At 60.0% G+C, this 55,903-nt stretch carries 57 protein-coding genes and 1 tRNA gene (2 of these 58 running past the window's edge); 28 read left to right on the top strand and 30 right to left on the bottom strand.

Annotation, left to right across the window (positions count from 1 at the left end; all coding sequences use genetic code 11):
• Both HGP17_RS17595 and xseA read right to left on the bottom strand, forming a co-directional pair.
• On the bottom strand, nt 1–44 hold the start of the coding sequence (locus tag HGP17_RS17595) for an NAD(P)H-dependent oxidoreductase (protein ID WP_168811257.1). Its footprint begins 547 nt before the window's first position; 44 of the gene's 591 nt are visible here — the first part of the coding sequence; the start codon lies at nt 42–44; the stop codon falls past the left edge of the window.
• On the bottom strand, nt 44–1,660 hold the full coding sequence (gene xseA, locus HGP17_RS17590) for an exodeoxyribonuclease VII large subunit (protein ID WP_168811255.1): 1,617 nt from the start codon (nt 1,658–1,660) through the stop codon (nt 44–46). The genes HGP17_RS17595 and xseA overlap by 1 nt, the downstream gene beginning before the upstream one ends.
• A gap of 237 nt (nt 1,661–1,897) precedes the next feature.
• Here xseA and HGP17_RS17585 point away from each other — a divergent pair, with 237 nt between their 5' ends.
• Entirely contained in the window at nt 1,898–2,125 is a 228-nt protein-coding gene (locus tag HGP17_RS17585; protein WP_168811253.1) for a homogentisate export protein, read from the top strand.
• Nucleotides 2,126–2,230: 105 nt separating this feature from the next.
• Here the strand turns inward: HGP17_RS17585 and HGP17_RS17580 are convergent, their stop codons facing one another.
• The gene (locus tag HGP17_RS17580; protein WP_168811251.1) at nt 2,231–4,069 is read right to left on the bottom strand and encodes a hypothetical protein; all 1,839 of its coding nucleotides are present in this window, start codon (nt 4,067–4,069) and stop codon (nt 2,231–2,233) included.
• 237 nt (nt 4,070–4,306) lie between these two features.
• Between HGP17_RS17580 and HGP17_RS17575 the strand changes: the two genes are divergently transcribed.
• Entirely contained in the window at nt 4,307–5,320 is a 1,014-nt protein-coding gene (locus HGP17_RS17575) for a glycosyltransferase (RefSeq protein ID WP_168811249.1), read from the top strand.
• Nucleotides 5,317–5,703, top strand: a complete 387-nt coding sequence (locus tag HGP17_RS17570; protein ID WP_168811247.1) for a GtrA family protein — start codon at nt 5,317–5,319, stop codon at nt 5,701–5,703. Before HGP17_RS17575 ends, HGP17_RS17570 begins: the two co-directional genes overlap by 4 nt.
• Nucleotides 5,704–5,768: 65 nt before the next feature.
• On the opposite strand, the gene HGP17_RS17565 is transcribed toward HGP17_RS17570, so the two are convergent.
• Complete coding sequence (locus tag HGP17_RS17565; protein ID WP_168811245.1) at nt 5,769–6,755, bottom strand: Gfo/Idh/MocA family oxidoreductase; 987 nt, start codon at nt 6,753–6,755, stop codon at nt 5,769–5,771.
• Nucleotides 6,756–7,068: 313 nt separating this feature from the next.
• On the opposite strand from HGP17_RS17565, the gene HGP17_RS17560 reads away from it, so the two are divergent.
• The 4 genes from HGP17_RS17560 to HGP17_RS17545 all read left to right on the top strand — a co-directional run bounded on the left by HGP17_RS17560 (nt 7,069) and on the right by HGP17_RS17545 (nt 10,160).
• Nucleotides 7,069–7,638, top strand: coding sequence for an isochorismatase family protein (locus HGP17_RS17560; protein WP_168811243.1), 570 nt, complete (start codon nt 7,069–7,071; stop codon nt 7,636–7,638).
• On the top strand, nt 7,635–8,633 hold the full coding sequence (locus tag HGP17_RS17555; RefSeq protein WP_168811241.1) for a helix-turn-helix domain-containing protein: 999 nt from the start codon (nt 7,635–7,637) through the stop codon (nt 8,631–8,633). The genes HGP17_RS17560 and HGP17_RS17555 overlap by 4 nt, the downstream gene beginning before the upstream one ends.
• 104 nt (nt 8,634–8,737) lie before the next feature.
• Nucleotides 8,738–9,688: an aldo/keto reductase gene (locus HGP17_RS17550; protein WP_168811239.1), complete on the top strand. Its 951-nt coding sequence runs from the start codon at nt 8,738–8,740 to the stop codon at nt 9,686–9,688.
• A gap of 28 nt (nt 9,689–9,716) precedes the next feature.
• Nucleotides 9,717–10,160 (top strand): GNAT family N-acetyltransferase, encoded by a 444-nt coding sequence (locus HGP17_RS17545; protein ID WP_168811237.1) that lies wholly within the window; start codon nt 9,717–9,719, stop codon nt 10,158–10,160.
• A 2-nt stretch (nt 10,161–10,162) separates the two neighbouring features.
• On the opposite strand, the gene HGP17_RS17540 is transcribed toward HGP17_RS17545, so the two are convergent.
• From HGP17_RS17540 to HGP17_RS17530, 3 genes are all read right to left on the bottom strand, one after another.
• Nucleotides 10,163–10,606: a DUF4279 domain-containing protein gene (locus HGP17_RS17540; protein WP_168811235.1), complete on the bottom strand. Its 444-nt coding sequence runs from the start codon at nt 10,604–10,606 to the stop codon at nt 10,163–10,165.
• Nucleotides 10,607–10,687: 81 nt separating this feature from the next.
• Entirely contained in the window at nt 10,688–11,302 is a 615-nt protein-coding gene (locus HGP17_RS17535) for a hypothetical protein (protein WP_168811233.1), read from the bottom strand.
• Nucleotides 11,303–11,414: 112 nt separating this feature from the next.
• Nucleotides 11,415–12,308, bottom strand: coding sequence for a LysR family transcriptional regulator (locus HGP17_RS17530; protein ID WP_168811231.1), 894 nt, complete (start codon nt 12,306–12,308; stop codon nt 11,415–11,417).
• 130 nt (nt 12,309–12,438) lie between these two features.
• Between HGP17_RS17530 and HGP17_RS17525 the strand changes: the two genes are divergently transcribed.
• The 4 genes from HGP17_RS17525 to HGP17_RS17510 all read left to right on the top strand — a co-directional run bounded on the left by HGP17_RS17525 (nt 12,439) and on the right by HGP17_RS17510 (nt 21,754).
• Nucleotides 12,439–13,434 carry an aldo/keto reductase gene (locus tag HGP17_RS17525; protein ID WP_168811229.1) on the top strand — a complete coding sequence of 332 codons (996 nt, stop codon included), beginning with the start codon at nt 12,439–12,441 and terminating at the stop codon, nt 13,432–13,434.
• 254 nt (nt 13,435–13,688) lie between these two features.
• Nucleotides 13,689–19,208 (top strand): alpha-2-macroglobulin family protein, encoded by a 5,520-nt coding sequence (locus HGP17_RS17520; RefSeq protein WP_168811227.1) that lies wholly within the window; start codon nt 13,689–13,691, stop codon nt 19,206–19,208.
• 8 nt (nt 19,209–19,216) lie between these two features.
• Nucleotides 19,217–21,304 (top strand): penicillin-binding protein 1C, encoded by a 2,088-nt coding sequence (gene pbpC, locus HGP17_RS17515; RefSeq protein ID WP_168811225.1) that lies wholly within the window; start codon nt 19,217–19,219, stop codon nt 21,302–21,304.
• 90 nt (nt 21,305–21,394) lie between these two features.
• Nucleotides 21,395–21,754: a nuclear transport factor 2 family protein gene (locus HGP17_RS17510; protein ID WP_168811223.1), complete on the top strand. Its 360-nt coding sequence runs from the start codon at nt 21,395–21,397 to the stop codon at nt 21,752–21,754.
• A gap of 251 nt (nt 21,755–22,005) precedes the next feature.
• Here the strand turns inward: HGP17_RS17510 and pheT are convergent, their stop codons facing one another.
• From pheT to infC, 6 genes are all read right to left on the bottom strand, one after another.
• Nucleotides 22,006–24,429: a phenylalanine--tRNA ligase subunit beta gene (pheT, locus tag HGP17_RS17505; RefSeq protein WP_168811221.1), complete on the bottom strand. Its 2,424-nt coding sequence runs from the start codon at nt 24,427–24,429 to the stop codon at nt 22,006–22,008.
• Nucleotides 24,430–24,445: 16 nt separating this feature from the next.
• Nucleotides 24,446–25,528, bottom strand: a complete 1,083-nt coding sequence (gene pheS, locus HGP17_RS17500; RefSeq protein ID WP_168811219.1) for a phenylalanine--tRNA ligase subunit alpha — start codon at nt 25,526–25,528, stop codon at nt 24,446–24,448.
• 36 nt (nt 25,529–25,564) lie between these two features.
• Nucleotides 25,565–26,410 carry a serine/threonine protein phosphatase gene (locus HGP17_RS17495; RefSeq protein ID WP_168811218.1) on the bottom strand — a complete coding sequence of 282 codons (846 nt, stop codon included), beginning with the start codon at nt 26,408–26,410 and terminating at the stop codon, nt 25,565–25,567.
• A 131-nt stretch (nt 26,411–26,541) separates the two neighbouring features.
• The gene (gene rplT / locus HGP17_RS17490; protein ID WP_168811216.1) at nt 26,542–26,946 is read right to left on the bottom strand and encodes a 50S ribosomal protein L20; all 405 of its coding nucleotides are present in this window, start codon (nt 26,944–26,946) and stop codon (nt 26,542–26,544) included.
• Nucleotides 26,947–26,983: 37 nt separating this feature from the next.
• Nucleotides 26,984–27,187 carry a 50S ribosomal protein L35 gene (rpmI, locus tag HGP17_RS17485; RefSeq protein WP_003544621.1) on the bottom strand — a complete coding sequence of 68 codons (204 nt, stop codon included), beginning with the start codon at nt 27,185–27,187 and terminating at the stop codon, nt 26,984–26,986.
• Nucleotides 27,188–27,526: 339 nt separating this feature from the next.
• A complete protein-coding gene (infC, locus tag HGP17_RS17480) occupies nt 27,527–28,063 on the bottom strand; it encodes a translation initiation factor IF-3 (RefSeq protein WP_348648969.1) in 537 nt (178 codons plus the stop codon).
• A 280-nt stretch (nt 28,064–28,343) separates the two neighbouring features.
• On the opposite strand from infC, the gene HGP17_RS17475 reads away from it, so the two are divergent.
• Nucleotides 28,344–29,156 carry an alpha/beta hydrolase gene (locus HGP17_RS17475; RefSeq protein WP_168811212.1) on the top strand — a complete coding sequence of 271 codons (813 nt, stop codon included), beginning with the start codon at nt 28,344–28,346 and terminating at the stop codon, nt 29,154–29,156.
• 235 nt (nt 29,157–29,391) lie between these two features.
• Nucleotides 29,392–29,991 (top strand): transglutaminase-like cysteine peptidase, encoded by a 600-nt coding sequence (locus tag HGP17_RS17470; RefSeq protein ID WP_168811210.1) that lies wholly within the window; start codon nt 29,392–29,394, stop codon nt 29,989–29,991.
• 309 nt (nt 29,992–30,300) lie between these two features.
• Here HGP17_RS17470 and mbfA read toward each other — a convergent pair whose 3' ends face one another.
• On the bottom strand, nt 30,301–31,284 hold the full coding sequence (gene mbfA, locus HGP17_RS17465) for an iron exporter MbfA (protein ID WP_168811208.1): 984 nt from the start codon (nt 31,282–31,284) through the stop codon (nt 30,301–30,303).
• Between the two features lie 258 nt (nt 31,285–31,542).
• Here mbfA and HGP17_RS17460 point away from each other — a divergent pair, with 258 nt between their 5' ends.
• Both HGP17_RS17460 and HGP17_RS17455 read left to right on the top strand, forming a co-directional pair.
• On the top strand, nt 31,543–32,010 hold the full coding sequence (locus HGP17_RS17460) for a truncated hemoglobin (RefSeq protein WP_168811206.1): 468 nt from the start codon (nt 31,543–31,545) through the stop codon (nt 32,008–32,010).
• A 129-nt stretch (nt 32,011–32,139) separates the two neighbouring features.
• Nucleotides 32,140–32,379, top strand: coding sequence for a hypothetical protein (locus tag HGP17_RS17455; protein ID WP_246704137.1), 240 nt, complete (start codon nt 32,140–32,142; stop codon nt 32,377–32,379).
• Nucleotides 32,380–32,414: 35 nt separating this feature from the next.
• Here the strand turns inward: HGP17_RS17455 and HGP17_RS17450 are convergent, their stop codons facing one another.
• Nucleotides 32,415–33,335 (bottom strand): EamA family transporter, encoded by a 921-nt coding sequence (locus tag HGP17_RS17450; protein ID WP_168811202.1) that lies wholly within the window; start codon nt 33,333–33,335, stop codon nt 32,415–32,417.
• Between the two features lie 222 nt (nt 33,336–33,557).
• On the opposite strand from HGP17_RS17450, the gene HGP17_RS17445 reads away from it, so the two are divergent.
• On the top strand, nt 33,558–34,163 hold the full coding sequence (locus tag HGP17_RS17445) for an HAD-IA family hydrolase (protein WP_168811200.1): 606 nt from the start codon (nt 33,558–33,560) through the stop codon (nt 34,161–34,163).
• Between the two features lie 10 nt (nt 34,164–34,173).
• On the opposite strand, the gene HGP17_RS17440 is transcribed toward HGP17_RS17445, so the two are convergent.
• Nucleotides 34,174–34,695: a GNAT family N-acetyltransferase gene (locus tag HGP17_RS17440; RefSeq protein ID WP_168811198.1), complete on the bottom strand. Its 522-nt coding sequence runs from the start codon at nt 34,693–34,695 to the stop codon at nt 34,174–34,176.
• A gap of 17 nt (nt 34,696–34,712) precedes the next feature.
• Nucleotides 34,713–35,285, bottom strand: a complete 573-nt coding sequence (locus HGP17_RS17435; RefSeq protein ID WP_168811196.1) for an XRE family transcriptional regulator — start codon at nt 35,283–35,285, stop codon at nt 34,713–34,715.
• A 170-nt stretch (nt 35,286–35,455) separates the two neighbouring features.
• Here HGP17_RS17435 and lepA point away from each other — a divergent pair, with 170 nt between their 5' ends.
• The 3 genes from lepA to HGP17_RS17420 are packed head-to-tail and all read left to right on the top strand — an operon-like array spanning nt 35,456 to nt 37,876.
• The gene (gene lepA, locus HGP17_RS17430; protein WP_168811193.1) at nt 35,456–37,288 is read left to right on the top strand and encodes a translation elongation factor 4; all 1,833 of its coding nucleotides are present in this window, start codon (nt 35,456–35,458) and stop codon (nt 37,286–37,288) included.
• 58 nt (nt 37,289–37,346) lie between these two features.
• Nucleotides 37,347–37,577, top strand: coding sequence for a type II toxin-antitoxin system CcdA family antitoxin (locus HGP17_RS17425; RefSeq protein WP_168811191.1), 231 nt, complete (start codon nt 37,347–37,349; stop codon nt 37,575–37,577).
• Nucleotides 37,577–37,876 (top strand): CcdB family protein, encoded by a 300-nt coding sequence (locus HGP17_RS17420; protein WP_168811189.1) that lies wholly within the window; start codon nt 37,577–37,579, stop codon nt 37,874–37,876. The genes HGP17_RS17425 and HGP17_RS17420 overlap by 1 nt, the downstream gene beginning before the upstream one ends.
• Nucleotides 37,877–37,878: 2 nt before the next feature.
• On the opposite strand, the gene HGP17_RS17415 is transcribed toward HGP17_RS17420, so the two are convergent.
• Together HGP17_RS17415 and HGP17_RS17410 are read right to left on the bottom strand one after the other, a co-directional pair.
• On the bottom strand, nt 37,879–38,334 hold the full coding sequence (locus tag HGP17_RS17415) for a GFA family protein (RefSeq protein WP_168811187.1): 456 nt from the start codon (nt 38,332–38,334) through the stop codon (nt 37,879–37,881).
• 93 nt (nt 38,335–38,427) lie between these two features.
• On the bottom strand, nt 38,428–39,162 hold the full coding sequence (locus HGP17_RS17410; RefSeq protein ID WP_168811185.1) for a type 1 glutamine amidotransferase: 735 nt from the start codon (nt 39,160–39,162) through the stop codon (nt 38,428–38,430).
• Nucleotides 39,163–39,348: 186 nt separating this feature from the next.
• Between HGP17_RS17410 and HGP17_RS17405 the strand changes: the two genes are divergently transcribed.
• Nucleotides 39,349–39,642 (top strand): SelT/SelW/SelH family protein, encoded by a 294-nt coding sequence (locus HGP17_RS17405; RefSeq protein WP_168811183.1) that lies wholly within the window; start codon nt 39,349–39,351, stop codon nt 39,640–39,642.
• 16 nt (nt 39,643–39,658) lie between these two features.
• Here HGP17_RS17405 and HGP17_RS17400 read toward each other — a convergent pair whose 3' ends face one another.
• Nucleotides 39,659–40,054, bottom strand: a complete 396-nt coding sequence (locus HGP17_RS17400) for a hypothetical protein (RefSeq protein ID WP_348648961.1) — start codon at nt 40,052–40,054, stop codon at nt 39,659–39,661.
• Nucleotides 40,055–40,360: 306 nt separating this feature from the next.
• Between HGP17_RS17400 and HGP17_RS17395 the strand changes: the two genes are divergently transcribed.
• The 3 genes from HGP17_RS17395 (at nt 40,361) to HGP17_RS17385 (ending at nt 42,407) form a co-directional block, all read left to right on the top strand.
• Nucleotides 40,361–41,782 carry a phosphomannomutase gene (locus HGP17_RS17395; protein WP_205926034.1) on the top strand — a complete coding sequence of 474 codons (1,422 nt, stop codon included), beginning with the start codon at nt 40,361–40,363 and terminating at the stop codon, nt 41,780–41,782.
• Nucleotides 41,783–41,874: 92 nt separating this feature from the next.
• Nucleotides 41,875–41,961 (top strand) — tRNA-Leu (locus HGP17_RS17390).
• 308 nt (nt 41,962–42,269) lie between these two features.
• Nucleotides 42,270–42,407, top strand: a complete 138-nt coding sequence (locus tag HGP17_RS17385; RefSeq protein WP_168811179.1) for a hypothetical protein — start codon at nt 42,270–42,272, stop codon at nt 42,405–42,407.
• Nucleotides 42,408–42,437: 30 nt separating this feature from the next.
• On the opposite strand, the gene HGP17_RS17380 is transcribed toward HGP17_RS17385, so the two are convergent.
• Nucleotides 42,438–42,704: a DUF982 domain-containing protein gene (locus HGP17_RS17380; protein ID WP_168811178.1), complete on the bottom strand. Its 267-nt coding sequence runs from the start codon at nt 42,702–42,704 to the stop codon at nt 42,438–42,440.
• Nucleotides 42,705–43,054: 350 nt separating this feature from the next.
• On the opposite strand from HGP17_RS17380, the gene HGP17_RS17375 reads away from it, so the two are divergent.
• Nucleotides 43,055–43,237: a hypothetical protein gene (locus HGP17_RS17375; protein WP_168811176.1), complete on the top strand. Its 183-nt coding sequence runs from the start codon at nt 43,055–43,057 to the stop codon at nt 43,235–43,237.
• Between the two features lie 171 nt (nt 43,238–43,408).
• Here the strand turns inward: HGP17_RS17375 and HGP17_RS17370 are convergent, their stop codons facing one another.
• On the bottom strand, nt 43,409–44,185 hold the full coding sequence (locus tag HGP17_RS17370; RefSeq protein ID WP_168811174.1) for an SDR family oxidoreductase: 777 nt from the start codon (nt 44,183–44,185) through the stop codon (nt 43,409–43,411).
• Nucleotides 44,186–44,216: 31 nt separating this feature from the next.
• Complete coding sequence (locus tag HGP17_RS17365; RefSeq protein ID WP_168811172.1) at nt 44,217–45,080, bottom strand: MurR/RpiR family transcriptional regulator; 864 nt, start codon at nt 45,078–45,080, stop codon at nt 44,217–44,219.
• 278 nt (nt 45,081–45,358) lie between these two features.
• Here HGP17_RS17365 and HGP17_RS17360 point away from each other — a divergent pair, with 278 nt between their 5' ends.
• The 3 genes from HGP17_RS17360 to HGP17_RS17350 are packed head-to-tail and all read left to right on the top strand — an operon-like array spanning nt 45,359 to nt 48,436.
• The gene (locus HGP17_RS17360; RefSeq protein ID WP_168811170.1) at nt 45,359–45,844 is read left to right on the top strand and encodes a hypothetical protein; all 486 of its coding nucleotides are present in this window, start codon (nt 45,359–45,361) and stop codon (nt 45,842–45,844) included.
• A gap of 11 nt (nt 45,845–45,855) precedes the next feature.
• Nucleotides 45,856–47,331: a M81 family metallopeptidase gene (locus tag HGP17_RS17355; RefSeq protein WP_168811168.1), complete on the top strand. Its 1,476-nt coding sequence runs from the start codon at nt 45,856–45,858 to the stop codon at nt 47,329–47,331.
• Nucleotide 47,332: 1 nt separating this feature from the next.
• Entirely contained in the window at nt 47,333–48,436 is a 1,104-nt protein-coding gene (locus HGP17_RS17350) for a D-TA family PLP-dependent enzyme (protein ID WP_168811166.1), read from the top strand.
• Between the two features lie 182 nt (nt 48,437–48,618).
• On the opposite strand, the gene ugpC is transcribed toward HGP17_RS17350, so the two are convergent.
• From ugpC to HGP17_RS17320, 6 genes are all read right to left on the bottom strand, one after another.
• Complete coding sequence (gene ugpC / locus HGP17_RS17345) at nt 48,619–49,752, bottom strand: sn-glycerol-3-phosphate ABC transporter ATP-binding protein UgpC (RefSeq protein ID WP_168811164.1); 1,134 nt, start codon at nt 49,750–49,752, stop codon at nt 48,619–48,621.
• An 85-nt stretch (nt 49,753–49,837) separates the two neighbouring features.
• Nucleotides 49,838–51,067: an extracellular solute-binding protein gene (locus tag HGP17_RS17340; protein ID WP_168811162.1), complete on the bottom strand. Its 1,230-nt coding sequence runs from the start codon at nt 51,065–51,067 to the stop codon at nt 49,838–49,840.
• Between the two features lie 36 nt (nt 51,068–51,103).
• Nucleotides 51,104–51,961: a carbohydrate ABC transporter permease gene (locus tag HGP17_RS17335; RefSeq protein ID WP_168811160.1), complete on the bottom strand. Its 858-nt coding sequence runs from the start codon at nt 51,959–51,961 to the stop codon at nt 51,104–51,106.
• Complete coding sequence (locus HGP17_RS17330) at nt 51,958–52,845, bottom strand: sugar ABC transporter permease (RefSeq protein ID WP_168811158.1); 888 nt, start codon at nt 52,843–52,845, stop codon at nt 51,958–51,960. Before HGP17_RS17330 ends, HGP17_RS17335 begins: the two co-directional genes overlap by 4 nt.
• Before the next feature lie 13 nt (nt 52,846–52,858).
• Nucleotides 52,859–54,016 carry a Gfo/Idh/MocA family oxidoreductase gene (locus HGP17_RS17325; RefSeq protein WP_168811156.1) on the bottom strand — a complete coding sequence of 386 codons (1,158 nt, stop codon included), beginning with the start codon at nt 54,014–54,016 and terminating at the stop codon, nt 52,859–52,861.
• Between the two features lie 193 nt (nt 54,017–54,209).
• Complete coding sequence (locus HGP17_RS17320) at nt 54,210–54,542, bottom strand: hypothetical protein (protein ID WP_168811154.1); 333 nt, start codon at nt 54,540–54,542, stop codon at nt 54,210–54,212.
• A gap of 335 nt (nt 54,543–54,877) precedes the next feature.
• Here HGP17_RS17320 and HGP17_RS17315 point away from each other — a divergent pair, with 335 nt between their 5' ends.
• Nucleotides 54,878–55,663, top strand: a complete 786-nt coding sequence (locus tag HGP17_RS17315) for a glycosyltransferase family 25 protein (protein WP_246704136.1) — start codon at nt 54,878–54,880, stop codon at nt 55,661–55,663.
• Between the two features lie 80 nt (nt 55,664–55,743).
• On the opposite strand, the gene HGP17_RS17310 is transcribed toward HGP17_RS17315, so the two are convergent.
• Nucleotides 55,744–55,903, bottom strand: the 3' end of a protein-coding gene (locus HGP17_RS17310; protein ID WP_168811150.1) for a nucleoside-diphosphate sugar epimerase/dehydratase. The gene runs 1,823 nt beyond the window's last position; the window shows 160 of its 1,983 coding nt (coding positions 1,824–1,983); the start codon falls outside the window, past its right edge — the gene reads right to left on this strand; its stop codon occupies nt 55,744–55,746.

Here is a 55,903-nt window from a genome sequence, read left to right as displayed (position 1 = left end):
AAGCTATCCTCCAGCGGATGGGCCAGCACCAGCAGGATGCGCATTAGAAGAGGCTTCCCTGCTTCGGCGGCGTGGCGGGTTCGGCCGGTTTGGTGGTGCGTTTCTTCGCGGGCGTAGCGTCCGACGGCGTGGATGAGGACGATGGTGGCGCAGCATCACCGCCGGTGACCGCACCGATGCGGCCGTCCGCGAACTCGATCGAGATGGCGGCACCCGTCGAAAGTGCGGCCGCCAGCGAGACCGGGCGATCATCCTCGTCCCGCACAACGGCATAGCCGCGCTTCAGGACATTCTTGTAGGAGAGCGACTGCAGAATGCGTTCCTGCGCCACCAACTCGCTGCGAGCGCGGGTCAGCTGATGGCGGATGGCCGTATCGGCATGACGCACGAGATTGCCGAGGCGATCACGAGCCCTCCCCGTCTGCGCTTCGAGGCGCGAGGGCAGCGTGGCGAAGACGGCATCGGCGCGTTCGATGCGGGCACGGGACCGGTCGAGCATACGCTCGATCGTCCGCTCCGCGCGGGTCATCCGCTCGCTCAGCTGCTGGCGGCGCTCGGCGATCCGGTTCGACAAGATATCCGGTCGCAGCTGCGAGGCCGTGCGCTCGAAGGAACGGCGCTTGTTCAGCGTGTTCAGTTCCAATCCACGGCCGAGGCCGGCGGCCGCCTCATCGAAGCGACGACGCGGCAAAGCGAGGATCTGGTCGAGTGACGGCAGGGCCCGCAGCAGCGCGCGAACCGCCTGCCGCCGTTGATCCATCTGCCTGCCGACTCCGCCCTGCAAGCGGGCAGCAAGGCTTGCGAGCTGTGCTTCCAGCTCGGCTTTGACCGGCACGGCCATTTCGGCCGCACCCGTCGGCGTCGGAGCGCGCACGTCGGCCGCATAATCGATCAACGTCCAATCGGTCTCGTGGCCAACGGCCGATATCAGCGGGATCTCGCTGCCGGCGGCAGCACGCACCACAGCCTCATCATTGAAGCTCCAAAGATCCTCCAGGCTGCCACCACCGCGCGCGACGATCAACACATCGGGACGCGGGATCGGGCCGCCGGGCGCAAACTCGTTGAAGCCGCGAATGGCGTTCGCCACTTCGTCGCCCGAGCCATCGCCCTGCACCTTCACCGGCCAGACCAGCACATGCACGGGAAAGCGATCGGAAATGCGGTGCAGGATATCGCGGATGACGGCGCCTGTCGGCGACGTCACCACGCCGATCACCTTCGGCATGAAAGGGAGCCGGCGCTTGCGCTCAGGATCGAAAAGACCTTCGGCACCGAGCTTGCGCTTGCGTTCCTCCAGCAACGCCATCAGGGCGCCGGCGCCGGCGGGCTCAAGGCTCTCGATGACGATCTGATACTTCGACGAGCCGGGGAAGGTCGTGACCTTGCCGGTCGCAATGACCTCCATCCCCTCCTCGGGGCGGAATTTCAGCTTTGAGAAGGTGCCTTTCCAGATGACCGCGTCGATGCGGGAGCGGTCGTCCTTCAGCGAGAAATAGGCATGACCTGACGAATGCGGGCCGCGATAGCCAGAGATTTCCCCGCGCACGCGCACCTGATCGAACGCGTTCTCGACCGTGCGTTTGATCGATCCGGACAGTTCCGAGACGGAGTATTCCGTCAGGTTCGAAGGCGAATCATTCTCAAAAAAGCTGCTCATGTCCTCTTTCTAGCCGATGTCGCGGAAAATGCGGAGCCTTGTGAATACCCCTTAAGTCTGAATCGATCGGCGAAGGGATTCTGCGCATAGTTCAGAGGCTGCCGCCGCATTTGCATGTCCCGTAACGAGCGTGGAGCTTATTGCTTCATCAAGCGTTAACCCTACTGACAAAGCCTTTCTTAGCCATCCACGCGTAAATCTGTGCAAACTGGTTTTTGGTAAAGAGGAAATGGAGCGATGATATTCGCGACCGCCACGATCATCGGAATTGCCGCCGGCCTGCAGCGCACGACCCTCGGCGCGCTACTGGGCGTAGCACTGGTGAGCGTCGCCTTCATGGTGGCGGTTGCCATGTCCGTCGTTCCGCCGCCGCTGACCACCCTCTTCATCGCGCTCGGCGGATATAATCTCGGCTTCATCGGCTATCTCATCACCGCTGACATGGTGGAGCATCGCCGCGCCTAACACGCGCCGCGATCTTCCAGATCCACCACCTACACTTCAAGTCTTTGATTTTACTTATGTGATGATCGCAAAGCCGCCAACACTTTCGCGCGCCGTGCTTTGGTTTCAATCCTGCGGCTTGAAACGGAAGAACTCGACTTCCGACTGGGCCGGGACCGGGATCGGCTCGAGGTAAATCGGCACCCGGCCGGCACTGAGTTGAGCATAAAGCCCCTGCGGGCTCTTCTCCAACACCAGCTGCGTCTGAGGGTCGCCTTTGCAGAAGGCGATCATCGTGACATGGGCTTCCCGAAGAAGCGCTTCGGCCTGCTGCGGCTTGGCAAGACCGATGTTGAGCTCCGTCAACATTCCATCCGGATCGCGGTGGTAGGGGCCGGAGAGCGTGCGATGCGGCGTGAAGCGGAGAAGCGGCGCCCCCATATTGGATGGCGCGGAGATGACGCCGGGTTCGAGACCGGCAATTGGCGCCAGCGCTTCTTTCGAGGCACAATTGACCTCTTCCTCGGCAGTGTTGGTCGCAGTACTGTTGAAGCTGTTCGCGATACCCTTGTTGCCTATCGCGCCGCCGACTGCCCATACGGCCGGCACCGAAATCAGGGTCATCACGATATAGAAGAAGGCGGCAGCGACGTTTTCGCTGTCTGCCGCCGAAATCCGCCTGAGTTCAGCAAGCAGCAACGCCAGCGGCGCGATGGCCAGCAGGTTGGAAAATTCCGAGCCACGAACCTGTATCAACGCGATCGCCCAATTGATCGCGATCAGCGCCCAGAGCACGGCATGCAAGCGAACACGATCGCCTCGCAATATGCGGAACAGGCAGACCAGCATCGCAAGGACGCCCGTCACGTAATAAGCGCCAAAGGCATCGGGCTGCGAGCGGAAAACGGAGAGGATCGGCTGGGCTTCGGTCACCCTGCTCAGCCAGAATTCCACAAGCATGGGATCGAGATCGGCAAGCGGATTGCGCAGGCATTGCGGTGCGATCGCCAGGATCGTTGCGGCGACGGCAATGCCGTTGCCGGCGAGCACTGCAATGCGCCATGATCTCGACAAGCGGCTGGCGAAGAGCGTCGAGAGCAGCAGGCTAACGCAACCGGCGCTGATGATGCTGTAAAAGCCGAGCGAAAGATTGTCGCAAGTGACCATCGCGTAGAAGCGTGGCGGCACGAGCGAAAAGAACGCGGCACTGACAGCGATCGTCAACGTCAGGGAAAAGGCCCTGGCAGCAGGAGCGAAGACTTCGCCATCCCAGGCCCAGAGGCAGGCAACCGCCATGCAGACCACCGCCACGAACGGCGTCGTCTCCGCCCCGATACCGAGCTGAACGGCAAGAGCGATGGCGGCAATGACGAAGCTGCGCGGTCTATGGCTTTCATCGACGAGCATGGCGACGGTGAGCGCGACAAGACCGAGCTGGACGTTGTCGTGATCGATGGAACCTGGCACGAAGCGGGCCGAGATCAACACGAACAATGCCGTCAGGATCAGCGAGAAGTGCATCCCTTCGACGCCGCCCATTCGCCGCCCGGCCGTGCTCATGAAGAACATCAACGGCATGATGAGCATCAGCGGCCATACCGTCAGCGCCGCCGCTTCAGCCCCTTCAGCCGAGAAGAACATCCGGAAGAAGAGAATAAGGCCTGCGATCGGCAGATCGATGAAGCGCGACCAATGCATCAGCGTCCCGCCATCAAGGCCGAGACGATATTGCATCATGTCGAACCAGCCCTGACCGGCGAGAAAATCGCGCACCTCGACGAGGCGCATGGCATCGTCATTGTCGGGGCCGACATAGTCGGTGACATGGCGATGGATGATCAGCTGGCCGATAATCAGCAGGATGCTATAGATCAACGGCACAATGACGGGATGAGACCAGCGCGACGAGGCTTGCCTTCCTGCTGCCGGAGCTGCTTCAAGCGACATCGCCAGCGTCTGCACCATCTCGATAAACCCCGTATTGGAAGAACGTCCGGGAGGTCACGCTAACGCCTGCGCATCAAAAAAACGTAAAGCACGGGCGGCCAGCTGATCGATCACGACAATGTTTTTGCGATGGCGAGATCGCGCCATTTTTCCCAAGCAACCATAGGGTCTTATTAACAGCCAGCACGGTAAACTCCTGTTTGGATCGTCGATCGAGCCACCGCTCGATATCACGCCTGGGAACCGGCCAAGACCATGTGGAATGAGAAGCTGAGCGTTGCCGTCCTGCTGCCCTGCTACAACGAAGCCGCCACGATCGGCGATGTCGTCCGCGGGTTTCGTAGGGCATTGCCGCAAGCGTCCATCTACGTCTACGACAACAATTCCACCGACAGCACGGCGCTGCACGCCAAGCTCGCGGGCGCGACCGTGGTGCGTGAACGCCGGCAGGGCAAGGGCCACGTCGTGCGCCGCATGTTTGCCGACATCGAGGCGGACATCTACCTCATGGCCGATGGCGACGGCACCTACGCGCCCGATGATGCCGAAGAACTGATCCGCACGTTGCTCACCGAAGGCTCCGACATGGTGGTCGGCACCCGCCGCAACGTCCACAACGATGCCGGCCGGCAGGGACATGCCTTCGGCAACCGCATTTTCAACTGGCTCTATCGCACTATTTTCGGAACCGATTTCACCGATATCTTCTCGGGCTACCGCGCCTTTTCGCGCCGGTTCGTCAAAAGCTTTCCGGTCGTTTCGGGCGGTTTCGAGATCGAAACCGAAATGTCGGTGCATGCGTCGCAACTGAAGATGCCCGTCAGCGAACTCGAACTCGATTATGGCCGCAGGCCGGAGGGTTCGCACTCGAAACTTTCCACCTTCCGCGATGGCTGGAAAATCCTCTGGATGTTCGCCATGCTGATGAAGGAAACGAAACCGTTCGCCTTCTTCGGGATTTTGAGCGTCGTTGCCATCGATCTGGGTATCGGCTTCGGCATTCCGGTGCTTGCCGAGTATTTCGAAACGGGCTTCGTGACCCGGATTCCGACCTGGATATTCTCGATGGCATTGACGATGATCGCCTTCATGCTGTTTACAGCCGGCATGATCCTCGATTCCGTCGCACGAGCCCGTGCGGAACAATTGCGCATCCATTATATGAGCTTGGCCAAGCCGCAATCCCGACGAGCGCGGGACGAGCGGACAGCCGATGTGGCGGAGCCGGAGACATCCGCTAGCCGAAAGAAAAGGGTAAAGGCTGCATGAAGAAGCTGCTTCGCTTCCTGATCGCTGGTGGGGTCGGCTTCGTGGTCGATGCCGGCGTCCTGCATCTGCTGCTTTGGTTTACGCCGTTCAATCCGTTTGTCGGCCGGGCGATCTCAATCCCGAGCGCGCTGCTGGCTACATGGGTGCTCAATCGCAATTTCACCTTCGGCCGGTCCGACCGTTCGCTGGCAGCGGAAGGATTTCGCTATGGTTCGGTCGGCCTGACGTCGGCGCTGCTCAACTATGCGCTCTTCAGTTCACTGCTGATGGCGGAGCCCTCGCTGCAGCCGATCATCGCCCTGACGGCGGCTTCGGTGGCGGCGACCGCGTTCAGCTTCTTCGGCTACTCGCGTTTCGTCTTCCGCCACCGGCAAAATCCCTGAGGCAATCCGGGGAAAGCGTGCGGCAGCCTCCCCCGGGAACTGGATAATTTGAATGGAGAGCCGGCTCAGATCGGCTCCCAGCCATCCTTTTCGCTCGCACGGTAGATGGCATCGATGACCTTCTGGTTCAGCTTCGAGCTTTCCAGCGGCACGATTTCCGCACCCTCGCCCAATGCCGCGGAGGCAAAAGCTTCAACTTCGCGCTTGTATTGGCGGCTGTCGGGGAAGCGGAAAATCTGCGATTCCGAATGGCCGCGATTGGTGAGCTCAAGCTCTTCCGCGCCGTAACGATCGGCATTGAAGGGCGACTTGACCTCGATGAAACCTTCCGTGCCGTGGAAAACCATGACCTGACGGTTGGCCATCTGCGTGGAGATGTAGAAGGTCATTTCGAAGTCGCCGAAATCGGCCTTCACGCTCGAATAGATGTCGGTGCCGAATTCCGCATCGCGCTCCGTGACGGCCTGAATGCGCTGCGGTTCACGTCCGGTGACGAAACGGGCGCTGATCGTCGGATAAACACCGATATCGGGTAGCCCGCCACCACCGAGCGATGGAATGTTGCGCATGTTGCCGGCATCACGGTTGAAATAGGTGAAAGCGCCCTGAACGTGACGCAGGCGACCGATGGCGCCATCGGCAAGCAGCGAGCGAACCTTCCGCCAGACCGGCGCATAGGTCACCATATAGGCTTCCGTCACGAGAACCTTGTTGCGATCGCGCGCGGCGATCAGACTGTCGATCTCATCCGCCTTGAGGGCGATGGGCTTTTCGCACAAGACATGCTTGCCGGCATCGGCCGCCTTGATCGTCCACTCGACATGCTGCGACGTCGGCAGGGGAATGTACACGGCATCGATCTTGTCGGAGGCGAGCATCTCCTCGTAGGAGCCGAAGGCGTGCGGCACGGAGAAACGATCAGCCATCTCGCGTGCGCGCGCCAGATCACGGCTGGCAACGGCGGTCACGACGCAATTTTCCGCGTCCTGAATGGCAGGAACCACCAGTTCCCGGCCGATCTTGGCCGTCGATAGAATTCCGAAGCGTAGCATGCTCTCTCTCCTCAAGCATCATCCCGAACGAGTCAGCCGCATGGCGATGATCGCGACATGGCCTCCGGCGGGGTCCTTTTGAACACGGTGGGTCAAGCGAAACGGGATATTCCGCTCTGGACGAAACCGGCGCCAACCTTATTAGCCGCATGCCGGAGGTGCAACGCCCCAAGCAGCTTGCGTGGACAAATGCGGCGGCGCTGCGATCATCGATCCATGTCCGTATTTGTCCGCTTTCCGTCCGACAGATGGCTTTCGAAGCTTTCAAGCGCGCCTTAATTTCGGTTATCCTTCAAGCACAGGAGATACGAAAATGTCCCACGCGGATACCGCTTTGATCGTCATCGATGTTCAGGAATCCTTTCGCCAGCGTCCTTACTGGCGGACGGACGACCTGCCTGCCTTCACCAACAATCTGCAGGCGCTGATCGACGGCGCCAAGGCAAAGGGCATTCCCGTCGTCCAGATCTTCCATGTCGAGGATGGCGACGCTCATTTCAGCCTGAAGAGCGGCTTTGTGCGCAAGCTCGATGAAATCTCGCTAGAGGCCGATGCCATCTTTCACAAGCGCCGGCATTCCGCACTCGTCGGTTCCGGTCTCGATGTCTGGCTGGTTGAAAACGGCATTCGCAAGGTGATCGTTTCGGGCATTCGCACAGAGCAGTGCTGCGAGACAACCACACGCCACGCCTCCGATCTCGGCTATGATGTCGACTACGTTACCGAAGCGACGCTGACCTTTCCGATGACGCATGCCTCGGGCACGGTCTTCAGCGTCGACGACATCAAAAAGCGTAGCGAGCTGGTTCTGTCGGGCCGTTTCGCCCGTATCGCAACCGTCGAAGAGGCACTTGCCGACACTTCGATCCGGAGTGCCGCATGACGCAAAGCGACCGGCGCCTCCATCGACGGATCATTCCCGTTTATGTCCTTCTACCGCCCTATACGCTGCTGATGGACGTCGCCGGGCCGGTGGAGGTGTTGCGTCGCGCCAACATCGAACAGGACGATGTCCTGTTCGACTATCAATTCATCGCCGCGCAGTCGTCGCAGACGACCTCGGTCGGGCTGACACTTGCCGACCTCAAGCCGTTGCCGGATCACATTCCGGACGGCGCCTACGTCATCCTGTCCGGCAGCGTCACGCCGCCTGACGATGCCGAGGATATCGAGCCGGAGATCGCCAGGCTTGCGATCTGGCTGAAGGGCGTGATCCGTCCGGGCATTACCCTCGTCACCATCTGTTCGGGAGCCGTGATTGCCGCCCGCGCCGGGCTGATGGACGGCTACGCCTGCACAACGCATGCTGCCTGCCTCGATGAAGTCAGGGAACATGCACCGACGGCCAGGGTTCTCGACAACCGACTCTATGTCGAGGACCGGGACCGCTATTCCAGCGCCGGCATCACCACAGGCACGGACCTGATGCTGCATCTCGCCTCCAAGCTGACATCGCCCATGACAGCGCTGACCATCGCCCGGCACATGGTGGTCTACATGCGAAGGACGGGCGCCGAGCCGCAGCTCTCGCCCTGGCTCAGCGGCCGCAATCACGTCCACCCAGCCATCCATCGCGTTCAGGATGCGATCATGGCCGATCCGGCCCACAACTGGTCACTCTCCGAGCTTGCCGGCATCGGCGCGATGAGCGCACGCCATATCTCGCGGCTGTTTCAGGAGCATGCCGGCCTGTCGGTAACCGCCTATGTCAACCTGATGCGCGTTACGCTGGCGCGCGACGTGCTTGCCAATTCGCGGCTGGATATGGAGCATGTGGCGGAAAAATCCGGCTTCGCCTCGCCGCGCCATATGCGGCGCGTCTGGTCCAAATACAATACGTTGCCGCCGAGCCATTATCGGCGCTCGACGGCCGAATAAAAAAATCGTTAGTGGTCTTTGTCGGCAAAGGCCGTTAGCTTGCCTTGTCCCTCCCCTCCGGCGCCCGTTCGCCGGTTTACTCTCAAGTGACTTGGAGAAATATCATGGACATGCGCAAGCTTGGACGAACCGATCTGTCCGTCGCCCCCATCGTGTTCGGCGGCAACGTCTTCGGCTGGACGGCCGATGAGAAAACCTCCTACGCACTGCTCGACGCCTTCTTCGACGCCGGCTTCAACACAATCGACACGGCCGATGTCTACTCAAGCTGGGTTCCCGGCAACAAAGGCGGCGATTCCGAAGAGATCATCGGCAAATGGCTGAAGCAGGGTCGCATCTCCCGCGACAAGGCCGTCATCATCACCAAGGTCGGATCGGAGATGGGTCCGGGCAAGAAGGGCCTGAAGGCCAATTATATCATCGAAGCCGCCGAGGCTTCGTTGAAGCGGCTACAGACCGACCATATCGATCTCTATCTCTCGCACTGGCCGGATCCCGAGACGCCGCACGAGGAATCGCTTGCCGCCTATGCCAAGCTGAAGGAACAGGGCAAGATCCGCCATGTCGGCTGCTCGAACCTCGATGCGACACAGCTTCAGGCGTCGCTTGATGCCGCCACCAAGGCCGGCCTGCCGCGCTATGACGTGTTGCAGCCCGAGTATAACCTTTATGCCCGCGATAGTTTCGAAGGGGCGCTGGCCGATCTCTGCGTCAAGGAAGACATTGGCGTCATTACCTATTTCAGCCTTGCCGCCGGCTTCCTGACCGGCAAATATCGGACCAAAGCCGATACCGAAGGACGCGCACGCGAGAACCGGGTCTCGGCCTATTTCGACGACAAGGGCCTGCGCATCCTCGCCGCGCTCGACAAGGTCGCCGCCGAAACCGGCGCAAAACCGGCCGAGATCGCCCTTGCCTGGCTGCTGCGAAAGCGCGGCGTCACGGCTCCGATCGCCAGCGCGACTAGCCTCAACCAGCTCGACGCGCTCATCAATTCGGCAAAGCTTTCGCTTTCCGACGAAGCCATGCGCCTGCTCGACAAGGCCGGCGAATAACTGAGTCCAAATAGACGAGGATGGGCCGATGACCGTGACGATTCGAGATGCCAGACCCGAAGACGAAGCGCGCTGGCGTGCGCTCTGGGATGGCTATCTCGCCTTCTATCGCGTCACCATCGCGCCTGAAATTACCGATGCAACATGGCGCCGGGTTTTCGATCCGGCGTCGGCCATCTTCATGCGCGTCGCCGAGGTCGACGGTGAGGTGAAGGGTTTCACACTCTGCATCACGCATGAAGGCACCTGGACTCTTGCTCCTGACTGCTATCTGGAAGATCTGTTCGTCGACGAAAGTGCCAGGGGTCACGGCGTTGGCCGGGCGCTGCTGGACGATCTTGTCGCGCTCTGCAAGACGAACGGCTGGACTCGGCTATACTGGCACACGGAAGAAGGAAATGCGACGGCCCGCAAGCTATACGACACCTATGTCGAGAGCGACGGGCATATTCGCTATCGCATCAGCTTCTGAACTTAAGAACGGGTCGGCTTATCGTCAGCCCCGTCCAGTGAAATTGTCACCTGCAAGCCCAAGCCGGCGTTAGCGATGGCTGCTAGTTTCGAATTGGACAGCTCCAATGTGTAGCCTGCGTCGGATTGCTCCTGAGTGATGCAGACAAATATGTCCAAGTAGGCACTCTCCACGCCAGTCACGGAGAAAACTCTTGGAAAATTCTCTCCAAGCGTATCCGTCAATATTTTCACTGCTCCATCAGCATCGTGGTTTGTGACAGGCGTGGATAACGTCCATAGTCCTGTCTTTGCTCTTACAATCTTTCCGCTACTGAGACGTCTTTCCTCACCGGACTTCCAACTCGTATCCGGCGCGACCCCAAGGAACTCCGTAAGCCTCTGAGGCTCCAGATCATCTCCATGCAGGTATATGGCGACTGACCCAACCTTTTGCGCTTCGCTCAACTAAGCATCCTATAAGCTCGTTGTCCGGATTTGCAGCATACGCCAATGCCGGCCAAAAGACGTCGAGGATTTTGCCCGAACTTACCGCAGTGTCGGAAAGCCCTCATAATGGACGGAATGGTCGCCCTCCCAATTGGCCATGCCCGGTTTGGTCAGCATGCCACGCGGGCTGACGAAGCTTTGAATCGTCCGCTTCGGCCGCTCGTGCCACTGGATGTTGAAGGCCCAAAGCTTCGGGAAGAAGCAGAGCGACGCATAGGGCAGGTGATCATGGATCCACCATGCGAGCTTCTGCCAGTCGCCCTCATGGCTATGATGATCGATGAGCCATGGGACGACGACGCAGACGGCAGCGCCCATGCAGCCATCGAGATCGCGCACGTCCCAGATGTGGTGGGCAGCTGTATGAGGATTGGTCGAGCAGTTCAGACCGTTCCTGTTGCCGAAGGCATTGACTTCCGGCGCGCGATAGCCTGAGCGGATGTGAAGCCGCCCGAACGTTGCCTCCAGCGGTTCCAGCAACTCCTCGCAAAGCCGGCGACCAGCCTCGATCGCCAGATCCGGATCCTCCGGGATATTGGGGATACGGTAGAAGTCGGCGATTTCCGAATGCAGGAAATCGCGGAAAAAGAAATTCCTCGACAATCTGACCCGGCCGAGATCTTCCAGCCCCTTCATCGATCCCGGCTTTCTCATGACGGTGTCTCCCTTTTCGTCTTACCCAATCGCCGGGCGATCCATTGCATGCCGAAGTGCCGAATTCTGTCAGTGGCATGGAAAGACCGTCCCGGTGAAATCATCGACAGGGTCAAGGCCCGGTATATTTGAAGAAATCGATGAAGGCTCGGAGCGCCGGCCGCATCTGTCGACGGCTGGGATAGTAAATACAGAAACCCGGATAGGGCGGGCACCAATCTTCCAGCACGCGGATGAGCTTGCCATCGGCCAATTCCTGCTGCACGCGGATATCGAAGAGATAGGCAAGGCCGGCGCCGTTGACGGCCGCGAGAACCGCCAGCCGGTCCTCGATCACGATCAAGGGGCCATCAATCGCCACGATCAGCTCCCGGCCATCCTTTTCGAACTCCCAGCGGTAGAGCGAGCCATCGGTGAACCGCCGCTTGATGCAGCGATGATGGACGAGATCGCGCGGATGCTGCGGTTTCGGGTTTCTCTCGAAATAGGCCGGAGAGCCGGCAATCACGGTGCGGATGTCGGGCGAAACCTTCACCGCAATCATGTCACCTTCGATACTTTCTTCCAGACGGATGCCGGCATCGTAGCCGTCCTTGACGATATCGCTGAAGCCGTCCTCGTTGGCGATCTCCAACGTGATGTCGGGGTAGGTGTTGAGGAAATCGCCGAGCCGCGGCGCCATCAGGAGATCGGAGGCAAAACGCGGCGCTGTGATGCGCAACGTGCCCGCGGGCCGGCCCCGCGTGGCAAGTGTGTCCTCCAGCGCGATATCGATCTCCTCGAGCGCCGGCGCCAACCGTTGCAGCAGCGCTTGCCCTTCCTCGGTCGGCAGGACGCTACGCGTGGTGCGAGCGAGGAGCCTGACGCCGAGGCTTTCCTCCAGACTGGATACGGCATGGCTGACCGCAGACGGCGCAATCGACAGTTCCTTGCCGGCAGCCCGGAAACTGCGATGGGCTGCGACGGCGGCGAATACCGCAAGCTGAGAGAGCTGAGTTCTATTCATTGATCTAAATTATAGAACAACCCATTACGATTTGCATGGACTTTCATTCATTATCTACACCCCTAACTTGAGCGTGTAGGCAGCAAAGATTGACCACTGCCGCTCTCATCAGTCTCAAGAGGAACACAGGATGAAAAACCGCAAGCTTGGTAAGGATCTCACCGTTTCCGCCGTTGGTCTCGGCTGCATGGGCATGAGCTTTGCCTATGGTGCGACCGACGACGCTCAATCCATCAAAACGCTCCATCGCGCCGTCGATCTCGGCGTTACCTTTTTCGATACGGCCGAAACCTATGGCCCCTTCACCAACGAGCAGCTGCTCGGCCGCGCGCTGAAGCCTGTTCGCGACCGCGTGGTCATCGCAACAAAGTTCGGCTTCAAACTGGACCATACGAAATCCGGTCCGGCTTCCATGGTCGGTGTCGACAGCAGACCCGAGCACGTCAAGGAAGTGGCCGAAGCCTCACTCAAGCGGCTCGATACCGACGTGATCGATCTTTTCTATCAGCACCGCGTCGATCCGAACGTACCGATCGAAGATACGGTTGGCGCCATGGCGGATCTGGTGAAAGCAGGCAAGGTGCGGGCGCTCGGTCTTTCCGAAGCTGGTGCTGCCACCATTCGCCGGGCTCACGCGGTGCATCCGATCGCCGCCGTGCAGAGCGAATATTCGCTTTGGAGCCGCGAGCCCGAGAATGATGTGCTTGCGACCTGCCGCGAACTCGGCATCGGGTTCGTACCCTATAGCCCACTCGGACGCGGCTTCCTGACCGGCGCCATTCGCCAGACGGACGATCTTTCCAGCGACGATTTCCGCCGCTCGCTGCCGCGCTTCCAGAGCGAGAATTTTGATGCCAACGCGCTCCTGGTCGCCAAGCTTCAGGCACTCGCCGAGGAAAAAGGCGTTACCGCAGCACAACTGGCGCTCGCATGGGTTCTGCATCAGGGCGACGATATCGTCCCCATTCCCGGCGCACGCAAACTGCATCATCTCGAGCAGAACGCAGCCGCGGCCGATATCGCGCTTTCGGCAAAGGACGTGAAGGAGCTCGGCGACATCATCACGCCGGAAATCGTTGCCGGCAAGCGGTATAGCGATGCCTCCCTCGCCATGACGAATATATGACACGTCAGGCGCATCGGACGCCTCTGCAAAGACATCGGCCATCAAGGCCGGTGTCATTTTGAAACTGGCAAGAAAAAAGAAGCGTGATTAACGAACGACGAAACACGTGAATCGCCTGATATGCGGGCGCTTTCAAGCTCATAGCAAAATCGTCATAGGCGCAAACCCGACACGCATGCTCCACGCTCGGTTGACAAACGGGTGCGAAATTTGAAGATTGCCGGCAATTAAAACGGGCAGCGTTGGGAGGACTTATGTCTAAGCGCGCGTTTATCGGCTTCTCTGCTTTTCTTCTCGCCACTTTCGCAGCTCTGAGCCCTTCGGCCGCGGCTGATGTCAAACGCCAGGTGGTCACCACCAAGGATGGCGATTACTTCGGCTTCGACCTGCGCACAGAGCAGAACGTGACACTGGATCAGTGCTCCGCGTCCTGCATCGGCGACAAGTCCTGCAAAGCCTTCACCTACAATCCGAAGGTGAAATGGTGCTTCATGAAGTCGGACTTCAACCAGCTCAACAGTTTTCCCGGCGCAATCGCCGGCAAGATCGTCGAGACGGCTGCTGCCAGCGAGCCGGATATCGGTGCTGCCCCTGCCCTTTCCTTCCTTTCTGACGATTTCGTTCAGAGTGCGCGCGATGCCAAGAGCACGCTGACGCTCGGCGACGAGCTGAAGGGTCAAGGCGTCGAGAGCCTGATCGCTCTTGGCCGCATCGAGCTCACCTCGGGCAATGTCAACGACGCCCTCAACGCCTTCCAGGGCGCGCTTTCGCTCAATCCGGACGACGGCGATTTGTGGATCGAAATGGCGCGTGCCGCCAACACGGTCACGAACGACACCTCGGTTTCGACCAAGGCGGCTTATGCGGCGCTCAACGGCTATCAATTGACCCGCACCAAGACCAGCCGCGCCGACGCGCTGGCCGTTCTTGCGGAGTCGCTGAAAAATGCGCAGAACTATCGCCCGGCGCTCAACGCCTACAAGGCGAGCCTCGATCTCGTCAGCTCCGCCGCCGTCCAGGCAGCCTATGACGATCTGAAGGCGCGGCAGGGCTTCCGCGTGACGGGCAATACGCTCGATAACGACAATGCCGCACCGCGCGCCTGCGTGCAGTTTTCCGAAAAGCTGGTGAAGAGCGGCGTCGATTACACGCCCTTCGTCACCGTCAATGGCGCGGCGCCGAAGGGTGTCGACGCAAAGGACAATCAGATCTGCGTTGAGGGCCTGGAATTCGGCCAGCACTACCGCGTTTCGCTGCGCGCCGGGCTGCCTTCGTCGGTCGGTGAAAACCTTCCGGCCCAGGTCAATGTCGATATTTACGTCAAGGACCGCCCGGCCTCGTTGCGCTTTACCGGCGACAATTTCGTGCTTCCGGCCACGGCGCGGCGCGGCATTCCGATCGTCTCGGTCAACGCCAGCTCGGCCAATCTCAAGCTCTATCGTATCGGCGACCGCAATATCGCGCAGCTCCTGAACAACTCGCAGTTCCTGACGCAGATGGACAGCTATAGCGCCCAGACCATCCAGGACACCAACGGCGAACTGGTGTGGCAGGGTTCCATCGAGATCACGCAGGAGCTCAACAAGGATGTCGCGACCAGCTTCCCGGTCGACGAAGCCCTGCCGAAGCGCAAGCCGGGCGTTTACGTTCTGACGGCGGTTGCTCCCAACAGCGGCGGCCAGGAATGGGATCCGCAGGCGACGCAGTGGTTCGTGGTGTCCGATATCGGCGTCACCACCTATGCCGGCACCGACGGCTTGAGTGTTTTTGCCCGCTCTCTCGGCAGCGCCAAGCCGCTCGCCAATGTTCAATTGCAGCTGCTTGCCAAGAACAATGAAATCCTCGGCACCGCGAAGACCGACGACAATGGCCGTGCTGTCTTCAGCGCCGGCCTGATGCGCGGCACCGCAGGCATGACGCCGGCCGTCATCACCGCTCAGAACGGCGATCAGGACTATGTGTTCCTCGACATGACGCGCGCCGGCTTCGATCTGTCGGACCGCGGCGTTTCAGGCAGAACCGCGCCCGGCGCGATCGACCTGCTGACATGGACCGAACGCGGCATCTACCGCGCTGGCGAAACCGTGCATGCATCCGCTCTTGCCCGCGACGTCAGCTCGACGGCGGTCGAGAACCTGCCGCTTACCTTCGTCTTCCTGCGCCCGGATGGCGTCGAGGATCGCCGCATCGTCACCGATGGCGGCAAGCTCGGCGGATACAATGTCGACCTGCCGCTGCAGCAGACATCGATGCGCGGCACGTGGACGATGAACATCTATACCGATCCCAAGGGCTCCTCCATCGGGTCGCAGACCTTCCTCGTCGACGACTTCGTGCCGGATCGTATCGAATTCGACATGAAGAGCGACGCGAAGGAGATCGAAGTCGGTCAGCCGACGCCTGTTAATGTCGACGGGCGCTATCTCTACGGTGCGCCGGCCGCCGGCCTCAATCTGGAAGGCGAAGTGACGCTCAAGCCGACGCGCCAGAGCGACGCCTACAAGGGCTATCAGTTCGGCCTCGCCGATGAGGGCGCAGGCAAGGACAACAATGACGGCGACGACGACAGCAGCAGTGGTGACAGCAAGGCCGAGAGCACGCAGGTGCCGCTCGAAGACCTGCAGGCGCTGGACGAAAACGGCAAGACCACCTTCAACGTCACGATCAACGACACGCCCTCGACCACGCAGCTGCTGAACGCCAACATCACGGTGCGCATGCAGGAAGCCGGCGGCCGCGCTGTCGAGCGCTCGCTGACGCTGCCCGTCAAGGCGGACGGCCCGCGCATCGGCATCAAGCCGGAATTCGACGGCAATCTCGGTGAAAACTCGGTTGGCAACTTCCATGTCATCGCCGTCGATGCCAATGGACAGAAGCAGGCGATGCAGGGCCTGACCTGGAAGCTGCTGAGCGTCGAGCGCAATTATCAATGGTATCGCGACGGCAACAGCTGGAAGTTCGAGCCGATCATGTCCACCAAGCAGGTGGCGGTCGGCACCATCAACGCCACGACCGATGGCGCGGCGATTTCCACGCCCGTCACCTGGGGCCGCTACCGCCTCGAAGTATCCAGCGCCGATGCCAATGGTCCGGAATCCAGCGTCGAGTTCAATGCCGGCTGGTACGTCGCCTCGACCTCGACGGAGACGCCGGATGCGCTTGAAATCGCGCTCGACAAGGAAAGCTACCATGTCGGCGATACCGCCAAGCTCAAGGTGACCTCGCGCTATGCCGGTCAGCTGATGGTGACAGCCGGCTCGGAAACCCTGATCTCGGTGACGAATGCCGATATCGGTGCAAACGGCGGCGAAGTGGACGTTCCCGTCACCGCCGATTGGGGTGCGGGCACCTATCTGACGGCAACCCTCTTCCGCCCCGGCGAAGCTCAGGAAAGCCGCATGCCGATGCGCGCCATCGGCATCAAGTGGGCACCCGTCGATCCCGGCGAGCGCAAGCTGCAGATCAAGATCGATGCGCCGCAGAAGACGCTGCCGCGTCAACCGCTCAGCGTCGCTCTGCAGGTTGCCGGCGCAGGCGCCAACGAAGACGCCTATGTCACGCTCGCTGCGGTCGATGTCGGCATCCTCAACCTGACGCGTTATCAACCGCCGGCACCGGACGACTGGTATTACGGTCAGCGCCAGCTCGGTCTCGAGATCCGCGATATCTATGGTCGCCTCATCGACGGCTCGCTGGGCGCAACGGGCAAGCTGCGCACCGGCGGCGACGGCGGACAGGTTGCCTTGCAGGCAAGCCCGCCGAAAGAAAAGCTCGTCGCCTTCTTCTCCGGCCCGATCAAGCTCGATGCCGAGGGCAAGGCTAATGTCAGCTTCGACATCCCGCAGTTCAACGGCACGGCACGTCTGATGGCTGTTGCATGGTCGAAGTCCGGTGTCGGCCACGCGACGCAGGATGTGATCATCCGCGATCCGGTCGTCGTCACCGCAAGCCTGCCGAAGTTCCTGGCGCCGGGAGACAAGGCGAACCTGCGTCTCGACGTCGCAAACACAGATGCTCCTGCCGGCGAGTATACGCTGGCCGTCACCGGCAATAGCGCCGTTACCGTGGACGCAAGCGCCACGCAGCAGAAGATCAACCTGCAGACCGGCGGAAAGTACAATATTACGCTGCCACTGACGGGCGGACAGCCCGGCGACGGCACGGTATCGATCAAGCTGTCGAATGCTTCGGGCATGTCGCTCCATCAATCGGTCGACGTCCCCGTTCGCCCGGCGCAGCTGCCGGTCACCGAACGCCGGATCATTGCGCTTGCCCCGGGCAAGAGCCTGACCGTGAACTCCGACCTTCTCGCCGACAGCGTGCTGCCGGGCGCCTCGGTCAGCCTCAATGTCAGCCGTTCCAACGCGTTCGACGTGCCGGGCCTGCTGATGAGTCTTAGCCGCTATCCCTATGGCTGCGCCGAACAGACCGCGAGCGGCGCGCTGCCGCTGCTCTACTTCAGCGACATGGCGGTCAAGAACGGGCTTGCGGACGACAACGAGATCCACAAGCGCGTGCAGGATGCCATCTATCGCGAACTATCCTACCAGTCCTCCACCGGCAGCTTCGGCCTCTGGAGCCCTGGCTCGGGCGATATGTGGCTCGACTCCTACGTGACCGACTTCCTGACCCGCGCCCGCGAGCAGAAGTACAACGTGCCGGATCAGGCCATGGTGCAGGCACTGGAAAACCTCCAGAACTCGCTCAGCTCCAACACCAACGTCAAGGATAACGGCAACGAGATCGCCTACGCGCTCTATGTGCTGGCGCGCAACAAGAAGGCCTCGATCAGCGATCTGCGCTACTATGCGGATACGATGCTGAACGACTTCCCGACGCCGCTGTCCAAGGCTCATCTGGCTGCGGCGCTGGCGCTTTATGGAGATGCGCAGCGCTCGCGCAACATCTTTATCGATGCCCTGCAGATGTCGCAGAAGGCGGCGACCACGAAGGTCAGCTTCGTGCGCTCGGATTACGGCTCATCGTTGCGTGATGGTGCTGCCGTACTGGCACTGGCCGCCGAAAGCCGTCCCGTACCGCCGATCATTCCGGATCTTGCAAGCGTCGTCGCCAAGGATTGGCAGACCAAGAAGTACACCAGCACGCAGGAACAGACCTGGATGCTGCTGGCCGCCCGCGCGCTGCAGGATGGTGACGACGGGCTGACGCTCGACGTTAACGGCGCCCCGCATAGCGGCACCTACATGGCCCAGATGAGCGGCGACGCGCTGATGGGCCACGCCTTGACCGTCACCAACACGACGCGCCAACCGCTATCAGCGGCCGTGACCACGGTGGCGGCCCCGGTTGCGCCGCTGCCGGCCAGCGGCAACGGCTTCAAGATCGAGCGCAAGTACTACACGCTCGACGGTGAAGAGGCGAACGTCAGCCAAGCACAGCAGAACGAACGCTACGTCGTCGTGCTGCATGTGACCGAGAGCAACGACTGGCCGCAGCGTCTTCTCGTAACCGATCTGCTGCCAGCCGGCTTCGAGATCGACAATCCAAGCATCGTCAACAGCGCCCAGCTGACGAATTTCGACTGGCTCAGCGACATCCAGCCCGCCCATGTCGAATTCCGCAGTGATCGCTTCGTCGCAGCCTTCGACCAGGCGGCGGGTGCGGACCGCGACCTGACCTTCGCCTATGTCGTGCGCGCCGTGACCCCGGGCGTCTATGACCATCCGGCCGCAAGCGTTGAGGATATGTATCGTCCGCAATTCTCCGCCCGCACCGCGATGGGCCGCATGGAGGTGCTGGCCGCCCAGCAGTAAGCGCAGCCATGAAGGCACGATGGAAGATTGCGATCGGCTTTGGAGCCACCGCCCTTGCGGTGGTGGCTCTGGTCTTCGGCCTTGAAGCCGCGGACCGCGCCTATCCGCCGCCGCTGGACGGCGCGCGCGTGGTTTCGGCCGAGGTGCTTGACGCCAATGGCGATCTCCTGCGTGCCTTCGCCACGCCCGAGGGGCGCTGGCGGCTGAAGACTGACGTTGCCGATGTCGATCCGCAATTTCTGCGCATACTGGTCGCCTATGAAGACCGGCGCTTCTACGATCACCACGGCGTCGATCCCATGGCGGTCGGACGTGCCTTTCTGCAGCTCGTCACGCATGGTCGCATCGTATCGGGCGGTTCGACGCTATCGATGCAGGTCGCACGCCTGATCGAGCCACGCAGCGAACGCTCGATGACGGCCAAGCTTCTGCAGATGGTGCGCGCCATCCAGATCGAGCGGCGGCTGACCAAGGAACAAATCCTCGACCTCTACCTGACACATGCCCCCTATGGCGGCAATCTGGAGGGCGTGCGGGCCGCAAGCCTTGCCTATTTCGGCAAGGAGCCGAAGCATTTGACCGTTGCGCAGGCGGGCCTGCTCGTGGCGCTGCCGCAGCTACCGGAAAAGCGCCGGCCTGACCGCAATCTCGCCGCTGCGCAGGCGGCCCGCCATCGCGTGCTCGCACGCGCTGCGGTCGCCACGGTGATCGGCGAAGGCGAAGCGGAACGCGCCTCGCTTTCGCCTATTCCGTCTCAGCGCAGGCAGCTGCCGGCCTATGCCGCCCATCTGGCCGAACTGGCGCTCAAAAAGCAGCCGGGCGTCATCCAGCACAAGACAACACTGCGCCGCGATGTCCAGCAGGGACTGGAAGCCGTTGCAGATGCGGCGGCAAAGCGGCTCGGGCCGAAAGTTTCCGTCGCGATGATCATGGCGGATGCCAAGACCGGCGAGATCATCGGTGAAGTCGGATCGGCCAACTATTTCGATTCCTCCCGCTCCGGCTGGGTCGATATGACCCGCGTGCTGCGCTCACCCGGCTCGACGTTGAAACCCTTCATCTACGGCCTTGCCTTCGAACAGGGTTATGTGGCGCAGGAAACGATCATCGAGGATCGTCCCGCCGACTTTTACGGTTATCGCCCCCGCAATTTCGACATGAGCTACCAGGGAGATGTCAGCGTACGTCAGGCGCTGCAGCTATCCCTCAATGTCCCGGCCGTGCGTCTGCTCGATGCGGTTGGGCCGACACGGCTGCTGGTGCGCTTTCGCCGCGCCGAGGTGAAGCCGAAGCTGCCGCCGAACGAGGCGCCCGGGCTTGCCATTGGCCTTGGCGGTGTCGGCGTGACGCTCAAGGATCTCGTGCAGCTCTATGCCGGGCTTGCCAATCGCGGCAAGGCAATGCGGATCGGCGACGGCGTCCAGGATGAGGCGGGGCCGATCGACAGCGAGCCGCTGATGGAGCCGATCGCTGTGTGGAACATCACCGACATTCTATCCGACATCATCGCGCCGCGCGGCAGCAAGCAGCTCGGCATCGCCTACAAGACCGGGACCAGCTACGGCAACCGCGATGCCTGGTCGATCGGTTATGACGGAGCACATGTGCTCGGCGTCTGGGTGGGCCGCCCGGACAATGGCGCCGTGCCGGGGCTGGCAGGCTATGTGTCGGCCGCGCCGATCCTGTTCGAGGCCTTTGCCAAATCCGGCGTTGCGATAACCCCCTTCCCTTCGGCTCCCATGGGCGCGGTGCGGATCGCGCCGACCGAGCTGCCGATCAGCCAGCGACGCTTTTCCGTGACCGCTGCCGGCCTGCTGGCGGCTTCCAGTCGAGAGCCGGCGCCGCAGATCGTCTATCCGCCGGAAGGCGCGCGGGTAGACCTCGGCGCAAGCGGCAATGGCAGCGAGATGATGCCGCTGGCGCTGAAGCTTCAGGGGGGGCGGGCGCCGTTCCGCTGGCTCGCCAATGGCAAGCCGCTGCCAGACATGTCGCGACGGCGCACCAACCAGTGGACGCCAGATGGCGCCGGCTATTCGACACTGACCGTCATCGATGCGGCCGGGCGCGCCGCCAGCGTACGGGTTTTCGTCGAGTAGCGGTCTTTTGATCGGCATGGCGCTGTCTCATTTTTGTCAGCCGGCGCCGGTTATGCTATTCTGCGCATGTCTCAAACGAGGAATGACGAGATGTCGGAAGAGCAGGCAATCCGTGCGGTTGTTCATCTCTATGTCGATGGCATGGCATTCGCGAATGAGCCGGCGCTGCGCAAGGCATTCCACCCGCAAGCGGCGATCATCGGCAATTATCAAGGCGCGGTGGAATGGATGACGCGGGATGAATTCATCGCTGCCATCGTCGAACAGGGCGGAGCGCCACCGGATACGATACCGCTGATGGATATCGAGATGATCGATATCGAAGGCGACGCGGCGAGCGTCAAGGTCGTCGACGAGTTCGCCGGCATGCGGTTTTCAGACTATCTGTCGCTGGTGAAGATCGACGGCCGGTGGAGTGTGGTGAACAAGGTCTACCATCTGCATCGGTGACTGATACGGCACCGAATATGCCGGGCCTCTGATACCCCCTCTGTCGCTTTCGCGACATCTCCCCCACAAGGAGGGAGATCGTTGGGAGTATGCCGCACGCTCTCTCAAACTTAAAAGCTTTGGCGTCGACAGCTTCGATATTTGATTTAGGCGTGAGGGTTCCGCGAGCGACCAATCTCCCCCTTGTGGGGGGAGATGTCCCGACAGGGACACAGGGGTGCCGAGCTCTCCGCGAACCCGGCAGTAGCCGATTACCCTCTCAGGACCCCGCCCGTCGACTTCGTGACGTTGGCGACGATCTTCTGGGTCAGCGCCTCGAAATCCTCGTCGGTCAGGGTGCGCTCGGCCGGCTGGATCTGCACTTCGATGGCGATGGACTTCTTGCCTTCGCCGAGCGACGCGCCCTCGAAAATGTCGAAGACGTTGACGCCGGTGACCAGCTTGCGATCAGCGCCGACGGCCGCGCGGACGACGGCGCCGGCTTCCACCGACTTCTCGACCACAAAGGCGAAGTCACGCTTGACGGCCTGGAACGGAGAAAGCTCCAGCGCCGGCTTGGTGCGGGTCGCCTTCTTCTTCGGCTCGGGCATGGCATCGACATAGACTTCGAAGCCGGCGAGAGCACCGGACACGTCAAGCGCTTCCAGCGTCTTCGGATGGAATTCGCCGAAATAGCCAAGCACGACCTTCGGACCCATTTTGATGGTGCCGGAACGGCCGGGGTGATACCAGGCCGGGCCACCCTGCTCGATCTGGATATTGCCCATCGGCAGACCGCAGGCTTCGATCACGGCGAGAGCATCGGCCTTGGCGTCGAAGACGTCGACCGGCTTGCCGCCGCCCTTGGCAGCGTTCGACCACATGCGGCCGGCACCTGACAGCGTTGCCGTGCCGCGACGGATACCGCCGGCGACGCGACGCTGGCCCGCAGGCGTGTCGTTTTCATAGGTGCCGGACACTTCGAAGATCGCGACGTCGCCATAGCCCTTGTCGGCATTGCGCTGCGCGGCCGAAAGAAGCCCCGGCAGCAGCGAGGGGCGCATGTCGGACATGTCGGCGGCAATCGGGTTGGCGAGCTTCAGTGCATTGGAGCCACCGCCGAAGAGCTTGGCCTGATCTTCCGGAATGAACGACCAGGTGACGGCTTCCAGCATGCCGCGAGAGGCCAGCGCGCGCTTGGCCGTGCGCGTGCGGATCTGCAGCGTCGTCAGGATCTTGCCATTGACGGCGGCATGGCTGCTCAGCGGCTGCGGCTTGATGTTGTCGACGCCGTGGATGCGCATGATTTCTTCGACGAGATCGGCTTTGCCGTCGACATCCGGACGCCAGGATGGAACGGAGACCGAGATGCGCTCACCCGAACCGGAGACCGAGAAGCCCAGCTTGTTCAGAATGGACTTGCTCTCGTCGGCCGAAACTTCGAGGCCGGTCAGCCGCTTGACTTCCGACAGCGGGAAATCGACGACCTTGGCCTCATAGCCCTCATAACCTTCGACCCGCGCCGTGGCAGCCGTGCCGCCGCAGCAGGCAAGCACCAGCTCCGTCGTACGCTCGAGGCCGGGCATCATATATTCCGGATCGACGCCGCGCTCGAAACGGTAGCGCGCATCGGTGATGATGCCGAGACCGCGGCCACTCTTGGCGATGTTCATCGGATCCCAAAGGGCCGACTCGATCAGCACATCGGTCGTGTTTTCATCACAGCCGGAATGCTCGCCGCCCATGATGCCGCCGATCGACTCGATGCCGTTGTCATCGGAGATCACGACGTTGCTGGGATTGAGCTTGTATTCGCGTTCGTCCAGCGCCAGCACGGTTTCACCGTCCCGGGCGCGACGCACGACCAGATTGCCCTTGACCTTGGCAGCGTCGAAGACGTGCATCGGACGGCCCTGGTCGAAGGTCATGTAGTTGGTGATATCGACCAGCGCGCTGATCGGGCGCAGACCGATGGCGAGCAGGCGCTGCTGCATCCATTTCGGGCTCGGGCCGTTCTTGACGCCGCGCACGAGGCGTAGCGCAAAGCCCGGGCAAAGGCGCGTGTCATCCAGATCGATCTTGAGCTCGGTCGTCGTTTCGCCGGCGATGGCAAAGGACGGCGTGCTGCGTGGCTTCAGCGTGCCGAGGCCGGAGGCGGCAAGATCGCGAGCGATGCCGTAAACGCCGGTGCAATCCGGGCGGTTCGGCGTCAGGTTGATCTCGATGACCGCATCGTCGAGGCCGGCATAGCTGGCAAAGCTCGTGCCGACGGGCGCATCTTCCGGAAGGTCGATGATGCCGTCATGGCTATCGGAGATTTGCAGTTCCTTTTCCGAGCACATCATGCCGCGGCTTTCGACGCCGCGGATGTTGCCGATGGCAAGCGTCACGTCAATACCGGGAACATAGGTGCCGGGAGCCGCAAACGCACCGACGAGGCCGGCGCGCGCATTGGGAGCGCCGCAGACGACCTGAACGGGCGTGCCGCTGCCGATATCGACCATCAGCACCTTCAGGCGATCGGCCTGCGGGTGCTTTTCAGCCGAGAGGACCTTGGCGATGACGAAGGGCTTGAACGCCGCCTTGTCGTCGACGTCTTCCACTTCCAGCCCGATCTGTGTCAGGCGGGTGCAGACCTCGTCGAGCGTGGCGTCGGTTTCCAGATGCTCTTTCAGCCAGGAGAGTGTGAATTTCATGTGCTTTATCCCTTCCTTACGCGCTCAGACCGCCGAACAGGGTCGGCATATCGAGCGGGCGGAAGCCATAGTGGTTCATCCAGCGGACATCGGCGTTGAAGAAGTCGCGCAGGTCGGGCATGCCGTATTTCAGCATGGCGATGCGGTCGAGGCCCATGCCCCAGGCAAAGCCCTGATATTCGTCCGGATCGAGGCCGCCATGGCGCAGCACGTTGGGATGCACCATGCCGCAGCCGAGGATTTCCATCCAGTCGGTGCCTTCGCCGAACTTGACGATCGGGCCGGAACGGTCGCACTGAATATCCACTTCGAAGGACGGTTCCGTGAACGGGAAGAACGACGGGCGAAAGCGCATCGTCACATTATCGACCTCGAAGAAAGTCTTGCAGAATTCTTCGAGCACCCAGCGGATGTTGGCGACGTTGGCCGTCTTGTCGATGACGAGGCCTTCGACCTGATGGAACATCGGCGAATGGGTGGCGTCGCTATCCTGACGATAGGTCTTGCCGGGGATGATGATGCGGATCGGCGGCTTCTGCGCTTCCATGGTGCGCACCTGCACCGGCGAGGTGTGCGTGCGCAGCACCTTGCGCTCACCGTTCTCATCCGGCTGGAAGAAGAAGGTATCGTGCATCTCGCGCGCCGGGTGCCCTTCCGGGAAGTTCAGCGCCGTGAAGTTATAATAGTCGGTCTCGACATCGGGACCCTCGGCGATCGAGAAGCCCATATCGCCGAAGATGGCGGTGATCTCGTCGACGATCTGGCTGATCGGGTGGATGCGTCCGCGTTCGGCCGGCGAAGAGCGAACCGGCAGGCTGACATCGACGGTCTCGGCCTTCAGCTTGGCATCGATCGCGGCATCACGCAGCAAGCCCTTGCGGGCATTGATGGCGTCCGTGACGGAGTTCTTCAGCGCATTGATGGCCGCGCCGCGTGTCTGCCGCTCTTCCGGCGACATCGAGCCCAACGTCTTCAGCAGTTCCGAGACCGAGCCCTTCTTGCCGAGCGCGGCGACCCTAACGGCTTCGATCGATTGCTCGTCGGTCGCCGCGGCCACATCGGCCATGAGTTGGGTTTCTAGCGTATCGAGTTCCGTCATCTGGTCCTGCCTTGCGGACCACGGGCCAACGGGCACTCAGTCCACGGAATAATTGGTGAACGCATGCATCAGAAAGCTTGTCGCAACGATGAAGCGCTGGAGATCACTACCCATGTGCACGCGGCCAATCAACCGGGCAAGGAACAAAAAACCGCCGAGAAAGCGAATCATGCGCTCAAGCTCGGCGCGCGCAGCTGCCGGCGCCTGCGCAGACCAGGCTTCATAAGCCCTGTTTTGCGTTTCAAGGCCAAGGCGCGCCCCGGTGGCAATCTGCAGGAAGAGCAGCCAGATGTCTCGAGCCTGCGCCACTTCGAGCGGCATGACGGTCTGCGGGTCTTCCTCGAAATCCATGAAGCCGAGCCGATTGCCGACGAAGAACATGTCGCGTGGATAGGGCCGACCATGGCAGAGCCCCTTGGCATGCAAACGGCCGAGTTCGGCGGCACAGGCGACCATGAGATCGTCATGTGCGGTCGGGTCGCTCTCCTTCAGCTGGGCGAGACGCCGCTGAACGGTGATCCCGGCATCAGCCAGCACGATGGCGCCGTTGGATGCATAAAGAACATCCGGAACCGCGATGCCTCTCTCCTTGAACGCACCGATACGCTGCGTTTCGCGCTCCGCCATCTCCCGTGGAGACAGATATGCGGAGGGACGCAGGAAAGCGACGGGGATGATGCGCGAGAGAGCGGTCTGCAGATGACGCCAAGCCGGCGGCTTTTCGGTGCCGTAGCGCTTAATCCAGACCTGACGCGAAGAGAGAGCGACGCGCTCCACGCGTTTCGAGCCGCCGACCAGCACCGTCAGCAAGGCCTCGATATCCTTACTATTGAGATTGGGTATGGAATTTAGTTCCGAAGTCTTGCCATTCAACAATTTCACCGAATCCCCGAGAAGCGGGAAACCCCGACGTAATCATCGCAAACCGATTGTATATCGGAAAATACAAAGCCCGCGCTGCTTGCACAAGCGCGGGCTTCATAAAAATGACAAAAACTGCCTAAGCGTTGCCGTTAGCCAACAGTCGCTTCGAACTCGTTCTTCGTGCCGGCTTCCTTGAGGTACTCAAGTGCCTTCTTCGAAGCAGCAACGAGCGCACCAAAGGCTTCCGCTTCATGGATAGCCATGTCGGAGAGAACCTTGCGGTCGACTTCGATGCCAGCCTTGGTCAGACCGTCGATGAAACGGCCATAGGTCAGGCCGTGTTCGCGGACGGCAGCGTTGATACGCTGGATCCAGAGGGCGCGGAAGTTGCGCTTGTTAACCTTGCGGTCGCGATAAGCGTACTGCTTCGAACGATCGACAGCGGCCTTGGCGGTCCGGATGGTGTTCTTGCGGCGGCCGTAGAATCCACGAGCCTGCTTCAGAACCTTCTTGTGCTTGGCGTGGGCGGTAACGCCTCTTTTTACGCGTGCCATATCATGATCTCCTTAGTCTATAGCGTTACGAATAGTCTTAGAGACCGTTCGGCAAGTAGTTCTTGATAACCTTACGGCCATCCGGTTCAGCGAGAACCATGGTGCCGCGAGCATCGCGAATGAACTTGTTGCTACGCTTGATCATGCCGTGGCGCTTGCCAGCAGCGGCTGCCTTGACCTTGCCGGTCGCGGTGATCTTGAACCGCTTCTTGGCAGAGGACTTCGTCTTCATCTTGGGCATTTTGCTACTCCTTCGATGCTTCCTGGCGCGCTTTGCTAAAAGCCCTTCACACAGATCCGGACAAGCCAGGCTGCAAAAGGTGCCGGAGCGTTTGTTGTTGAACTGCGGATCCGGTGACGAACCGTTCCGCAAGCATTCTGAACTGCCACGGCATGCCCTGCCGGTCAGTTCGGACGCGCGCTTATAACCGCAGTTGCCCGTAAGTGCAACGGGCCGCGCGCCTGAATCTTTGCAGATCGATGACAAGGCTCGTGGGCCTGCCTAAAAAGGAAATGGACCTGCTTAAAAAGGAAAAAGCCGCCCAATGGACGGCTCCGACCTCTTATTTCAACTTACGCCTCACTTCGGCGCAAGCACCATCATCATCTGGCGGCCTTCGAGCTTGGGCTCGGCTTCCACCTTGGCGATCTCGAGCGTGTCTTCCTTGACCTGCTGAAGAAGCTTCATACCGAGTTCCTGGTGAGCCATTTCGCGGCCACGGAACTTCAAGGTAACCTTCACCTTGTCACCTTCTTCAAAGAAACGGCCAATCGCCTTCATCTTCACCTCATAGTCATGGGTGTCGATGTTCGGACGCATCTTGATTTCTTTGACTTCGACGATCTTCTGCTTCTTGCGCGCCTCGGCGGCCTTCTTCTGGTTGGCATATTTCAGCTTGCCCAGATCGAGGATCTTGCACACAGGCGGTTCAGCATTGGGGGAAATCTCTACCAGATCGAGACCGGCCTCCTCAGCCATCTTCAATGCCTGGTCAGTTGGGACAATGCCCATATTCGCGCCGTCAGCCGTGATAAGCTGAACTTTGGGAATGCGAATTTCCCTGTTGGAACGCGGCCCATCCTTCACGGGCGCGTCGGCTTTAAAAGGTCTGCGAATGGTCGTATTCTCCACGAATTGTTTCGGACGGCTGCAGCCTCTCGCTCCCCGTCGGCGCAACTGACGGAAATGTCGTAAAAGCTGTGTTGAAGTCAATAGCATGACAGGAGGAAAAAAGCACCTCCTGTATGTCAATGGAGCGTCACAGAGGCATAAGATGCACTAAGGACACAGTATCTTCCCGCTCAATATAGGAATGTCCGACGCAAAGGTCGAGGATTTTTCGGGTCATGCGTTTGCGAATCTGCTTTATAGGGCAAAAAATTCCGGGAGTTTCTTGATGTCCGAAGCAGCTACAGCCAATCAGCCGGCCTTCATTTCCGTAGGAGAAGGCGAAAACAAGCGGCAGATCGCCATTAGCGAGCGCGCCGCCGGCAAGGGCTTGAAGAATGTCAGCTTCGTCTGGCTGTCCGGCTATCGTTCCGACATGAGTGGCACCAAGGCCGTTGAGCTGGACGCGCTTGCCGACAGACTTGGCTTCGGCTGCATTCGCTTCGACTATTCCGGCCACGGACAATCGGGCGGCCAGTTCACAGACGGCACGATCTCGCGCTGGCTGGAAGAGGCGTTGGCGGTCATCGAACACGTCAAGCCGAAGAAGATCGTTCTCGTCGGCTCGTCGATGGGCGGCTGGATCGCGCTCAGGGTCATTCAGGAGCTGCGCAAGCGCAAGAAAGCGCCTGACGTCGCCGGTCTCGTGCTGATCGCGCCCGCGCCCGACTTTACCATCGACCTCATCGAACCCAATCTTTCCGATGTCGAGCGACGCTCGCTCGCCGAACGCGGCTTTTTCGAAGAACCGTCGGAATACAGCCCCGAGCCGAATATCTTCACCCGCGCTCTGATCGAAGACGGCCGCGCCAACCGGGTGCTCACCGGCATCATCGAGACGGGTTGCCCCGTGCACATTCTACAAGGCATGGAAGATGCGGACGTTCCCTTTGCCCATTCGTTAAAGCTCGTCGAGCATCTGCCGGCTGACGATGTCGTGTTAACACTTGTGCGCGACGGCGATCATCGCCTTTCGCGGCCGCAGGATCTCGAGCGCATGCTGACGGCTGCAGAGACGCTTGCCCTGCATAATACGCAGTAATAGCAGAAACTTACCTCAATGATCATAAAAGCTTCGCCCGGTTTTCCGGGCGAATTCGCATGCGCGCGCATAATCAGAAGAGGTAGAGAATGATGGCAACTATAGTCTTGATTGTGCCAAAATTAACCATACGACCGGGTTCCGGCGTTAACACTTAAGTAACGATTGACTTGGCGCGCCCCCCTACATTAACAATTTGTTAACAAATGCAGGGACGATACAAGGAATAGTGGGCGTGCGTATTAAGGGCCTTTTGGTTACTTTCGCTGCTGTCGTTGCGATGTCGTCGTCGGCGATGCCGGCATCTCAACAGACCGCATCCATGACGGTCGGCAACATTACTTCCCAGCCGATCGGGCACTATGATTTCTGTCAGCGTCACACCGACGAATGCGGCCCGATCCGCAATGTCGGCCCCGTGGATATGAATGCCGCGTCCTGGGCTCTGGTCAACCAGATCAACCTGCGCGTCAACAAGACGATCCGCCCGGCAACGGACATGGAAGTTTACGGCCAGGAAGAATACTGGGAATATCCGAAGACGGCCGGCGACTGCGAAGATTTTGCCCTGCTGAAGCGCCGCATGCTGATGCAGAGCGGGATTTCCGCTTCCAACCTGCTGATGACCGTTGTCCGCAAGCCCGATGGCGAAGGCCATGCCGTGCTGACGCTGCGCACCAAGCAGGGCGACTATATCCTCGACAACCTTGAGGACGAGATCAAACTCTGGTCGAAGACCCCCTATTCCTATCTCAAGCGCCAGGCGAGCTTCAACGCCGGCCGCTGGGTCACCATCGAGAACGGAAACGACATTCTGGTCGGTTCGGTCAAGTAAGCGTTAGAAAACATACTGCAGGAAAAAGGCCGCCGCATGCGCCGGCCTTTTCTTCATTCACATGTGATGAACGCGGTCCTCCCTCGCACGTGCTGGCCTCTTTGGGTTGACCCCGAACGCGCAAGAATTCCCGTCTGCTTCGTGTCGCGAAAACGCTCTCCGTTCGGCTTCATCGCGCATTTCAACCGGAAGAGCGCAACACGGCTTTCGTGGAAATGCGCTAATGGTTCGTATTGCCTTGCCGGTTTTCACATGCCGCTCATGCGTGCCGCCGGAGCCACTTGATTGAAACCAGAGAGCGGCAACACATTAAGCATTGCCGATCAGAATGCCGGCCGCCAGAACGAGCGAACCGCCGACAACAACCTGGAACGCAGCGCGCAGGAACGGTGTCTCCATATACTTGTTCTGGATAAAGGCGATGGCCCAGAGTTCGAAGAAGACGACGATGGCGGCTATCGCGGTCGCGGTCCAGAAATGCGGGATAAGGTAAGGCAACGCATGACCGAGACCGCCCAGCGCCGTCATGATACCGCAGGCTAGGCCGCGCTTGATGGGCGAGCCACGACCGGAAATCTTGCCGTCATCATGCGCAGCTTCGGTGAAGCCCATCGAAATGCCCGCGCCGACGGAGGCTGAAAGTCCGACGAGAAAGGTCTGCCATGTCTGCTGCGTGGCGAAGGCCGCGGCAAAGATCGGCGCCAGCGTAGAGACGGAACCATCCATCAGCCCGGCCAGACCCGGCTGCACATAGGTCAACACGAATTGGCGGCGCGCCTGCGCATCTTCCTCATGCTTGACCGTTTCCGGCGTATGCTTTTCGCCAAGCATGCGGGCAACGTCTTCATGCCCCTGCTCCGCCAGCGCGAGATCGCCGAGAAGCTGGCGGGTCGAGGCATCGGATACCTGCTTGGCCGCCTCGACATAAAAATTATAAGCCTGCTGCTCCATTGCCTCGGCCTCGTCGCGCATGGCGTCGAGCGAGAGATTCCGGCGCAACCAGTCCGGCTTGCGCTCATAGAAGCCGCGTACGTGCTCGCGGCGGATCAGCGGGATACGCTCGCCAAAGCGGCGGCGATGCATATCGATCAACGTCTTGCGATGGCTGTCCTCGACTTCGGCCATGTCCTCGAAGACCTTGGCGGAGTCCGGATAGTGAGGCCGGAGCGTATCGGCATAGGCCAGATAGATGCGGGAATCGTCCTCTTCGGCGGCGATGGCGATCGCCAGGATTTCCTGCTCGGACAAAGATGTGAAACGGCGTTTTGACGGACGGAACAAGCCAGAAAACATCGGGGGCAACCTTATAAATTTAGAATTATTCTAATTCTAAATTGGGTCGCCGTGCCGGTCAAGCGCCTAGGCGATGCCATAAGGATCAAAGGCGTCGAAAATTTACCCGATGCAATCGAGTGCGCCGGCAGATCGCGAGGCAATGCAGACAGAATGCCGCAATGTGCTCGCGGCATCTTGGTTGTATCGGCAAATTGCATACATAGGGGGCGAAAGCTGGCCACTGCGCTCTCTCGCAGGCGCGCCCGGAGATAGTGAATGGAACAGGAACTGCAGGCTCGCGCCGCCCACCTCGCCGGTATTCGCGAGAAGGCCGAGGCCGAAATGGCGCGCATCGGCATCGATGCCGCCTTCATCGACAGGCTGGTCGACACATTCTATGGCCGCGTCCAGGCGCATCCCCGGCTAGGACCGGTCTTCGACGGACGCCTTGCCGGCCGCTGGCCCGAGCATATGGAAAGAATGAAACGATTCTGGTCCTCGGTCGCCTTAAAAAACGGCGCTTATGGCGGCAAGCCGGTGCAGGCGCATCTCGGCGTCGAAGGAATGAGCGCCGATCTCTTCCCGGAATGGCTGGCGCTTTTCTCCGCAACGCTCGCCGACATCGCGCCTTCCGTCGAAGCGAGAAACTGGTTCATGGCGACGGCAGAACGCATCGCCAAAAGCCTGACGCTCTCGCTCTTTTACAATCCGGCACTGGATGATCCAGCAAAGAAGACGGTTTAAGGCGCTCCATGCAACAAGCTTGCGGCAGCTCCGCCTAATCGGTGAAATCGGGATCGCCAGAGATTCGCGCTTTTGAGCGCTTTACTGTATGGACGGCAATGCAATTCTAGGGAGGGCTATGTCTTGCAGATGAGCATGTCTTTGACGCAATCCGCCCTGCTGCTGCTTCTGACCATTCTGTCTTTGGCCGTCTCTTCTCGTGTGGCACGCTATCCACAAAGGACCATTGCGGGCGTCGGACTTGGCGTCATCACCGGCCTCGTGCTGATCATCGCCATGTCTTATGCTGTTGGTTTTATAGGCTACGTTCTGCCCTTCGGCCAAATCGATTTTTGGTTGGCAAGTTGGGTCAACAGCATTCTTCGCTGAACAGGGACACTGGCGAAGATCAGCGCTAGGATGGTCTAGCTGCTGCGCTTCGTTGTGAAAACCGTCGCTCCGATACTGGCGGAAACGACCAGTGCCGTGCCGAACATCTGCGATGGCGTCATCGGCTGCGAGAGGATGACGAAGCCGGCGAATGCGCCGATGGCGGGTTCAAGGCTCATAAGGATGCCGAACGACGAGGTCGGCATACGCCGCAACGCCACCATTTCCAATATATAGGGCAGCAGCGGCACGAGGAGCGCCAGGCCAGCGATTTCCAACACGCCGAATGCCGTCAGATGCGGAGCTGCCGAAGCCAGGCCGAAGGGTGTCGACACAACCGCGGCGACGAGCAGCGACATGGAAAGACCTTCGAGACCCTGGAAGGCGTTGCCGACCTTCTTGGTCAGGAGGATATAGCAAGCCCAACCAGCGCCGGCGCCGATCGCAAAAAGGACGCCCGGCAGATTGCCGACCCATTCCTCGCCGTCATAGGCCAGCAGAAGAACACCGATGGCGGCAAAGACCGGCCACAGAAGCTGCCGGCTCAGCCCGAAGCCGAGGGTGGCGACCAGCAGCGGCCCGAGAAATTCGATGGCGACGGCAAGACCCAAAGGAATACGCGCGATCGCCGAGAAGAAGGACGTCGTCATCAGCGCTGAAACGGTGCCGAGCGCCAGCACGCCGAGCCACTGCGATCGATCATAGCTCAGGATCTTCGGGCGCACGATGATCGCCAGCGCGAGGGAAGCGAAGACAAGCCGCAGCCACGTCGCGCCCGCCGGCCCGTAAGCATTGATGATCGGCGACGACAGGGCAGAGCCGAACTGAATGCACGACATGGACATGACGCACATCAGCACGCCGGCGGCAATGCCACCGGACGTTGGCGCAACATCAGGATGCGGCATCAGCGCCGCGCCGCCATCCGATCCGCTGTCGACAAGCTTCTGTTCCATGGATCCCCCCAACTAGGCGGCGTTTGTAGAGGCACGGCGATCCACTGGCAAATTCAAAGTTTTCATCCTGCGATAAGGTGCTTTGATGCAAAAGCTGCCCTAACTCGGGGAGCTTTCAGCGCTCTGGCGAAGTTTGGACGCATGCGCACCTCCCAAGGAAGGCCTTGAACGACATCGCAAAGAACATCACCTTCCTCACATCTGAAGAATAGAGGCCGGCGCATGAAACTCCTGATGGTCGATGTCGATGGTGTTTTGGTTCATGGCCGACCGAGCGACGGACTACCGCTTTTCACCTATCTCGAACGCGATCTCGGCTTGTCGCTGGAGGTACTGCAGGAGACCTTTTTCAAGCCCTATTGGAAAGACATCGTCACCGGCCGCGACGCGATCGAGCCGAGGCTGACGGAGGTTCTCGGCAGGATCGCGCCCGAGCTTCAGGCGAGAACGCTGATCGACTACTGGTTCGAAAACGACTCGCGCCTCGATCATGGCCTGCTCGATGAGCTTGCAGCACTGCGCATCGGCGGTACCAAGTTATTTCTTGCGACCAACCAGGAGCACATGCGTGCCGCCTATCTGATGGAGACACTCGGGTTGTCATCGTGCTTCGACGGCATTTTCTATTCCGCCGCCCTTGGTCATCAAAAGCCTTCGGCCGAGTTCTTCCGGCTGGCGACAGATCGTGTCGGTCTCGCCGCAAACGAGATCGGCTTCATCGATGATGTGGAAGCCAATGTCGAGGCCGCGCGGCAATTCGGCTGGAAGGCGATGCAGTGGACATCGGGCTCCAGACTGCAGGATGCCGTTGCCGCTTTCTCCACCTGAGCAATCTCTTTCAGGCAGCGATGCGCTTGAAGAATATGGTCGTGTCGCAAAGGCCGCCTTCAGGCCACATGGCGTAATCGGGCACGACGCCGACGCGTTGCCAGCCGAGGCGCGGATAGATCGCCTCCGCATCGCTACCGGTCGCGGTATCGAGCACCAGCAAGGTCTTGCCGATACTGATAGCTTCGCGCTCCGCCGCTTCCATCAGGAGACGGGCAAGACCTTGGCCGCGCGCCGAACGATGCACGAGCAGCTTCTTCAGATCGCCGCGATGGGGCTGGTTCGGCATCTGCGCGGCACCGACCTGCACCGTCCCGACAACCCTGCCCTCGACCGCGGCGACGAACAGCAGCGTCGCGCCGCTCTCGACGCCATCGGCGACACCATGCCAGTAGGGCAAGGCATCATCTGTTCCGTAAGGCTGCATGAAGCCGACGGACGCACCACTGTTGACGCAATCGACCAGCACATCGCAGAGATCCGGAAGGGCGGCGCGAGCCTCGGCGGCGGAGAGAAGACGAATGTCGATCATGAAAAAGTCCTTGGAGCTTATGAACGGCCGCGATCGAGGATGACGCTGTAGCGCGCCGGACCCTCGCCGGGATTATGGAAGGCATGGCCGTCGCCAATGCCCATGAAGAGGCAGTCGCCGGGCATCAGGCGGTAGGTGACCTCACGATGCGTCACATCCATCTCGCCCTCGAACAACCAGACATGCTGTGTCATCTCGGCGCTTGCGGTATTCGGCGGGAAGATGACGGACGCGCCGGCGGGAAAGATGACTTCGACGACATCGACCTGCGAACCCGTTGCCGGCGGCGAGACGGCGCGCCTGACATAGCCTGTTCCAGGATCACGCCAGATCGCCTGCTTCTCGTGGCGGGCAAGCGGTGACACTTCCTCATGCTCCCTAGCAAAGAAAGCCGAGAGCGACAGGCCGAGTGCTGCGCAGAGCCGTGACAGCAGCGAGGCCGTCGGGCTCGCTTCCGCCCGCTCGATGCGCGAGATCATGGCTCGGCTGACGGCCGAGGCATTGGCAAGTTCATCCAGCGTCAGGCCGCGGGCGATGCGCAGTTCCTTGATACGCACACCGATCGCCCGATCCAGATCATCATCCGCCATTGCCGAGGTCTCACACTCAATATTCCATTATAAGAGAAATACACGATCTCATGATGGAATCAAGTGAGCCTTTGCACTCGCCGTCGCCGGCGCCGAAAAGGCTAACATAACGTGAAGATAGCCGCTAAAGCCCTGCTTTTCCGCTTTGCGGCGCGGGGCGGCGCTGCTATATGGCGCGCATGAGCACCAATTCCACCACTCCGCTTTCGCATATCCGCAACTTCTCGATCGTGGCCCATATCGACCACGGCAAATCGACGTTGGCCGACCGCCTGATCCAGACGACGGGCGGCCTTGCCGAACGCGAAATGTCGGAACAGGTGCTTGATAATATGGAGATCGAGCGCGAGCGCGGCATCACCATCAAGGCCCAGACCGTGCGCCTGCACTATAAGGCCAAGAATGGCGAGACCTATATCCTCAATCTGATCGACACGCCCGGGCACGTCGACTTCGCCTATGAAGTCTCGCGCTCGCTGTCGGCCTGTGAGGGATCGCTGCTGGTGGTCGATGCGTCTCAGGGTGTCGAAGCACAGACGCTCGCCAACGTCTATCAGGCGATCGACAACAATCACGAGCTCGTCACCGTCCTCAATAAGATCGACCTGCCGGCGGCCGAACCCGACCGCATCAAGGACCAGATCGAGGAAGTGATCGGCATCGACGCCTCCGACGCGGTACTGATTTCGGCGAAGACCGGCCTCGGCATTCCCGACGTATTGGAAGCCATCGTCAACAAACTGCCGGCGCCGAAGAGCGCGGGCGGCGAAAAGGCGGCGCTGAAGGCGCTGCTGGTCGACAGCTGGTACGACACCTACCTCGGCGTCATGGTTCTCGTGCGCATCATCGACGGCACGCTGACCAAGGGCCAGACCATCCGCATGATGGGCACGGACGCGAAGTATCAGATCGAGCGCGTCGGCGTTCTCACGCCGAAGATGGTTGCCGTCGATAGCCTCGGCCCGGGCGAGATCGGCTTCATCACCGCCTCGATCAAGGAAGTGGCCGACACCCGCGTCGGCGATACCATCACCGAGGACAAGCGTCCGACCGCCGAAGCGCTGCCGGGCTTCAAGCCGGCGCAGCCTGTCGTGTTCTGCGGCCTCTTCCCGGTCGATGCCGCCGATTTCGAAGACCTGCGCTCGGCCATGGGCAAGCTGCGCCTCAACGACGCCAGCTTCTCCTTCGAAATGGAATCGTCCGCCGCTCTCGGCTTCGGCTTCCGCTGCGGCTTCCTCGGCTTGCTGCACCTGGAAATCATCCAGGAGCGCCTGGAGCGCGAATTCAACCTCGACCTGATCGCGACGGCCCCTTCGGTCGTCTATCAGCTCACCATGACCGACGGCACCGAGATCGAGCTGCACAACCCGGCCGACATGCCCGACGTGGTCAAGATTTCCGAATTCCGCGAACCGTGGATCAAGGCGACGATCCTGACGCCGGATGACTATCTCGGCTCGATCCTGAAGCTCTGCCAGGACCGCCGCGGCATCCAGACCGAGCTGACCTATGTCGGCAACCGCGCCATGATCACCTACGACCTGCCGCTCAACGAAGTCGTCTTCGACTTCTACGACCGCCTGAAGTCGATTTCGAAGGGTTATGCCTCCTTCGACTACAGCCTGACCGACTATCGCGAGAGCGACCTCGTCAAGATGTCGATCCTCGTCAATGCCGAGCCGGTGGACGCGCTCTCGATGCTCGTGCACCGCTCCGCTGCCGAAAAGCGCGGCCGCGTCATGTGCGAAAAGCTGAAAGACCTGATCCCGCAGCACATGTTCCAGATCCCGATCCAGGCCGCTATCGGCGGGCGCATCATCGCCCGCGAAACGGTGAAGGCACTGCGCAAGGACGTGACCGCCAAGTGCTACGGCGGCGACGCCACCCGCAAGCGCAAGCTGCTCGACAAGCAGAAGGAAGGCAAGAAGCGCATGCGGCAGTTCGGCAAGGTCGAAATCCCGCAGGAAGCGTTTATTGCCGCGCTGAAGATGGGGGATGAGTGAGGGCCTTATCAAAGGCAAACTATGCGCATATAATTTGCGCATAGTTTAGGAGCACCTCATGACCCAGACAACGCGAAAAGCCGCAAATTTGTCTCTCGACGAGACGCTCATTTCGGATGCACGCGAATTAAAAATCAATATCTCACGTGCTGCTGAAGACGGTATCGCGCGCGCTATCAAGGCTGAGCGGGAGCGCCTGTGGCTTCTGGAAAATACTGAGGCCATCGAACAAGCCAATGTTTATGTAGAAAAGCACGGCTTGCCGTTTGGAAAATATCGGCAGTTCTGATGGCAAGGTTCCATGTCTATGGCCTGAAGCAAGGTCGAGCTCTCGCACTCGATCTTCAATCTGATTTGCTGGAGAGGCTAAGCACGCGGATCATGGCGCCATTGCTTCGCGTGGAAGATGTGTCGACGCCAATAGCAAGGCTCAACCCGCAATTCACTATCGCTGGCGAGACTTATACCATGGCGACCCAACTCATGGCAGCTATACCGCTCATCGAAATCGGTGAGTTAGTTGCCGATCTCAGTTCGCACGGCGATCAGATTACCGCCGCGACCGACTTTCTTTTTCAGGGCTTTTGATCTTAGTTCCCCGCCATATATTCCTTCGTCAGCCCCTCATACTCTTCCATAGCCGGCAGCGCGGCGTAGCTGTGCTTGGCGGGCGTCGTCACCCAGGACAGCTTTTCGCTCGTCCAGGTCTCGACGAAGGGGGTGAACCAGCTGGGGTCATCAAGCATGGTGGCACGAACGTTGACGAACCAGTCGACGCCTTCGAGCTTCGTGAACATCCAGCTCATGCAATGCGGGCAGAAATAGTGATGAATGACATCGCCATGCAGGCCGCCGATGACAGGCTTGCCTGCGGTGACCTCGAAGCCCTGCGTCGGGATGGCGGCGCTCAGCGAATAGGGGCCGCCGGTCATGCGCTGGCAGCCCGTACAGTGACAGGCCATGGTCAGCATTGGCTTGGCGTTGATCTTCAGCCGCACCTGCCCACAACGGCAGCTGCCTTCGCAAGGTAATTCCAGCGCGCTCATGATATCCTCTCCTCCGATGTCATCGTGTTCTCGTATGGGCAGCTTGCTGTTCAATCCGTAGCGCTGGGCAAATCACCGCGTTTTCTGACGCGATTACGCCTGCGCCGCCGCGTAAAGTTCCGCTGGCGCCTTAATCGTCCGAACCCAGGCACGGGCGATCGCAAGACCGGCTGTTTCGGCGGCGGCCGCATGTTTGGCAACATGCTGCGGATAGGCCTCCAGCCAGCCGGGCTCCTTTTTCTCGATGGTCTCCCTGAACTCGCCGCGCCACCAATCGACGACGGCGGCGTTGGCCTCGAAATGAAACTGCGTGCCATAGGCTGCACGGCCAACACGGAAAGCCTGGTTGCGGGTCACGTCATTGGCGGCCAGGCTGGTCGCGCCGGGCGGCAGGGTGAACGTGTCGCCATGCCACTCAAAGATGGTGAATTCGTCGCCGAGATCGGCCAGCAGCGGATCGGCTTTTCCCTCCTGCGTCACGCCAATGCCCTTCCAGCCGAACTCGTGAGCGGTTCCAAGCAGATTTTCGGCCCCGTAGGCACGCGCCAGGATCTGGCTGCCGAGGCAAATGCCGAGCACCGTCTTGTCCTCGCCCTCAAAGCGGCGCATCAGCGCCGCCAATTCGGGCAGATAGGGATGCGTATGATCATCACGCGCGCTTTGCTCACCGCCGAGGACGACAAGCGCATCGAAAGCGTCAACGTCGCTTGGCAAGGCTTCGCCGAGAAAGGGACGAAACCATTCGAGCCGTGCACCGGCTTCTTCGAGCGCGATGCCGAGAGCGCCGAGCGGCGTGTCTTTCATATTTTCGATAATGGCGACGCGCATTGCGATGATTCCCTACGAATAGCCTAGCCAGAGATGAGCATGCGGCAACCGTGGAGGCAAGGGTCTGCAATGCGCAACCGCCGCCGGCCCCGTTTGACGATACTTCGATGCCGGCGCTCTCATCGCTCGGCTTGCAGCCGGTTAAAGCTGAGCCTAAATGTCAGCAAACAAGCGAGGACCCATTCTATGAGCAACAAGCCCAGGATCACCATTCTCTACTGCACGCAATGCAACTGGCTGCTGCGGTCCGGCTGGATGGCGCAGGAGCTGCTGCAGACCTTTACCGACAGTCTCGGTGAAGTGGCGTTGATCCCGGGTACCGGCGGCGTTTTCGAGATCCGCATCGATGGTGAGCTGCTCTGGGAGCGCAAGCGCGACGGCGGCTTTCCCGGGCCGAAGGAATTGAAGCAGCGCGTGCGGGATATCATCGACCCGGATCGCGATCTCGGCCACACCGACCGCGCATCGCTGGAAAGCTGATGCTCTATCAACGGCGTCAGTCGAACGGAGCGCGGCACTCCTGGAAACCGTTGTTGATCGTGGAATAAAGATTGGTCCCGGGATTATAGGTACGATGTTGCCGGGCGCACCACATCTGGTGACGGCTGCGCTGCTGTGCCGGTGAGGGATAGACCTGTCTCGGCGGCGTATAGGTTTCGCGCGGCGGCATCTGTATACGAGGGCTGTCATAACGATTGACGCCGTTCATGTCAGGCAGGGGCTGACCGGGCCGCGTGTAGAATTGCCGCGCTCCGAAGCCGAAGCAGCCTCTCGTATCGCAGATGACAGAATTCGTGTTGCGCGGCGGAATGCCAATCCTCGGAGGATTCGACGCCGCAAGCACCGATGCAGCCTGTGTCAGCATCGCCAGAGCGAGAACACTACCGAGCACGACTCCTCCGAGAACCTTTCCGCCTTTTCTTGAATTGCGAAAACGCTCTGTTTCTTTGTACTTGCGCAATTCCGGACGGAAAACCGCTGCGTTTTTTTGCTGGACGCGCTCTAGGACAGCCATAACAAGCTCCAGTCTCGCCGACGATGCGGCGAGCTCTTTTTATCGTGGTTCTTTGTATGTGGGTTCGCGAGAAGGCGAAACCAGTGCCGCGCGCAAGCTGAGCGCGATTTTCGCTCGGTTGATCCTGATCCCGGCTTGCTCCATAACACGGCAATCACTGTAAGGAGATTGCCCGTGAGCAGCTTGAAATTTGGCACCAGCGGCCTTCGCGGCCTGTCCGTCGATCTTGTCGGACGAGCCTCCGCGCTCTACGCAACGGCCTTCGCACATCATCTGCTGAAAAGCGGCCACGCCAAGCCCGGCGACCTCGTCCTCGTCGGCCGCGATTTTCGCGAGTCGAGCCCGGCCATCTCCGCCACCTGCATCGGCGCGCTGAAGCGGGCAGGCATGACGCCGATCGATTGCGGCGCGCTGCCGACACCAGCGCTTGCGCTTTACGGGCTGCAGCTGAAAGCCGCCTCGCTGATGATCACCGGCTCCCATATCCCCGCCGATCGCAACGGCATCAAATTCTATCGGCCCGACGGCGAAATCGACAAGCAGGACGAAATGGCGATCAGCGCCGAGGCAAGTGCGATCGTCGACACGCTGATCGACGAAACGCCCGACAGCGCTGAAAATCGGGCGGCGCAAACCGAAGCTCTGTTCGTGGAGCGCAACAAGAGCCTGCTGCCGGCAGACAGCCTCGCCGGCCTCACCATCGGCGTCTATCAACACAGCACCGTCGCTCGCGATCTCTTCGCCGACGTCCTCAGCCATTATGGCGCTCGCGTCGTACCGCTCGGGCGCTCCGAAGACTTCATTCCCGTGGATACCGAAGCCGTCTCGGCCGAGACGATCAACCTCATGAAGGGTTGGGCGCCGGAACATCGGCTCGATGCCATCGTATCGGCTGACGGCGATGGCGACCGTCCGCTGGTTGCCGATGAAACCGGCGAGCCCTTGCGGGGGGACCTGCTCGGCCTCATCGCCGCCAATTTCCTGGGCGCGGCGGTCGTTGTGACCCCCGTCACCTCCAATTCGGGCATCGAAGCGGCCGGGTCCTATGCCGTTACCCGCACCCGCGTCGGCTCTCCCTATGTGATCGCTGGCATGGACGAGGCGATCGCGGCCGGCAAGACCAATATCATGGGCTTCGAAGCCAATGGCGGCACGCTGACGGGCAGCCGCTTCACCGTCGAAGGCGAGGCGCTCGATGCGCTGCCGACACGCGACAGCTTCCTGCCTATTCTTGCAACGCTTTATGCTGCCGCACGAGCAAAGAAGCCGCTTTCGTCCGTGGCTGGCAGCTACCGCCTGCCCTTTGCCGCAGCCGATCGTCTGGAGAACTTTCCCGTCGAAACCAGCGCCGCACTGATGACCTATCTGCGCGCTTCAGACGCAAATTTGGCAGCCTTTCTCGCCCCGATCGCCGGCGTTGCATCGAAGAGCGATATAGACGGGCTGAGAGTGACACTTGCCGACGGTCGTATCATTCATTTCCGTCCCTCCGGCAATGCGCCCGAAATGCGCTGCTATGTGGAAGCCAGCAGCGAAAGCGAGGCAAAGACCTTGCTGGAACAGGGACTTGACCTGATCCGCGCCTGGGCAGCGGCGAAGGTCTGACACTAGCTTCAACGGCTTTTTTCACGATTGACACGAAAACTTTAAAAACCCTGTTGACACCGGACGGCCACCCCCTTACATGCGTGTCCGTCGCCCAGATGGCGGAATTGGTAGACGCGCCAGCTTCAGGTGCTGGTACCCGAAAGGGTGTGGAGGTTCGAGTCCTCTTCTGGGCACCATTCCATTTTGAGAAACGTGGATTTCTCAATCATTTCAAGATGAACGAGTTCCTTTGATAGTTACCCGGCTCGCCGGGGGCCGGACGGGAATTCGTCTTGAAAAGGATCGGATCGGGAGTGTTGGACTTCGCTGCCGGACAGTCGGACGATCGATGCTGATTGCTGGTTCTCACCACAAATTTCAAACACGAATCATCTTTAGCCTTGCTTGTGTACGCAGCCCGTCTCGCAAGGACAGGCTCGGTTTAAATCGTTGACTGCCGCGAAGGCGCAAGACCTAATAAGGCGAAGCTCAAAAGGATAATCCGATGAATCGCAATGAGAACTGGTACGAATTGATTGTCGGCAATGGCAATGTAAATCAGGGGCTGGCAAGGGTGATGGGTTTCATCCTCGCCTTCGTCGTTGTCGTTGGCGCAATTTTCTGGATGATCTATCCGGTTTGAGCGTCTGCGGCACCAGCCACCGTCAAGCACCTAATGAAAACGCTCGGAATCGGGTTTGACATAGAGCCCGGCTTCGCGTGCAGCTTCCAGGAAAGCATCGCGCGAATCCTCCGCTGAAGCCTTGCCGAGAATGGCGTCCAGACAGACGAGTACAGCTTCATCGACTGCCGCGCCGCCGTCCACCGGCCATTCTTCGCTCATGCAGTTTGCGGCATCGAGGGCGTTTGTGATGATCGCAAAGCGACCTCTGCCACCAAGGTCGACTATGACAGGATTTCGCCAATCACCGTGTTCCATGGTTCATCTCCTCAGCCGTGAAGTGCCATCAGCGCCGCGACGAGAAACGATGCCGTGCCGACGCATGCAGCCATTGTTGTGTAGTAGTCCATGAGATCCCTCCTCTCCTTGCCTGCTGTGTTGATAACGTCAGGAAATGTTGGTTGTTCCTGAACAGCGAGCCCTCCGTTAAGATTTTCTGCGATCTCTGAACGAGAGTTTGGCAACGAGGGGATCATCCCCTTGGATATTGCTGTCCACCGTCTCCGGCTCTGCGCAACCCTCCATCCCGTTTCGGCGCTACCTCTTTCGCCGCCGGCTGGTTAACCTTTGCTCCAAGGAGGGACGTGGCGAATAAGGGGAACAAGAAAATGGATCACATCTGCAATCTTCTCTGGCTTGGATTGAGCGTCGCTCTGCTCTTTGCCGCGTTGAACCGGCGGCTGGTCGGGGATTATCTGGTCATGTGGTATCTGCTGGTCATCACGGCGATGACGGTGATGGCCTGGGCTGGCTTCTTCCCAACCGATATGGCGACGCTCCGGGCCGGCTAATTCAATCCGATGAGGGTTTGGCCGAGACACGGCATCAAAAAGCCACCGAAACCTCTTTCGGCGGCTTTGTATTGTCAGGACGCAGAAAGGCGCATTTGGACGATTGAAGCTTCAGGGGCACCCCCGTTTGCTATCTCCGACCAGGTGTTTTGAAGCCTCTGACAGCAAGTCTCAGTAGTGTTCGGATTGCGAGAAGGTGTGAGCAAGCTCCGCCTGCCCTGCCGTCAGGCCGCAATCGACGGGCAAGCATACGCCTGTGATCGCCGAAGCCAGCGGGCCTGCAAGAAACGAGACGGCATTGGCGACATCGACGGGGTCGACGACGCGCTGAAGCGCGTACCAGCGCTTGGCTTCCTCGAACACGTTCGGATTGGCCGCGGCGCGCACTTCCCAAGCCTGCGTGCGCACGGTGCCCGGCGCCACCGCATTGGAGCGGATACCGAACTTGCCGTATTCGACCGCGACCAGACGGGTGAAATGCAGGAGGCCTGCCTTGGCAGCGCTATAGGCGGGATGGCCGAAAACGGCGAGGCCATTGACGGAGGCAATATTGACCACCGATCCCTTCGATGCCTTCAGCATATCCTCGACTGCCCGGAAGCACAGGAAGGACGCCTCGAGATTAAGGGCATTGTCGGCGCGCCAGATTGCCGGCGTGGTGTCGTGAAGGCTGACTGCGCGCGCAGCGCCGGCATTGTTGACCAACGTCTTCACCATGCCCAGACCGGACGCGGCCTTCGCCATTTCGGCGGTATCGGTTTCGCTGGTGATGTCGGCCGCAAACACCGCGAAACGATCGGCAGCTCCCAGATTCGCAGCCGCCTTGCGCGCGGCGGGTTCATCGATATCGACAAGCAGCACGATGTCATGGTCATCCGCCAGACGCTTTGCGATGGCACGGCCGATATCGCCGGCCGCGCCGGTAACGATGGCAACGGATTTGCTCATATGCTTCCCTCTTATTTATATGTCTTGATTGCTAGTCCCCAAGCAGCTGGCGGTCGTCACCGTCTCGATGGGTGACGAGCTGCTGCTTGATGCGACGCAGAACCACGGTCGCCTGCGGCTGGATGCGATGGGCAACCAGGCTCGCCAGAATGTCGACGACCGCGAGATAGGCGATCCGCGTCGAAGTCGGCCTATATATATTGTCGCCTTCCGGCAGATCGACCGGCAGGGTGATATCGGCGACATGCGCCACGGGGCTTCCACTCTGCGTCAGCGCTATGGTCGGCACCTTTGCCTCGCGCGCCAGCGTGAAAGCGCGGACAAGCTCGGCATTGCGGCCAGAGAAGGAGGAACCGATCAGCACGTCCGTCGGCTTGGCGGCGGCAGCCATCATCAGCTGCATGCTGTGATCGGAACTTGCGGTGATCCGCAGGCCGAAGCGGAACAGGCGGTTCTGCAGCTCGCTGGCGATCATCGACGAATTGCCGCCGGAACCGAAAGCATAGATCATTTCGGCGCCAGCGAGCCGGTTTGCCGCCTGCTCGACAGCCGCGACATCCAACCCACGATGGAGAAGAAACAGCGCATTCTGCGCCTTGGTAATAATGTCTTGCGCGACGTCGGCCGGCGCGATGCTTTTCGGCTCGGGCTTCAGATAGCGCATGCCGACATAGGCCGTGCGCGCCAGCTGCACCTTGAAATCGGAGAAGCTTTCGCAGCCCAATCGGCGGCAGAAGCGCGTCACGGTTGGCGGCGAAACGTCCGCCTTGCCGGCCAGCTCGATGATAGAGGCGTTGACGGCGAATTCGAAGTCATTGAGGACGATGTCGGCAATGCGGATTTCCGATTGCGAAAGCCGCCCTCTCTCGTCCTGCATGGTCGTAAAGATGTCCATCAGCTCCCCCTTTATTCTGTCGCTGAATTCTAAACGTCCGACACTTGGTAAGCGACACTATCCGTCTTATTCCTGCAGCTCGTCATCCGTACCCACCCGAAAGTACGCGAGGGCTGTGACCACCGTTCGCGCCCGTATGACGGGAACCATAATGTTCGCGAACATCATATGATTCCTGCAAATTATTTTCTTGATACGTTGACAAATGACCATAGAAAGCGGAATTTGACCAGCGAAAATCCGAATTTATGAAAAGAATTTAAATGACGGCGGATACAATGCGTGATCCATTCAAGAATCCCTTTCCTGAAAGCGACGCCCCGAGACACGCGATCTGGGAGATGCTCGTCCCGCGCGACATCGATGCATTTCTCTCCGCCGACTGGTCGATGGTATCAGGCGATTTCGTCGAAGAGGGGTTCATCGGTATCGACGGCAAGCGCAACGTCAGCCCCGATCATTGGCGGCTGGCCTTTCCGACACTCTCTGCCTATCGCGACGAGTGGCTGCGACAGGCGCGCGATTTCGCCACGCAGTCCTTCGCCGAAGACACACGCACAGCCATCTTCACCACGACGACGCTCGAGGACATCGAGATCGAAGGCGAAATGGCGCTCGTGCGCAAGAAGTTCGACGGCAGCCTGAAGAAGGCGGATGGCAGCGTCGACGTCATGAAGTGGCAGACGCTTTATTACTGCCGCCTGCATGAGGGGCACTGGAAGATCAGCGGCTTTACCGGCTATCTGCCGAATCCGATGGAATAGAGGCGATAGCATTGCGCATTTTTACCGCGGCTCTGGCGACCGAGACGAATACATTCTCCCCCATCTGTATCGACCGGCGCGCTTTCGAGGCGTCTCTCTATGCGCCGCCGGGCATGCATCCGGAAACGCCGACGCTCTGCTCCGCACCGATCACGGTCGGACGTCGCATCGCTGCGCAAAAGGGCTGGGAGGTCATCGAGGGCACCGCGACCTGGGCCGATCCGGCTGGGCTGGTGAACCGCCGCACCTATGAGGACTTGCGCGACGAAATCCTTGATCAGCTGCGGGCGGCCATGCCGGTCGATGCGGTCGTGCTTGGCCTGCATGGAGCCATGGTTGCCGACGGCTACGAGGATACGGAAGGTGATTTTCTGGCGCGCGTGCGCGAGATCGTCGGGCCGGACATTCTTGTCTGCGCCGAGCTCGATCCGCACAGCCATCTGACCAGGAAGCGGGCCGCCGCTGCCAATTTCTTCGTCTACTTCAAGGAATTCCCGCATACCGACTTCGTCGACCGCGCCGAGGATCTTTGGCGGATCGCCATCGATACGCTGGAAGGCCGCGTGAAGCCTGTCATGTCGGTCTTCGACTGCCGCATGATCGACGTCTTCCCGACGTCGCGCGATCCGATGCGCTCCTTCGTCGACAAGATCATGGCGATGGAAAAGAACGACGCCGACATTCTTTCGATCTCGGTCGTACACGGCTTCATGGCCGGCGACGTGCCGGAAATGGGCACGAAGCTGCTCGTTGTCACCAATAATAAGCCGACTAAAGGATATGAGATCGCGCGCGAGCTCGGTCTCGAGCTTTTCTCCAAGCGCGGCACCTTCATCATGCCGCAGATCGATGAGAATCAGGCCGTGAGCGAGGCGATGGCCGCAACGTCCGGCCCGGTCGTCATCGCGGATCTCTGGGACAATCCCGGCGGCGGCACCGCCGGTGACGCGACGGTTATCCTGCAGGAATTGCTTGATCGCGGCGCGACGGATGCCGCCATCGGCACGATCTGGGACCCGATGGCCGTCCAGATCTGCATGGCAGCCGGAGAAGGCGCGGAAATCCCGCTTCGCTTCGGTGCGAAATCAGCGCCTGGAACCGGCAATCCCATCGACGGCATCGTCAAGATCATCCGCGTCGTCGCCAATGCCGAGATGCGCTTCGGCGAAAGCTTCGCTCCGTTTGGCGACGCGGCACATATTCAGCTCGATGGCATCGACATCATCCTGAATTCGACGCGCGCGCAAAGCTTCGACCCAAGCCTTTTCTCGGTGATGGGCATCGATCCCAGCTCCAAGAAGATCCTGGTCATCAAATCGACCAATCACTTCTATGCGTCCTTCTCCAAGATCGCGTCGGAGATCCTTTACTGCTCGGCCGGAACCCCCTATCCCAACAATCCGGCCCGCACCCCCTATCGCCGCGCGCCGAAAGACATCTGGCCCATGGTGGCCGATCCGCATGCCGCAGAACGGAAAGGCGTCTGATATGACACATGACATCGCCTCTGAGATCAGCCCAAAGGCCGGCGACCGGATCGAAGCGCTGTCGACACCGCGTCCAATCATCGACGAGGACCGGTTGACGGGCAACATTGCGCGCGTGCAGGCCTATATGGACAAGCATGGCCTGAACTTCCGCCCGCATATCAAGACGCACAAGATCCCCGCGCTTGCGCATGCGCAGGTCGCCGCCGGCGCCAAGGGCATCAACTGCCAGAAGATTACCGAGGCGGAAGCTTTCGCCGATGCGGGCTTCGAAGATATCCTGATCACCTTCAATATTCTCGGCCCTGAAAAGCTTGTGCGCCTGTCGGCACTCAACGATCGGATTTCCGGTCTCAAGGTCGTGGCTGATAGCACCGCGACCGTCGACGGCCTCTCCGACTATTTCGCGACGCGCAAGCAGCTGACCGTGCTCGTGGAATGCGATACCGGAGGTGCGCGCTGCGGCGTGCAATCCCCGGCCGAAGCCGCAAAGCTCGGCAAATATATCGCCGGCAAGCCGGGCCTTAATTTCGCAGGGCTCATGACCTATCCGAAGCCGGACAATGCCGCTGCGACGCAGGAGTTTCTGTCCCAGGCCGTCGCGCTCCTGAAGGCTGAGGGTGTCGAATGCCCGATTGTCACCAATGGCGGCACGCCGAGCCTGTTCGACGCACATCTCGTGACCGCAGCCACCGAGCATCGCGCCGGCACCTACATCTATAACGACCGCTCCATGGTGCGGGCGGGCCATTGCCGGGAAGAGGATTGCGCCATGCATATCCTTGCGACCGTCGTCTCGCGCCCGACCGAAGATCGCGCCGTCATCGATTCCGGCTCGAAGGCCCTTACCTCTGACCTTCTCGGTTTTACGGACTATGGCCAAGTGGTCGGTTATCCAGAGGCTGTCATCAAGGGCCTCTCGGAGGAGCATGGCGTCATCGACTTGTCGAAGTGCACCGGCCCTCGCCCGCAGATCGGCGACAAGATCCGCATCATCCCGAACCACACCTGCGTCGTTTCCAACCTCTTCGACCAGATGGTGTTTCATCGCGATGGTGTCGTGACCCGTGTCGAAGACGTGGCGGCACGCGGCCTCGTCTGGTAAACACACGACCAAGTCTCAAAAAGAAAACGGCGACCTTCGGGCCGCCGTTTTTTATTGCATCGTCAGGTGATCACCCGCCCTTGGAGCGGTTCAGCTTTCCACGGAAAATCTGAGCCGCTCGATCTTTTTGGCTTCACGCAATTCCGGGCGAAAAACCGCTGCGCACTTTTCCTGGGATTGCTCTAGGAAGCGGCCTGATTGAGTACTTCCATGTCGATCTCGGTCAACTCCACCCGGCGTTCGAACGCCTGACCGTTTTCATCGAAGAGATGGCAGTCGCTCAGGCGGATGCCGGTCTTCAGCGGTGTATCCATGCGGATCGCGGCACTCCCGGCCAACGTCGCACAGAAATTTTCATCGACCCCGTCCGTCGTGGCATAGGCGACGGTCTGGGCGCCAAGGCGCTCCACGACAGTCGGCACGATGGTCAAAGTCAAATCGCCATCGCCGATCTGGACATGTTCCGGCCGGATCCCGAGCGTCAGCGGCTTGCCGACATAACCCTCGCGCGGCTTGACCGGCAACAGCGCTTTCTGCCCCTTGTAATCCACCTCCACGCCCGCATCGCTGATACCGGTGCAGGTAACAGGCAGGAAATTCATCTTCGGATTGCCGATGAAGCGGGCAACGAAGGTGTTCGCTGGCTTGTGATAAAGCTCCAGCGGAGCGCCGACCTGCGATATCTCGCCGGCGTTGAGGACGACGATGCGGTCGGCCATGGTCATGGCCTCGACCTGATCGTGCGTCACGTAGATCATCGTCGCCTGCAGCTGCCGATGCAACTTCGCAAGCTCGATGCGCATATCGGCGCGCAGTGCGGCATCGAGGTTCGATAGCGGCTCGTCGAAGAGGAAGATCTTCGGTTCACGCACGATCGCGCGGCCGATGGCGACACGCTGACGCTGGCCGCCTGACAACTGACCCGGCTTTTCCTGCAGGCGTTTATCGAGGTGCAGGATGCGCGCGGCATGCTCCACCTTGGCCTTCAGCTTGTCTTCCGGCATCTTCTCCACCCGCAGCGGGAAGGCGATGTTCTCGAACACCGACATGTGCGGATAGAGAGCATAGGACTGGAAGACCATGGCGATGCCGCGCTTGACGGGCGGCAGATCATTGACGCGACCACCATCGATCATGATGTCGCCGCTGGTCACTTCGTCGAGGCCTGCAATCATGCGCAGCAAGGTCGACTTGCCGCAGCCGGACGGACCGACGAAGACGATGAACTCACCGTCATTTACATCGAGCTCGACGCCCTTGATGACCTCGAAATGACCATAAGATTTTTTGACCTGATTAAGGTGCAGCTTTCCCAAACTCTGACTCCGCGCGGCGCCGCCATGGGGCGGGCAGGGCTCCAAAGGCCGCGCGCGATGCGCGCGGCCCGGTGACTTTCAGATCTTACTTGTACTGCTCGAGATCCGCAGCAGCCTTCTTCAAGGCGTCTGCCGGCTGAGCCTGGCCCGTCACGACGGACTGAACCATGGCGATCATCACGTTCTGGAAGCCCTTGTAGTCCTTGAAGAGCGGCTCGGGACCGCCATAGGCGATGCCGTCGATGAACGGCTTCCAGGAAGGATCCTTCTTGACGAACTCGTCAACCTGTGGCGACGGGCGCAGCGGCGTCAGGCCGGCACCGCCCTGAAGTTCGTACTCGCCCTGCGGACCGGGAGAGGTGATGAACTTGGCCAGGTCGATCGCCTTTTCCTCCACGCCGGAACCCTTGAAGACGGCAAGGCTGTCGGTGATGAGCAGCGTGCCCTGACCCTTGGCAGAAGGACCGAGCGGCAAGGGTGCAACACCCCAGCTGATCTTCGTTTCCTTCAAGCGAGCGGCAGCGCCGGAGCCGGCCTGGATCATGCCGACCTTGCCATCGAGGAAGATGGCGCGCATTTCATTCTGCTCGTAAGCCGTCGGCCCTTCGACCGAATAAGGCGTGATGTCCTTGTAAGCCTGAAGCGCGGCCAGCACTTCCGGGCTGTCTAGGGTGATCTTGTCGCCATCGATGACCTTGCCGTTATTGGTGTAAACCCAATGCAGGAACTGGTGCATGGTGTTGTCGAAGGTCTTCGCGGAGAGGCCGTAGCCCGGGGTGCCAGTCTTTTCCTTGATCTGCTTGGCGTCGGCGATTTCCTCGGCCCAGGTGGTCGGCGGCTTTTCCGGATCAAGACCGGCCTTCTTGAAGAGGTCCTTGTTCCAGTAGAGCGCCTTGGTCGAGAAGGCGATAGGCGTGCCCCACTGCTGTCCATCGAAGGTTACGGTATTAACGATGCCCGGATAATAGGCCTTCTTCTCGTCGTCCGTCATCGGGATCGGAACGATCAGATCGTTATCAGCGAACTGCTTCAGCGTGCGCGAACCGACATAGGCCATGGCGACCGGCGTGCCGGCGGCGGCCAGCGTCGTTGCCTTGTCCTGGCACTGCTCCCAGCCGACGACCTCAGGCTTGACGGCCCAGCCCGGGTTCTTTTCTTCCCACTGCTTGATGTATTTGACGTGGATCGGATCGATGCTGTCGCCGCAATAGATCCAGCTGATCTCCTTGTCGGCGGCCTGGGCATTCACGGCGCCAAGCGCGGTGGAGCCGAGCAAAGCAAGGGCTAGAAGCCCCGTCTTGAAATGGAATGTCACGTTTAAGCTCCCGTTCTCTCTGGTGGTTGATTGATTTTATTGCTTCACCGCGCCGGCGGTCAGACCGCTGACGAGATACCGTTGCAGGAAGAAGATCACGACCAGAGCCGGCGCGATGCCGACGAAACTTGCGGCCATGAGTTCATTCCAGACGACTTCCTGCCGGCCGAAATAGGCAAAGAGCCCAACCGGCAGCGGCATGTATTCCGTCTTCGAATTGAAGGTAAGAGCATAGATGAACTGCTGCGCGTATGCCTCGATGAACGAGGAAATCGCGACAACGACGATGCCGGGCATGGCGATCGGCAGGATGACGCGACGCAGGGTGTAGAGCTGGCTTGCGCCGTCGACATAGGCGGCTTCGTCAAGTTCGCGCGGAATGCGCCTGATGTAAGTGTGCAGCAACCAGATTCCGGTCGGTATGATGAAGGCCACGCCCGGCACGATCATGGCGAAATAGGTGTTCAGAAAACCGAACGAGCGCATGAGGCGAAACAGCGGGATCAGCAGCACGGCGCCGGAAAACATCTTGACCGCCAGGAAGGCACCCAGCAGCGGGCCGGACCCCTTGAACTCGAAGCGCGCAAAGGCATAGGCCGCCGGCACCACAAGGATCAGCACAATGATGGTGATGGAGCCAGAAACCAGGAATGAGTTGAAGATGTACCAGCCGAAGCCGGGCACGCTCGTCCACATCGTCCGATAGGCTGCAAAGGAACCGTTCTCGGGAATGAACCGATAGGGTGACGAGAAGAGCTGGCTGAGCGGCTTCAACGACACCAGGAAGCCTTCAATGAAAGGCGCCAGCACGAAGGTGAGAAACAGCAGGATCCCGGCATAAATGCCGATGAGCTCATACCACTTGTAACGATGGATCATCGAAGGCTGGCTCATCGTTGCTTGGCTCCCGTTGAAAAGCGGCTCGTCAGGCGGAAATAGGCAAGGCAGAAAAGCGACAGGAAGATGCAGATCAGAACGGCGCGGGCAGCACCCTCACCGTATTTGTAGGACCCGATCGCGGTACGATAGGTATCGATGATCATCGTCGTCGTTTCGCCATTCGGGCCGCCGCGGGTCAGGATCCAGATGATGTCGAAGGAATTGAAGGTCGAAATCAGCGACAGCATCGACATGGTAACCAGAGACGGCACCAGCAGTGGCAAGGTGATGCGGCGGAAGCGATAGAAGCGACCGGCGCCATCCGTCCATGCGGCCTCGTAGAGATCGTGCGGAATCGACTGCATGGCGGCCAGCATATAAAGAGTGACCATCGGCACACCGATCCAGACGTCGGTGACGATCGTCGCCCAGAAAGCCGTGCTGCCATAGGCGAGGAACGCCACCGGACTATCGACGATGCCGAAGCGCTGGAGCAGACCGGAAATCATGCCGAACTGGCCATTATACATCCAGCCCCACATGAAGATGCCAATCGCCATCGGCACGATCCAGGGTGGCATGGTCAAGATGCGGAAGAGTGCGCGACCGGGAACGGCGGAATTCAACAACGCCGCGCCGAGTGTGCCGATGATCATCTTGATCGAGACGGAAAAGAACGTCCAGATGAAGGTCCGAACGATGACGCCTGCGAACGTATCATTGAAGATCTTCGCATAATTCTCGAACCCAACCCAATTCGTCAGCTTCTTTAACGACGCATCGGTGAAGGACAGGATAATCGTGTCCACCAGCGGATAGGCGACGATGACGGTGACGTAGAGGAGAGCCGGGAAAAGCAGAAGCCAGGCGAAGATGACCGTGCTGCGTTGAACACCCATCCTGCGCCCCTCCCTAGGCCGCTCTTGAATGAAGCGCTTCGTCGAACTCGTCCCAGATCGGTCGGAGATCGATGACGGCCTTCTTCATACGTGCTTCGTCCATCGACAGGGCAAGAATGCCCGCTTCCAGTGCATTGAGCGTCGAAACGGGCAGATGCAGTCCCGATTTGACGTTTGCGATGATATCGGCGGCCATCTGCTCGTCGGCACCATAATGCTGAGAAAGCGTGGTGGCTGCGTAGGTATTTTCGATCACCTTCTTGCCGGTCAGCATTTCGTGAACATTGAAGTAGCCACGGATGAAGTCACCCTCGGCCATGCCGCGCGAACCCATGATGGCAAAGCGGCGGAACTGATCCGGCACATTCAGGTTGGTATGGAAATTCATGCCGACGCCATTGGCGTACTCGACGATTGCCACCTGGTAATCGATGATATCGCCGTCGCTGTCGAAGACCTTGTCCGATCCCATCCAGCCGCTCGGCTTGCGATGGAAAAGCTCGAGATCGTTGATGCCTTCCCGCGCCGGATCGTTTTCCGGAATGAAGCTCTTGCGACCGCCGAAGCTTGCAACCCTCTCCGGGCGCGCACCGACCACGCCATTATAAAGGTCGAGGTCATGGCAGCATTTCTCCAGCATGAAGCTGCCGGAATAACGTTCGTAGCGGCGCCAATCGCGCATGAAGAACGCGCCGTGATAGGGCTCGATATGCTCGGCCGCCTCTATGGAAACGACATGACCGAGCTTTCCTTCGGCCTGGGCAGTCAGGAGATCGCGATACATCGGCGAGTAGCGCAGCACGAGACCGACATTCAGGCGCTCATGACCAAACTTGGCCATCAGGCGAGCAAGCTCGATGCTGTCCTTGATCGTCGTCACGATCGGCTTTTCGCAGAAGATCTTGAGACCGGCTTCCAAACCGATACGGATATGATCGAGATGCATGTGGTTCGGCGAACCAATCATCAGGAGATCGATCTTCTCGTTCGCAATCAGATCCTGAGGGGTCGCATAGGCCTTTCCGACCGAGATGCCTTGTTCGATCAGACCCGGCAAGCCTGCAGGTTCCGGATCGACATATCCGGCAATCTCGAAGCTCTCGTCGATCGCCTTGAAGACATAGCCCAGATAGCCCAGGCGGAATCCCAGCCCAATGATTCCAACGCGCATGCTTTAAGTTCCCATTACGTAATTTATTTTCGTAAGCTTGGGGCAAATTTTCGCATTCGTCAACGACGTTCGCGCATTTACCCTGAAACATGAAATTTATTTTCAGATTATCGCCTGAGAAATGCTCAGGCTTTAGATAGGAACGTGCACCGTTTTTGCCTGGATTGCTACTTATTTCAGCAGGTGGCGGGCGTTATCTATCCGGGCCGTTATACTGCCAGTACTGATAGTTCGGCTTTCTGGTGCTGCTCGAAATCACGCCGTCCTGTTCGCAGACATACCCCAAACGAGGCATACCCCTGTAGAAATAACCCCTATAGAATTCTTCCGGATGCAGGGTGGTCGTGCGGCACTGAAACTTCTCGTCGGCCGCCATTTTGGGTGCCTTGACGCCCGGCAGATTTTTATAGGGGTAGACGGGCGCAACATAGGGCTTGGGTATGAGCGGATTGTCAGCAAACGCGGTAGCCGGCGCAAGGCCGGCAAAGACCAGAGCGACAATGGCGATTTTCGATTTGATCCGCATGAAAGCTAAGCTCCGTTACCCATGCGATCGCGGCAAGCGCGGCGCACCACTAAAATATAGTAGGGCCTGCGCTGACAGCCAACGGTTCGTCTGTCAAAATCGCCGTGAAGCATCAAGCTTTGGCTCGGCGCAGATCCATTCACGCTACGTTACACCAAATAAAATGCTTTTATCTGCTAATGCAACATTTGCGAGTAATCCGGATTTGCGACAATTCACAAGGATGTTATATAGTGCGAGAATTGTCATCTTAGCAGTTGTTCGCACGCTTTCTGTTTGCAGGAGTAACAGTCATTCTCGAACAGATTGATCGCATCCCTCACTTGGCCGAGCCTTTGACTGCTGAGAACGTGGAACAGCAATTGCGCATCTATGTCATCAATCTCGATCGATCGCGCGATCGTTGGGAACGCCTTCGCGGCCAAGCCGAGGACTATGGTCTCGATGTCATTCGCATCGAGGCGGTCGACGGCCGCGAGGTAGCCGAAGCGGATCGCCTCGACTTCCACCCAAAATCCTTCATCTACCACAATGGGCGCAAGCTTCTGGCGGGCGAATACGGCTGTTATCGGAGCCACCTGCTGGCGCTGGAGCAATTCGTTGCCAGCGAGGACGAGATGGCCATCATCATGGAAGATGATGTCGAGTTGAACGAGCGCCTGATTGCGCGCGCGACCGCGGCGATGAAGAGCGTCGATGGCGCTCGCCTCGTCAAGCTCGTCAACCATCGCCTGGTCGGTTTCAAGCCGATTTGCGAGACCATCGAGAACGATATTATTGGTCGCTGCATGCATGGCCCGCAGGGGTCGGCTGCCTGTTACGTCGTCAACCGCAAGGCGGCCAAGAAGCTGCTGGTGACATTGAAGCCGATGCTGCTTCCTTACGATGTTGCGCTCGAGCGCGGCTGGTCCACCGGTGTCGAGACCTTCGCCACGTTTGAAAACATCCTCGCCTTCAGCCCCCACCGCGCCGACACCACCATCGGCAAGCGCGTCCATTACCGCGCCGTGAAGCGGCATTTCCTGCTACGCATGACGGCACATTGGTTCCGTACCTGCGATCAGCTGCGCCGCTGGCGTTATGCAATGCGCGTCAAGCCGCGGACGAATAAACACAGCTAAAGCGTACAGCCTCGTGTCGAACGAGGCCATGGGAACGCATGACGCTCGTTGGTCTTCGATACGTTGAGCTGGCAGGTGCTTTACAGTTGCGCGACGTTGTCGAGGTTGGGCTGACCCACACCTAACTCCGCTTCACGTTCGCGATAGACCAGATCCACCACTTCGCTGCTTGGGGCATAGCCCGAGACGAGCTTTTGCAACAAGGCTCGTGCCAAAGGTATGTCATTCTTGTCGAGCGCC

Source organism: Rhizobium sp. P38BS-XIX (assembly GCF_012641435.1).
GTDB lineage: Bacteria > Pseudomonadota > Alphaproteobacteria > Rhizobiales > Rhizobiaceae > Rhizobium.
Note: the sequence above shows the minus strand (reverse complement) of the source record. Positions and strands in the feature narration are given on the sequence as shown.

What these genes read in the sequence shown, in the direction of transcription:
- rplT (WP_168811216.1), bottom strand. Translation starts at nt 26,946, where the DNA reads ATGGCACGCGTAAAAAGAGGCGTTACCGCCCACGCCAAGCACAAGAAG.
- HGP17_RS17545 (WP_168811237.1), top strand. Translation starts at nt 9,717, where the DNA reads ATGACCGTGACGATTCGAGATGCCAGACCCGAAGACGAAGCGCGCTGG.
- HGP17_RS17350 (WP_168811166.1), top strand. Translation starts at nt 47,333, where the DNA reads ATGACACATGACATCGCCTCTGAGATCAGCCCAAAGGCCGGCGACCGG.
- HGP17_RS17375 (WP_168811176.1), top strand. Translation starts at nt 43,055, where the DNA reads ATGGATCACATCTGCAATCTTCTCTGGCTTGGATTGAGCGTCGCTCTG.
- HGP17_RS17320 (WP_168811154.1), bottom strand. Translation starts at nt 54,542, where the DNA reads ATGCGGATCAAATCGAAAATCGCCATTGTCGCTCTGGTCTTTGCCGGC.
- HGP17_RS17550 (WP_168811239.1), top strand. Translation starts at nt 8,738, where the DNA reads ATGGACATGCGCAAGCTTGGACGAACCGATCTGTCCGTCGCCCCCATC.
- pheT (WP_168811221.1), bottom strand. Translation starts at nt 24,429, where the DNA reads ATGAAATTCACACTCTCCTGGCTGAAAGAGCATCTGGAAACCGACGCC.
- HGP17_RS17520 (WP_168811227.1), top strand. Translation starts at nt 13,689, where the DNA reads ATGTCTAAGCGCGCGTTTATCGGCTTCTCTGCTTTTCTTCTCGCCACT.
- HGP17_RS17510 (WP_168811223.1), top strand. Translation starts at nt 21,395, where the DNA reads ATGTCGGAAGAGCAGGCAATCCGTGCGGTTGTTCATCTCTATGTCGAT.
- pbpC (WP_168811225.1), top strand. Translation starts at nt 19,217, where the DNA reads ATGAAGGCACGATGGAAGATTGCGATCGGCTTTGGAGCCACCGCCCTT.
- HGP17_RS17360 (WP_168811170.1), top strand. Translation starts at nt 45,359, where the DNA reads ATGCGTGATCCATTCAAGAATCCCTTTCCTGAAAGCGACGCCCCGAGA.
- HGP17_RS17440 (WP_168811198.1), bottom strand. Translation starts at nt 34,695, where the DNA reads ATGATCGACATTCGTCTTCTCTCCGCCGCCGAGGCTCGCGCCGCCCTT.
- HGP17_RS17365 (WP_168811172.1), bottom strand. Translation starts at nt 45,080, where the DNA reads ATGGACATCTTTACGACCATGCAGGACGAGAGAGGGCGGCTTTCGCAA.
- HGP17_RS17370 (WP_168811174.1), bottom strand. Translation starts at nt 44,185, where the DNA reads ATGAGCAAATCCGTTGCCATCGTTACCGGCGCGGCCGGCGATATCGGC.
- rpmI (WP_003544621.1), bottom strand. Translation starts at nt 27,187, where the DNA reads ATGCCCAAGATGAAGACGAAGTCCTCTGCCAAGAAGCGGTTCAAGATC.
- xseA (WP_168811255.1), bottom strand. Translation starts at nt 1,660, where the DNA reads ATGAGCAGCTTTTTTGAGAATGATTCGCCTTCGAACCTGACGGAATAC.
- HGP17_RS17580 (WP_168811251.1), bottom strand. Translation starts at nt 4,069, where the DNA reads ATGGTGCAGACGCTGGCGATGTCGCTTGAAGCAGCTCCGGCAGCAGGA.
- HGP17_RS17405 (WP_168811183.1), top strand. Translation starts at nt 39,349, where the DNA reads ATGAGCAACAAGCCCAGGATCACCATTCTCTACTGCACGCAATGCAAC.
- HGP17_RS17570 (WP_168811247.1), top strand. Translation starts at nt 5,317, where the DNA reads ATGAAGAAGCTGCTTCGCTTCCTGATCGCTGGTGGGGTCGGCTTCGTG.
- HGP17_RS17435 (WP_168811196.1), bottom strand. Translation starts at nt 35,285, where the DNA reads ATGGCGGATGATGATCTGGATCGGGCGATCGGTGTGCGTATCAAGGAA.
- HGP17_RS17560 (WP_168811243.1), top strand. Translation starts at nt 7,069, where the DNA reads ATGTCCCACGCGGATACCGCTTTGATCGTCATCGATGTTCAGGAATCC.
- HGP17_RS17575 (WP_168811249.1), top strand. Translation starts at nt 4,307, where the DNA reads ATGTGGAATGAGAAGCTGAGCGTTGCCGTCCTGCTGCCCTGCTACAAC.
- HGP17_RS17445 (WP_168811200.1), top strand. Translation starts at nt 33,558, where the DNA reads ATGAAACTCCTGATGGTCGATGTCGATGGTGTTTTGGTTCATGGCCGA.
- HGP17_RS17335 (WP_168811160.1), bottom strand. Translation starts at nt 51,961, where the DNA reads ATGAGCCAGCCTTCGATGATCCATCGTTACAAGTGGTATGAGCTCATC.
- lepA (WP_168811193.1), top strand. Translation starts at nt 35,456, where the DNA reads ATGGCGCGCATGAGCACCAATTCCACCACTCCGCTTTCGCATATCCGC.
- HGP17_RS17565 (WP_168811245.1), bottom strand. Translation starts at nt 6,755, where the DNA reads ATGCTACGCTTCGGAATTCTATCGACGGCCAAGATCGGCCGGGAACTG.
- pheS (WP_168811219.1), bottom strand. Translation starts at nt 25,528, where the DNA reads ATGACGGAACTCGATACGCTAGAAACCCAACTCATGGCCGATGTGGCC.
- HGP17_RS17410 (WP_168811185.1), bottom strand. Translation starts at nt 39,162, where the DNA reads ATGCGCGTCGCCATTATCGAAAATATGAAAGACACGCCGCTCGGCGCT.
- HGP17_RS17455 (WP_246704137.1), top strand. Translation starts at nt 32,140, where the DNA reads ATGAGCATGTCTTTGACGCAATCCGCCCTGCTGCTGCTTCTGACCATT.
- HGP17_RS17330 (WP_168811158.1), bottom strand. Translation starts at nt 52,845, where the DNA reads ATGGGTGTTCAACGCAGCACGGTCATCTTCGCCTGGCTTCTGCTTTTC.
- HGP17_RS17555 (WP_168811241.1), top strand. Translation starts at nt 7,635, where the DNA reads ATGACGCAAAGCGACCGGCGCCTCCATCGACGGATCATTCCCGTTTAT.
- HGP17_RS17530 (WP_168811231.1), bottom strand. Translation starts at nt 12,308, where the DNA reads ATGAATAGAACTCAGCTCTCTCAGCTTGCGGTATTCGCCGCCGTCGCA.
- HGP17_RS17475 (WP_168811212.1), top strand. Translation starts at nt 28,344, where the DNA reads ATGTCCGAAGCAGCTACAGCCAATCAGCCGGCCTTCATTTCCGTAGGA.
- HGP17_RS17425 (WP_168811191.1), top strand. Translation starts at nt 37,347, where the DNA reads ATGACCCAGACAACGCGAAAAGCCGCAAATTTGTCTCTCGACGAGACG.
- HGP17_RS17325 (WP_168811156.1), bottom strand. Translation starts at nt 54,016, where the DNA reads ATGCGCGTTGGAATCATTGGGCTGGGATTCCGCCTGGGCTATCTGGGC.
- HGP17_RS17415 (WP_168811187.1), bottom strand. Translation starts at nt 38,334, where the DNA reads ATGAGCGCGCTGGAATTACCTTGCGAAGGCAGCTGCCGTTGTGGGCAG.
- HGP17_RS17525 (WP_168811229.1), top strand. Translation starts at nt 12,439, where the DNA reads ATGAAAAACCGCAAGCTTGGTAAGGATCTCACCGTTTCCGCCGTTGGT.
- HGP17_RS17450 (WP_168811202.1), bottom strand. Translation starts at nt 33,335, where the DNA reads ATGGAACAGAAGCTTGTCGACAGCGGATCGGATGGCGGCGCGGCGCTG.
- HGP17_RS17380 (WP_168811178.1), bottom strand. Translation starts at nt 42,704, where the DNA reads ATGGAACACGGTGATTGGCGAAATCCTGTCATAGTCGACCTTGGTGGC.
- mbfA (WP_168811208.1), bottom strand. Translation starts at nt 31,284, where the DNA reads ATGTTTTCTGGCTTGTTCCGTCCGTCAAAACGCCGTTTCACATCTTTG.
- HGP17_RS17585 (WP_168811253.1), top strand. Translation starts at nt 1,898, where the DNA reads ATGATATTCGCGACCGCCACGATCATCGGAATTGCCGCCGGCCTGCAG.
- HGP17_RS17535 (WP_168811233.1), bottom strand. Translation starts at nt 11,302, where the DNA reads ATGAGAAAGCCGGGATCGATGAAGGGGCTGGAAGATCTCGGCCGGGTC.
- HGP17_RS17420 (WP_168811189.1), top strand. Translation starts at nt 37,577, where the DNA reads ATGGCAAGGTTCCATGTCTATGGCCTGAAGCAAGGTCGAGCTCTCGCA.
- HGP17_RS17460 (WP_168811206.1), top strand. Translation starts at nt 31,543, where the DNA reads ATGGAACAGGAACTGCAGGCTCGCGCCGCCCACCTCGCCGGTATTCGC.
- HGP17_RS17385 (WP_168811179.1), top strand. Translation starts at nt 42,270, where the DNA reads ATGAATCGCAATGAGAACTGGTACGAATTGATTGTCGGCAATGGCAAT.